Origin of the sequence: Kitasatospora sp. NPDC090091 (assembly GCF_044747365.1) — a bacterium.
Taxonomy (GTDB): Bacteria; Actinomycetota; Actinomycetes; order Streptomycetales; family Streptomycetaceae; genus Kitasatospora.
Map to the genome: position 1 here is coordinate 1 of NZ_JBIVDY010000036.1, position 57,671 is coordinate 57,671.

Genomic DNA, 57,671 nt, shown 5'->3' on the forward strand with positions numbered 1-57,671 from the left:
CGGCTTTCACACCGGCCCTCCGGGCGCTTCGTTCTTTCGTGTTTCCAGCTTATCAGACGTTTTCCGCTCCGTTTTCCGGAGTTTCATTCATCCGATTTGCTTCGGCCTTTCGGCGCTCCCGAACTCTATCAGAGTTTCTCGGGCCGTTTTCCCGCTCACCACTCGAAATTCGATTCGAGGGGTTCTGCAGGGGCCGTCCCGTGGGGCAACCCGGAGAACATTACGCACCGGGTTGCCCCACGTCAAATCACACCTCGACGACGACCGGCACGATCATCGGGCGGCGACGGTAGTTGTCCGCCACCCACTTGCCGATGGTCCGGCGGACCAGCTGCTGCACCTGGCGGATCTCCAGGACGCCGTCGCTCGCCGAGCGGTCCAGCGCCTCCTGGAGCTTGGTCGCCACCGGGACGAACGCGTTGTCGTCGATGCCCGATCCGCGGGCCTGGATGGTCGGGCCGCCCACAATCTTGCCGTTGGTGGAGTCGACCACCACGAAGACCGAGATGAAGCCCTCCTCGCCGAGGATCCTGCGGTCCTTGAGCGAGGCCTCGGTGATGTCGCCGACCGAGGAGCCGTCGACGTAGACGTAGCCGGCCTGCACCTTGCCGACGATGCGGGCGACACCGCCCTCCAGGTCGACGCAGACGCCGTCCTCGGCGATGACCACGCGGTTGCGCGGCACGCCGGTGAGGACGCCCAGGTCGGCGGCGGCCCGCAGGTGGCGCCACTCGCCGTGCACCGGCATCAGGTTGCGCGGCTTGCAGATGTTGAAGAAGTACAGGAGTTCGCCGGCCGAGGCGTGGCCGGAGACGTGCACCTTGGCGTTGCCCTTGTGCACGACCTTGGCGCCCCAGCGGGTCAGGCCGTTGATCACCCGGTAGACGGCGTTCTCGTTGCCGGGGATCAGCGAGGAGGCGAGGACGACGGTGTCGCCCTCGACGATGCGGATCTGGTGGTCGCGGTTGGCCATCCGGGACAGCGCGGCCATCGGCTCGCCCTGCGAGCCGGTGCAGATCAGCACGACCTCCTTCTCCGGGAGGTCGTCCAGCTGCTTGACGTCGACGATCAGGTTTCCGGGCACCTTCAGGTAGCCGAGGTCGCGGGCGATGCCCATGTTGCGCACCATCGAGCGGCCGACGAAGGCGACCTTGCGCTTGTACTCGTGCGCGGCGTCCAGCACCTGCTGGATGCGGTGCACGTGGCTGGCGAAGGAGGCGACGATGATCCGCCGGTCGGCGTTGGCGAAGACGTTCCGCAGCGCGGCGGAGATGTCCCGCTCGTGCGGGATGAAGCCGGGGACCTCGGCGTTGGTGGAGTCCACCAGCAGCAGGTCCATGCCCTCCTCGGCCAGCTTGGCGAAGGTCGGGAGGTCGGTCAGGCGGCCGTCGAGCGGCAGCTGGTCCATCTTGAAGTCGCCGGTGGCGACCACCATGCCGGCGGGGGTGCGCACGGCGACGGCCAGGGCGTCCGGGATGGAGTGGTTGACCGCGATGAACTCGCAGTCGAAGGGGCCGATCCGCTCGCGATCGCCCTCGGCGACCTCCAGGACGTAGGGGCGAATGCGGTGCTCGGCGAGCTTGGCCTCGATCAGGGCGAGGGTGAGCTTCGAGCCGATCAGCGGGATGTCCGGGTTCTCCCGGAGCAGGTACGGGACGGCGCCGATGTGGTCCTCGTGGCCGTGGGTCAGGACGATGCCGTCGACCTTGTCCAGGCGGTCCCGGATGTAGGTGAAGTCCGGGAGGATCAGGTCGACGCCGGGCTGCTCGTCCTCGGGGAAGAGAACGCCGCAGTCCACGATGAGGATGCGGTCCCCGTACTCGAAGACCGTCATGTTGCGGCCGATCTCGCCGAGGCCGCCGAGCGGAGTGATGCGGAGGGCGCCCTCCTTCAGGGCCGGAGGCGCGCCGAGTTCGGGATGCGGGTGGCTCAAAAGACTCTCCTCACGACGCACGCCATATGCCCGGGGTCCTCCCCCGCGAGACATATGGCGTGCGTACTCAGTGTCGGTTTCCTATTGGGTCGGTGCTCTCGCGCCTTCGTCCGGTTCAGCGGCAGACCTCCGGGAGGTCCGGCGAGCCGGGGCGCGCACGTCTGTGTCTGCTACAGGTTTACCCCGCCTGCGGCGAGATCCTTCTTCAATTGGACGATCTCCTCGGCGGTCGCGCCGACCAGCGGAAGCCGCAGCGGTCCGGCGGGCAGGCCCTGGAGCTCCAGCGCGGCCTTGGTGAGGATCACGCCCTGGGTGCGGAAGATACCGGTGAAGACCGGGAGCAGGCTCTGGTGGATCGCCGTGGCCTTGGACACATCGCCGGCCAGGTAGGCCTCGATCATGCTGCGCAGCTCGCCGGCCACCACGTGCCCGACCACGCTCACCACACCGACGGCTCCGACGGAGAGCAGCGGCAGGTTGAGGATGTCGTCGCCGGAGTACCAGGCGAGGTCGGAGCGGGCGATCGCCCAGGCGGCGGCGCCGAGGTCGCCCTTGGCGTCCTTGTTGGCGACGATCCGCGGGTGCTCGCCGAGCCGGACCAGCGTCTCGTGGCTCAGCGCCACGCCGCTGCGGCCGGGGATGTCGTAGAGCATCACCGGCAGCTCGGTGGCGTCGGCGATGTGCGTGGTGTGCCGGTACAGGCCCTCCTGCGGGGGCTTGCTGTAGTACGGGGTGACGACGAGCAGGCCGTGGGCTCCGGCGGCCTCGGCCTGGCGGGCCAGATCGGCGCTGTGGTGCGTGTCGTTGGTGCCGACGCCGGCCACCACGTGGGCGCGGTCCCCCACCGCTTCCACCACGGCGCGGACGAGGTCGGCCTTCTCGGCGTCGCTGGTGGTCGGGGACTCGCCGGTGGTGCCGTTGACGACGAGGCCGTCGTTGCCGGAGTCGACGAGGTGTGCGGCGAGGCGCTGGGCGCCGTCGAGGTCGAGCCCGCCGTCAGCGGTGAACGGCGTCACCATCGCGGTCAGGACCCGGCCGAAGGGCGTCTGGGGGGTGGAGGTCGGAGCCATGCGTCCAAAGCTACTCGTAGGCGGTGGGGCGGTACCCAGGCCGGTCCAGGGTTCGGACAGGTGTAGCGCACGGGCGGCGGAAACGTGGGATTCCGGTGCTGCATGCTCGGGGGTTCATGCAGCACCGGAATCCGTGTCACGAGCGTAGGGAGCGGCCAGAAAAGCCGCAATCCAGACATGCCAGGCAAGCCGCCCATATGCCTGTCACCCCAGGTCAGGGGGCGACTCGGCCGTGCTTCTCGAAGGCCGCATGGGTGAGCGGCATGAGCCGGGCCCACTGCTCCTCCATCTGCTCGGCGACCATCTCGATCTCGCGCTGCGGGAAGGACGGCACGGCGGCGTTCTCCTTCTTGGTCCGCAGCGACAGGAAGTGCATCAGCGAGCGGGCGTTGCAGGTCGCGTACATGGAGGAGAAGAGGCCGACCGGCAGCACCGCCCGGGCCACCTCGCGGGCGACGCCGGCGTCCAGCATCTCCCGGTAGCGCCCGTACGCCTCGCGGTAGGCCGTCTCCATCGCCCCGGTGACGGTCTTGTGCTGCTCGGGGGTGCCCTCGACGAACTCGTAGCGGCCCGGGCGGCCCTCCTGGACCAGCTTGCGGTCCTCGCCCGGCACGTAGAAGACCGGCTGCAGCTCGCGGTAGCGGCCGGACTCCTCGTTGTACGACCAGCCGCTGCGGTGGCGGTGGAACTCGCGGAAGACGAAGATCGGCGCGCTGATGAAGAAGGTCATCGAGTTGTGCTCGAACGGCGTGCCGTGGCGGTCCCGCATCAGGTAGTTGATCAGGCCCTTGGACTTCTCCGGGTCCTGCTGGAGCGCCTCCAGGGACTGCTCCCCCGCCGTCGAGACCCGGGCCGCCCAGATGACGTCCGAGTCGGCCGCGGCGCTGCGGACGAGCTCCACGGTCACGTCGCTGCGGAACTGGGGGGCCGTCGGTTCGTCGCTCACGCGCTGCTCCTCGCAGGGTTGTCGATGGTGGTGCGGGTGGTGCCGGTCGTGCGGTGCAGCCGGATCGCGTGCTGCATGGTCTTGCGGGCCCGGGGGGTGTCGCCGGCGTCGGCGTAGGCGACCGCGAGGCGGAAGAAGGTCCGCCAGTCGCCGGGGGCCGCCTCGGCCTCGGCCTTGCGGCGGGCGAACACCTCGTCGGCGGAGTCCCGGTCGATCCGCCCGCCGGCGGTGCGCTTCAGCTCGTCCACCGGCAGGCCGCCCTCGGCCTCCAGCTCGCGGGCCAGCCGCTCGCTGTCGCGCCCGAAGCGGACGGTCTGGCGCAGGAACCAGATGCCGATCACCGGGATGACGAAGGCGCAGAGCCCCATGCCGATGCCGAGCGGCTTGCCGGTGGCGATCAGCTGGACGCCCTCGCCCACGCAGATCAGCGCCACCAGCAGCAGCACGCCGGCGAGGACGAAGAAGCCGGTACGGGAGGTCACGTCGTACTCCAGGGGGCCGGCACGGTCACAGGTCCAGGAAGTTCTCAAGGCCCAGGGTGAGCCCGGGGGTCTCCACGACCTTGCGCACGCCGAGCAGGATGCCCGGCATGAAGCTGCTGTGGTGCAGCGAGTCGTGCCGGATGGTGAGGGTCTCGCCGGTGTCGCCGAACATCACCTGCTGGTGGGCGAGCAGGCCGCGCAGCCGGACGGCGTGCACCGGCACCCCGTCCACGTCGGCGCCGCGGGCGCCGGGCAGGCTGTGCGTGGTCGGGTCCTGCTGGCGCGGGCGGCCGGCCTCGGCGCGGGCCGCGGCGATCAGCTGCGCGGTGCGGGTGGCGGTGCCGCTGGGCGCGTCGGCCTTGCGGTCGTGGTGCAGCTCGACCACCTCGACCGACTCGAAGTACTGGGCGGCGGTCTGCGCGAACTTCATGCCGAGCACGGCACCGATGGAGAAGTTCGGGGCGATCAGCAGGCCGAGCCCCGGTGCCTCGTCGAGCCAGCCGCGGACGGTGGCGAGCCGCTCCTCGGTCCAGCCGGTGGTGCCGGTGACCACGTGGATGCCGTGGTGCAGGCAGTAGTCGAGGTTGGGCAGCACCGAGTCGGGGTGGGTCAGCTCGACGGCGACCTGCACTCCGGCCTCGGTGAGCTCCTCCGGCTTGGACTCCCGGCCCAGGGCGGCGACCAGCTCCAGGTCGGGCGCGGCCTCGACAGCCTTGACCGCCTCGGAGCCGATCCGGCCCTTGGCGCCGATCACGGCGACACGCAGCGTCATGGTGAGTGTTCCCTTCAGGCCAGCAGGTCGGCGAGCCTGGCGGCCCGCTTGTCGGTGATCGGGCCGATCAGCGCCAGCGACGGCCGGTGGGCGCCGAGCACGTCGCGGGCCACCTCGTGGACGTCCTCCAGGGTGACGGCCGCTATCTTCGCGAGCATGTCGTCGACCGAGAGGTGGTGGCCGTAGCTCAGCTCGGCCTTGCCGATCCGGTTCATCAGCGAGCCGGTGTCCTCCATGCCGAGCACGGTGGAGCCGGAGATCTGGCCGATCGCCCGCTGCAGCTCCTCCTCGGTGATGCCGTCGGCGACCACCTTGGCGAGCTCCTCGCGGCAGATCCGCAGCACCTCCTCGACACGCTTGGGCTGGCAGCCGGCGTAGATGCCGAAGAGGCCGCTGTCCGCGTAGGACGAGGAGTAGGAGTACACCGAGTAGGCCAGGCCTCGTTTCTCCCGGACCTCCTGGAAGAGCCGCGAGCTCATGCCGCCGCCGAGGGCCGCGTTGAGCACGCCCATCGCCCAGCGGCGCTCGTCGTGCCGGGGCACACCGGGCACGCCGAGCACCAGGTGGGCCTGCTCGGTGCCGCGGTTGAGCACCTCGACCTTGCCGGCCGTGCGCAGCGCCTTGACGCCGCGCCGGGCCTCGGCGGGGCCGGCGTCCGACTTGGCCAGCAGCGGGGCGAAGGCGCGCTCGACCTGCCGGACGACCTTGCGGTGGTCCAGGTTGCCGGCCGCGGCGACGACCAGGTGCTCGGGCCGGTAGCGGCGGTGGAAGAAGCCGGCGATCTGGTCCCGGGTGAGCGCCTTGATGGTCTCCTGGGTGCCGAGGATCGGGCGGCCGAGCGGGCCGCTGCCGAAGATCACCTTGGCGAAGAGGTCGTGCACCACGTCGCCCGGGTCGTCCTCGGCCATCGCCATCTCTTCGAGGATGACGCCGCGCTCGGCCTCCACGTCCTCGGGGCGGATCAGCGAACCGGTGAGCATGTCGCAGACCACGTCGATGGCCAGCGGCAGGTCGGTGTCGAGCACCCGCGCGTAGTAGCAGGTGTTCTCCTTCGCGGTGAAGGCGTTCATCTCGCCGCCGACCGCGTCCAGGGCGGCCGAGATGTCCAGCGCGCTGCGCCGCTCGGTGCCCTTGAAGAGCAGGTGCTCCAGGTAGTGGGTGGCCCCGTTCAGCTGCGGGGTCTCGTCCCGCGAGCCGACGCCGACCCAGATGCCGAAGGTCGCGGAGCGCACCGTCGGAAGGGTCTCGGTGACGACCCGCAGGCCGCCGGGGAGGACGGTGCGGCGCACCGTGCCGGCGCCGTCCGCGCCCTTGAGCAGGGTCCGGGTGGTGCCGGGGCGCTGCTTCGCCGCCGAGGCGTGGGCCACGGGGGTACCTCCGTAGAAAGCATGGGTGAACAACCGGGTGCGGCCCGCACGCCGACGGGGGCGTGCGGGCCGCGACCGGGCTCTAGGAATGGGGGCTAGCGGCGCTTCACTCGGAAGCGGCCTCGCCGCCCTCCTCGCCCTCGATGACGGGGATCAGGGAGAGCTTGCCGCGCGGGTCGATCTCGGCGATCTCGACCTGGACCTTGGTGCCGACGCCGAGCACGTCCTCGACGTTCTCGACGCGCTTGCCGCCGGCCAGCTTGCGGATCTGCGAGATGTGCAGCAGGCCGTCCTTGCCCGGCATGAGCGAGACGAACGCGCCGAACGTCGTGGTCTTGACCACGGTGCCCAGGTAGCGCTCGCCGACCTCCGGCATGGTCGGGTTGGCGATCTGGTTGATCGTCGTACGGGCAGCCTCCGCCGAGGGGCCGTCGACCGCACCGATGTAGATGGTGCCGTCGTCCTCGATGGTGATGTCCGCGCCGGTGTCCTCCTGGATCTGGTTGATCATCTTGCCCTTGGGGCCGATGACCTCACCGATCTTGTCCACCGGGATCTTGATGGTGATGATGCGCGGCGCGTTCGGCGACATCTCGTCGGGCGCGTCGATGGCCTCGTTCATCACGTCGAGGATGTGCAGGCGGGCGTCGCGGGCCTGCTTCAGCGCGGCGGCCAGCACCGACGCCGGGATGCCGTTGAGCTTGGTGTCCAGCTGCAGCGCGGTGATGAAGTTGCGGGTACCGGCGACCTTGAAGTCCATGTCGCCGTACGCGTCCTCGGCGCCCAGGATGTCGGTCAGCGCGACGTAGTGGGTCTCGCCGTCGATCTCCTGCGAGATCAGGCCCATGGCGATGCCGGCGACGGCGGCCTTCAGCGGCACACCGGCGTTCAGCAGCGACATGGTGGAGGCGCAGACCGAGCCCATCGAGGTGGAGCCGTTGGAGCTGAGCGCCTCGGAGACCTGGCGGATCGCGTAGGGGAACTCCTCGCGGGTCGGCAGCACGGGCAGGATCGCCCGCTCGGCCAGCGCGCCGTGGCCGATCTCGCGGCGCTTGGGCGAGCCCACGCGGCCGGTCTCGCCGACCGAGTACGGCGGGAAGTTGTAGTTGTGCATGTAGCGGCGACGCGTCTCCGGGGAGAGCGTGTCGAGCTGCTGCTCCATGCGGAGCATGTTCAGCGTGGTGACGCCCAGGATCTGGGTCTCGCCGCGCTCGAACAGGGCGGAGCCGTGGACGCGCGGGATGGCCTCGACCTCGGCGGCCAGGGTGCGGATGTCGGTGACGCCGCGGCCGTCGATGCGGACCTTGTCCTTGATGACGCGCTCGCGGACGATCTTCTTGGTCAGCGCGTTGTAGGCGGCGCTGATCTCCTTCTCGCGGCCCTCGAACTCCGGCAGCAGCTTCTCGGCGGCCAGCGCCTTGACGCGGTCGAGCTCGTTGTTGCGCTCCTGCTTGCCCGCGATGGTGAGGGCCTGGGCGAGCTCGTCCTTGACGGCGGCGGTCAGCGCGGCCAGCACGTCGTCCTGGTAGTCCAGGAAGACCGGGAACTCGCCGGTCGGCTTGGCGGCCTGGGCGGCCAGCTGGGCCTGGGCGGCGCAGAGCACCTTGATGAACGGCTTGGCGGCGTCCAGACCGGCGGCGACGATCTCCTCGGTCGGGGCCTCGGCGCCGTCGGCGACCAGCTTGATGGTCTTGTCGGTGGCCTCGGCCTCGACCATCATGATCGCGACGTCGCCGTCCGGCAGGACGCGACCGGCGACGACCATGTCGAAGACGGCCGACTCCAGCTCGCTGTGGGTCGGGAAGGCCACCCACTGGCCCTTGATCAGCGCGACGCGGACGCCACCGATGGGGCCGGAGAACGGCAGGCCGGCCAGCTGGGTGGAGGCGGAGGCGGCGTTGATGGCCACCACGTCGTACAGGTGGTCCGGGTTGAGGGCCATCACGGTGACGACGACCTGGACCTCGTTGCGCAGGCCCTTGACGAAGGACGGGCGCAGCGGGCGGTCGATCAGGCGGCAGGTGAGGATGGCGTCCTCGGAGGGCCGGCCCTCACGACGGAAGAACGAGCCGGGGATGCGGCCCGCGGCGTACATCCGCTCCTCGACGTCGACGGTCAGCGGGAAGAAGTCGAAGTGCTCCTTCGGCTGCTTGGACGCGCTGGTGGCCGACAGGACCATGGTGTCGTCGTCGAGGTAGGCGACGGCGGAGCCGGCGGCCTGGCGGGCCAGACGGCCGGTCTCGAAGCGGATGGTACGGGTGCCGAAGGAACCGTTGTCGATCACGGCCTCGGCGTAGAACACGTTCTCTTCCACCTGGAAGATCTCCTCTTTCGTACGTCTCCGGGAGAGCGCCCCCGCGCTAGCCTGCCGGTGGCCCTGGACCCTCTTGCGCAGAGGGAGGCAGTCGGGCCGGTCTTCGATCGAAGCCTCCGGCGGGCCCCGCTCGTCTGCGGGGCTTCCGGCGGCCACTACCGAGGACCGGCGCCTCTCGGCTGCCGGGCCTGGACGGGCGGTCCGCGTCTGGGCGCTCTCTCGGATGCGGGCGGCTTCCGTTTGAAGCCTTCGTCCCGCGGGGGGTCTGGGTCTTTCCGCCTGGGTGGCGCGGTGTCGCGCCATCACCCGGCATGCCCACAACCCTACGGTGCAATCCTCGGCCACCTGGGGAGGTGCGCGCGAGTTGTTATGCGCGGTCGTGTGTCCGGTGCTCCGCCGGCACCGGCCGCGGCATACGCGCGAGGGGCGGCTCCCCGGTGTGGGGAGCCGCCCCGAGCGGCGGTCTTAGCGGGCGCCGCCGGCGGCACCGCGGCGGATGCCCAGGCGGTCGACGAGCGTACGGAAGCGCTCGATGTCCTTCTTGGCCAGGTACTGCAGCAGGCGGCGACGCTGGCCGACCAGGATCAGCAGGCCACGGCGCGAGTGGTGGTCGTGCTTGTGGGCCTTCAGGTGCTCGGTCAGGTCCGAGATGCGACGGGAGAGCATGGCCACCTGGACCTCGGGGGAGCCGGTGTCGCCCTCCTTGGTGCCGAACTCGGCGATGATCTGCTTCTTGACGTCAGAGGCGAGAGCCACTGCAACTCCTTCGAGGTGATACCGAGCGGTCCTGGTCTACGGCACAGGACTCTGTGAGAACTCGGTGTCGCGACTGAGTGCGGCCTGCGGTCTGCGACCCACCGGGGGCGGACACACGGCTGCACTCGAAAGGCAAGCGTACCAGTGCCGCCCCGCGGCCCGTCGGCGGCCCGGTCAGCCGGTGGCGCCGCGGACCAGGGTGTAGATGTCGAGCACGGCGAGCGCCAGCGGGACGAGGGCGATCAGGGTGAGGCTGTCGACCAGGTCCAGGATGCGCCCCCAGAAGGGGGAGACGCCGAGCCGGGGCACCACCAGGGCGATGGCGGTGAGCACCGCGGCGCCGAAGGCGATCGAGGTTCCCAGCCAGATGGTCCGCAGGTCGACCTCGGTGGCGCTGGCGGCCTTGAGGATGAACAGCGGGGTGTGCAGGGAGAGGCCGACGATCAGCAGCGACAGGCCGATCAGCCCCGCGATGGTGAGGCTGAAGACCTGCGCGGTGTAGCGGAAGAGCCGGGCGCGCAGCATGGTGGCGATGCCCAGGGTGAGCGCGAGCAGCTCCGGGAAGAGCGCGTCGGTGAAGCCGAGCACGGCGCAGGCGCCGACGATCACCGCGGCGCAGCCGCCGACCAGGCCGACGAGGACCTCGTGGCCGCGGCGGGCCTGGTGGGCGATCCGCTCGTACTGGACGGCCTCGGCGCGGCCGGCCTCCTCGTCGTAGTCGCGGCTGCGGGTGCGGGTCTGGCCGGGGGCGCTGAAGCCGACGGGCAGCCGGGCGAAGCGGGCGGAGAGGCCGGGCAGGAAGCCGATCACGGCGACGGCGGCGACGCCGGTGACGGCGGCGATGTGGCCGACCGGGGTGCCGGGCAGCAGGACGGCGGCGAAGGTGGCGAGTGCGCCGGCGGCGGCCACGAAGGCGGCGGCGACGAACAGCGAGTCGCGTTCGGGCAGCAGGCCGACCAGCAGCACGGCGACGACGAGGACGGCGACGCAGCCGGTGAGGAACTGCAGCCGGCCCGGGCCGTCCCAGGCGTGGGCGGGCGCGATGACGCCGCTGCCGCCGATCATGGCGTGCGGGAGGGCGCCGAGGCCGAGGGCGAGCGCGGCCCAGGCGTCCTGGTAGACCCGGGCGCGGACGCCGGCCAGGGCGGTGAGCACCACGGCGGTGACGCCGGAGAGCACGCCGGGCAGGCCGTGCATGTCGTGGCGCAGGTCGGAGAACCAGAGCGCGAAGCCGAGCAGGGTGAGCAGCACGCCGGCGCCGATGAGGCCGAAGGCCCGCATCAGCTCGGGGCTCCAGAACCGGCGGTCGGCCTCGACGGCGGTGGCGATGGCGTCGGCGACGTCGTCGTAGACGGCCGGCGGGAGCGATTCGGCGAACGGGCGCAGGCTGAGCAGGTCGCCGTCGCGGACCTGCTGGGCGGCGAGCGGCAGGCCGCTGTCGAGGACGGTGCCATCGCGCCGGACGAGGTGGAAGCCGGTCGGCGCGCCGTCGGGCTGGGTCTGGCCGGACAGGCGCAGCACCTCGGGGTAGACGTCCGCGAGCGGGACGTCCTCGGGCAGGGCGACGTCGATCCGGCTGTCCGGTGCGACGACGGTGACCCGGCAGAAGCCGGTGGTGGCGGACGTGGTCATGCTGACACCTCGCCGGCGTTCATCGCGCACCCCTCGATCGCTCGACGCACTGGGCGCTCCCCCTTGTTGACGGTGCCGCCTGCGGGCGGCGGTCGGTCTCCTGCTGCACTGCGCGGGCGCCGGGCCGGGGAACTGGTCCGATCCGGCCTTGAGTTGGCGCGGCGTTACCCTACCCGCTCCGTTCCCGGGCCCGGTCGGGCAGGGGCGGGTGGGGTGCCGCCGGTGGGTCGCCGGGGGCGACCAGTAGGATCGGCCCCTGCGCAAGGCGACGGGGGCAAGGAGCCGCGCTCCTCCCCGGGGCGCCTGCGGTCGGCGGAGCGGGGGCGGCGTCACACGGGGCGCCCTCACCCGTACGTATCCAGTTGCGTGAGGGCTGATGCCGAAGTGAACGAGCTGTCCGTTCGAGGCTGCGGGGTGGGAGCATGAGCGTGATCACGGTCAAGCGCCCGGCGCGGGCCTATCCCCCGGCGGTGCCGGACGAGCCGGTGGAGTTGGTCACGCCACCCGAGTTGCCCCGGTCGGGCGGCGAGGACTGGCTGATGAGCATCCTTCCGATGCTCGGCATGGGCGGTTCGGCGGTGTTCTTCTTCTCGCCCGGCGCCGCGGCCCCGATGAAGATCATGGGCGGTCTGATGATCGTCTCGACGGTCGGCATGGCGCTGGCCCAGATCGTGCGGGCGCGCAAGGGCGGCTCGACCGCCACCGCCGACGAGCGCCGCGACTACCTGAAGTACCTGCAGCAGATGCGCCGCCAGGTGCGCCGCACGGCCGAGCGCCAGCGCGGCGCCCAGCTGTTCCTCAACCCGGAGCCGGACCAGCTCTGGTCGATCGTCGCGGACGGCCGGCGGATCTGGGAACGCCGCAGCGGGGACGCCGACTTCGCGCAGATCCGGGTCGGCCGCGGGCCGGTGCAGCTGTCGACGCCGCTGGTGGCGCCGCAGACCGCGCCAATGGACGAGCTGGAGCCGCTCTCCGCGGCCGCGATGCACACCTTCCTCAAGGCCCACGGCACCCTGCAGGACCTGCCGTTGGCGGTGTCGCTGCGCGCCTTCTACCACATCACGGTGTGCGGGGACCCGGACACCGTGTACGGCAACGTGCGGGCGATGATCGCCCAGTTGACGACGCTGCACTCGCCGGACGACCTGCTGGTGACGGTGGCCGCGGCGCCGGGCGCGGTGGAGGAGTGGGAGTGGACCAAGTGGCTCCCGCACAACCAGCACCGCAAGGAGAACGACGGCGCGGGCTCGCGGCGGCTGATCGCGACCGGCCTCGGTGAGCTGGAGTACCTGCTCCAGGACGAACTGGCGGGCCGCCAGCGGTTCGTGCGGGACGCCGCGCCGACGACGGAGCAGCCGCACATCGTGGTGGTCATGGACGGCGCCTCGGTGCCGCACGACTCGCTGCTGGCGGGCCCGGAGGGCGTGCACGGGGTGACCATCATCGAGGTGGTCCCGGGCGACCTGGACGAGCCGACCGGCCACCTCATCGTCACGGTGAGCCCGGAGCAGCTGGTGCTCCGCTCGGCCTCGGGCGCCACCTACTCCGGCAAGCCGGACACCCTGTCGGCCTGGCAGTCGGAGGCGCTGGCACGGCAGTTGGCGCCGTACCGGATCTCGGCGGGCGGCGACGACGAGCCGTTGCTGTCCAACCTCGACTTCACCGACCTGATGAGCTCGGGCGACCCGGGCTCCTTCGACGTGTCGCGCAGCTGGCGGCCGCGGGCGCAGCACGAGAAGCTGCGGGTGCCGATCGGGGTCGGGGCCGGCGGCGAGCACGTCTACCTGGACATCAAGGAGGCGGCGCTGGAGGGCATGGGCCCGCACGGCCTGTGCGTCGGCGCGACCGGCTCCGGCAAGTCGGAGCTGCTGCGCACTCTGGTGCTGGCGCTGGCGATGACGCACTCCTCGGAGATCCTGAACTTCGTCCTCGCCGACTTCAAGGGCGGCGCGACCTTCGCCGGCATGGCGGACATGCCGCACACCTCCGCGGTGATCACCAACCTGGAGGGCGAGCTCACCCTGGTCGACCGCATGCGGGACGCGATCGAGGGCGAGCTGAACCGCCGCCAGGAGCTGCTGCGTTCGGCGGGCAACTACGCCAACCTGCACGAGTACGAGCGGGCCCGCGCGGCGGGTGCGGCGCTGGACCCGCTGCCCTCGCTGGTGCTGATCATCGACGAGTTCTCCGAGCTGCTCACCGCGAAGCCGGACTTCATCGAGATGTTCATCCAGATCGGCCGGATCGGCCGTTCGCTGGGCGTGCACCTGCTGCTGGCCTCGCAGCGCCTGGAGGAGGGCAAGCTGCGCGGCCTGGACACCTACCTGTCGTACCGGATCGGTCTGCGGACCTTCTCGGCGGCGGAGTCGCGGGCGGCGCTCGGGGTGCCGGACGCGTACCACCTGCCGCCGGTGCCGGGTGTCGGCTACCTGAAGTTCGGCACCGACGTGATGGACCGGTTCAAGGCCGCGTACGTCTCCGGGCCGTACCGGGCGCCGGGCCAGCAGCGCGCGACCGGCGGGCGGCTGGTGACGGTGCAGCCGGTGCTGTTCACCGCGGCGGAGGTGCCGGTGCTGGAGCCGCCGGTGCAGGAGGTCGAGCCGGTGGCGGAGGAGCCGGACGACGCGCTGGTGGACACCGTGCTGGACGTGTTCGTGCAGCGGATGGCGGGGCAGGGCCCGGCCGCGCACCAGGTGTGGCTGCCGCCGCTGGACGAGGCGCCGAGCGTGGACCAGCTGCTGCCGCCGCTGCAGGCGACCGCCGAGCGCGGTCTGACCTCGCCGGGCTTCGGTGCGCTGGGCCGGCTGGAGGTGCCGGTCGGCATCGTGGACCGGCCGCGCGACCAGCGGCGCGACGTGCTGCACCAGAACTACTCGGGTGCGGCCGGCCACGGCCTGATCGTGGGCGGTCCGCGCTCCGGCAAGTCGACGCTGGTGCGCACGACGGTGACGGCGTTCGCGCTGACCCACACCCCGCTGGAGGCGCAGTTCTACCTGCTGGACTTCGGCGGCGGCGGCTTCCAGTCGCTGCAGGACCTGCCGCACGTCGGCGGGGTCGCGGGCCGGCTGGACGTCGAGAAGGTGCGCCGCATGATCAGCGAGGTGCACGGGGTGCTGAACCGGCGCGAGGAGCTGTTCCGGGCGACCGGGATCGACTCGATCGCGACGTACCGGGCCCGCCGGGCGGCCGGGCAGCTGCCGGACGAGCAGTTCGGCGACGTGTTCCTCGCGATCGACGGCTGGAACACCTTCAAGCAGGAGTTCGAGATGCTGGAGGGGGTGATCGGCGACATCGCGCAGCGCGGTCTCGGCTACGGCGTCCACGTGATCATCACCGCCGCCCGCTACGCGGAGGTCCGCCCGGCGCTGAAGGACCTGCTGCAGAACCGGACCGAGCTGAAGCTCGGTGACGCGATGGAGTCCGAGGTGGACCGGAAGGTGGCGCAGAGCGTGCCGTCCATGCCGGGCCGCGGTGTCACGCCGGACCGGCTGCACTTCCTCTCCGGCCTGCCGCGGCTGGACGGCTCGAACTCGGTGGACGACCTGCAGGACGGCGTGGCCGGGCTGGTCGCCGCGGTCAACGCGGCCTGGACGGGCCCGCGCGCGCCGCAGGTCCGGATGCTGCCGGCGGTGCTGGACGGGCACTCGCTGCCGAAGGGCTTCGAGCACCCCGAGCGCGGGGTCTCGTTCGGCGTGGACGAGGTGGAGCTGGCGCCGGCCTTCGTCAACTTCGAGACGGACCCGCTGTTCATCGTCTTCGGCGACACCGAGTCCGGGAAGTCCGCGCTGCTGCGGATGCTGATCAAGCAGATCACCGAGCGGTACACGCCGGACCAGGCGGGCATCGTGGTCGGCGACTACCGGCGCGCACTGCTCGGCGTGGTGCCGCAGGAGTACCTGGTGGAGTACGCGGCCGCGCAGCCGGCCATGACCAGCATCGTGGAGATGCTGCGCGGGGCCTGCTCGCGCCGTCTGCCGGGCCCGGACGTGACCGCCGAGCAGCTGCGCAACCGCAGCTGGTACAGCGGCAAGGACATGTTCGTGATCGTGGACGACTACGAGCTGGTGGCGACGAGCTCGGGCAACCCGCTGGGGCCGCTGGCCGAGTTCCTGCCGTTCGCGCGGGACATCGGCCTGCGAGTGATCATCGCCCGCAGCGCCGGCGGTGCCGGGCGCTCGCTGTACGAGCCGGTGATGCAGCGGATGCGGGAGCTGGGCGGCCAGGGCGTGATCCTGTCCGGGAACAAGGACGAGGGCGCGCTGCTGGGCACGGTCAAGCCGCAGCCGCTGCCGCCGGGCCGCGGCGTGTTCGTCTCGCGCCGGGCGACCAACGGCCAGATGGTCCAGACGGGCTGGCTGCCGTCGGCCTAGTCCGGTCCGGGCACGGCCCGGTATGCGTGGCCGCCTCCGGCGGCGGTCACGGACGGTGATCGAAGGGCCGGGCTCCTCGGGAGCCCGGCCCTTCGGCGTCCCACGTGCCGAAACGTTACCTAGATCTTTCGGGCCCACCGCTGCGGTTCCCGTACCCGGCCGGCCGGCCCCGGGGCCGGCCGACGGCGCCTGGGCGAGCCAGACCCACACCGGGGCAGCGCCTTCGAAAGGCTGGCCGCAATCCGCGGTTCACCTTGGATTCAAGCGCCATGTGGGGAAGGTAACAAGTCGGACATATATCGCAATGACCATGAGTGATCATCGGATCGCATGTTTATGCCCTCGGCCGCAACGGATTCCGAAGCATTTCCGCCATTGACGCACTCTTTACGGCCAAGGTTCCATGGCGACCCGGGAGCGACAGGACCGAGACCGACAGCACCAGCCAGCGGAGGCGATACCGCTCCCACTCCAGGACCGCCCAGAGTCGATCGGATGCCAGATGACCGACACGCTTCGCCCGCCACGCGCCGTAGCCCCCGCCACGGCCGCCGAGGGCGCGAACGCCTCCCCCCAGACGCTCAAGCGCTCGATCGGCGTCGTCGGCGGCACCCTCCTGACGCTCTCCTGCGTGACCCCGGCGTCCACGCTCTTCGTGATCGTCCCCGAGCTGTTCTCCAGCATCGGCAGCGCCACCGCGCTGGCGATCGCGATCGGCTCGGTGCTCTGCATCGCGGTCGCCTTCTGCTACTCCGAGCTCGGCACCCTGATCCCCAGCGCCGGCGGCGAGTACGCGATGGTCGGCACCCTGGCGGGCCGGCTGGCCGGCTGGCTGGTCTTCGTGCTCTCGCTGATCGTGGTGCTGATCGTCCCCTCAGTGATCGCCCTCGGCACCGCCGACTACCTCGCCCCGGTGCTGCACGTCGACAAGGCGATCGCCGGCGCCGCGGTGATGCTCGCCGCCACCCTGGCCGGCCTGCTGGACCTGCGCGCCAACGCCTGGATCACCGGCATCTTCCTGGTCCTGGAGGTCGTCGCGGCCGGCGTCGTCTCGGTGCTCGGCTTCGCCCACGCCAACAGCGGCGCCCCGAGCATGCTGCACGGCGTGGTCGCCGGTGAGGACGGCGCCGTCACCACGGTGAGCATCGGCGCCATCGTCGGCGCGCTCGGCATCGCCCTCTTCATCACCCAGGGCTTCTCCACCGCGGTCTACCTCTCCGAGGAGCTGGAGAACCCCCGCCGCAACGTCTCGCGCACCGTGCTCTGGACGCTGGCCATCTCCGCCGCCGTCATCCTCGTCCCGGTCGCCGCCATCACCATGGGCGCCCCCGACCTGGCGACCCTGAGCTCCGGCGACATCTCCGGCCTGGTCACCGCCTGGAGCAACTCCGCCGTCGGCACCTTCATCAGCCTCTGCGTCGCGCTGGCCATCATCAACGCCGGCATCGTCATGGTGATCCAGAACTCCCGGGTGCTGTTCGCCTCGGCCCGCGACAAGGCCTGGCCCGAGCCGGTCAACAAGGCCTTCGCCACCCTCGGCCGGTTCGGCTCCCCCTGGGTCGCCACCCTGGCCGTCGGCCTGCCGGGCGCCGCGCTCTGCTTCGTCAAGGGCGAGCTGCTCAGCGAGATCACCGGCGTCGCCGTCACCGGGATGTACCTGCTGGTCGCCGTCGCCGCACTGCTGTCGCGCCGCAACCACCACAAGCACGCCGCCGCCTGGCGGATGCCGCTCTGGCCGGCCGTCCCCGCGCTGCTGATCGTGGTGCTGGTCTACATCATCACCCAGCTGGACACCGAGCCGCTGCTGTGGACCGGCGGCATCACCGCCGCCGCCACCCTCTACTGGCTCTTCTACCTGCGTCCCCGGCAGGCCACCCACTGGGTGATCACCCTCCCCGAGGACCAGCAGCAGGCCTGAGGCGCACCGACCACCACCGCTCCCCCACACGGAAGTGCCCCGGGCTCCCCCTCGCCCGGGGCACTTCCGTCGTCCGCGCGCGAGGCGGAAGGAAGGATCTTGCGGGTCAGTCCGCGGGGGTGGTGCGGCGGCGGTCGCGCAGGACGACGCCGCCGCCGATGAGCAGGGCGACGAGCAGGGCGCCGATGCCCAACACGTAGGTCGCGGTGCGGCGGTCGCGGTCGGCCTGGGTCTCGCCGAGGCCGACCGGCTGCGGCACGATCGGGGCGGCGGCCAGCTCGACCGGCTTGTCCTCGGTGGCGGTCTCCGGGGCCACGTCGGGCGCCTTGGTGACGGCCTTCACCGGGTCCACCACGCCCCAGCCGACGTACTCGTTGGCCTTGTGGTCGGTGCGCTGCGCGGTCTGCTCGATCCAGGCCCGGACCTGCCGCGGCTTCCACGAGGGGTGCGCGCCGACCAGCAGCGCGGCCAGCCCGGCGACGTAGGGCGCGGCGAAGCTGGTGCCGTTGTCGACGCACTGGCCGCCGTGCGGGACGGTGGAGAGCATGTCGACGCCGGGGGCGGCGACGTCCACGAAGTCGCCGTACTGGGAGAACGGGGCGCGCTCGTTGTTGCGGTCGGAGGCGCCGACGGCGAGCACGGTCGGGAAGGCCGCCGGGTAGGTGTCGCCCTTCTTCCCGTCGTTGCCGGTGGAGGCGACCACCACGACGTTGCTGGCCTCGGCGGCCTCGACGGCGGCCTTCAGCTCCGCGTAGCCGGCGAACTTGGTGTCGCCCGCGCCGCGCACGTCCTGGGAGATGTTGATGACCTTGGCGCCCTTCTGGACCGCCTGGTTGATCGCGTCCACCAGGGTGTGGACGTCGCCGCTGCCCTCCGCGTCGTTCTGGCGCAGCGACAGGATGGCGGCGTCCGGGGCGAGTCCGACGAAGCCGGTCTGGTCGCTGCGCGCGGCGGCGACGATGCCGGCCACCTTGGTGCCGTGGCCGACCGGGTCGACGTTGCCGCCGCCCTCGGGCTTGCGGCCGTCCTTCTCCTTCAGCAGCGAGCCGCCGTCGGTGACCTTCTTGGCCAGCTGCGGGTTCTGGTCGTCCACGCCGGTGTCGATGACCGCGACCATCACGCCCGCACCGGTGGTCCGGCCGCCCTGCCAGAGCTCGTCGAGCACCATGCGCTGCAGCGACCACGGCACGGCCTGCACGTTCTGGGCGCTCTTGGAGCAGTCGCCGGCCGCGGCGATGCCGGGCCCGTCCGCGTACGCCGGGGCGGCCAGCGGACCGCCGAGCACCGCGAGCGCGGCCACCGCCGCGGCCGCCTTCCGGTACGTGACCACGGACACCCTGCCACCCCTCATGTCGTCCACCCGTGTTGCGCGCCAGGGGCGGGTGCCCGTGGCTCGGGCACCCGCCCCTCGGCGGAGTCCTACGCGCCCCTGACGGGGCAGAAGGCTCTGTCAGCCCCAGAGCTTCTGGTTGTTCTGCTCGGTGCTGTTGTAGCTGTCGGCCGCGCTGTCCAGGGCGCTGGCGATCTTCGCCAGGGTCTCCTGGAGGTGGGCGGCGCGCTGGTCCCACTGGGCCTGGTGGGCGCGGTAGCCCTCCTGCGCGACACCCTCCCAGCTCTGGGCGATCTTGTTGACGCCCGACTTCAGCTCCTCGAGCTGCTGCTTGATCTGGTTCGCGGTGTTGCGGACCTGGGTGCCGGCGCTACGGACGTGCTCGAAGTTAACGAGGATGTGGTCGGCCACGATGTCTCCTGGTCTGGATGACGACGCCGTCCCTCAGCGGGGACGTCGATGATTACCCGGCAGAGGCGGATCAGGCCTTGAACGCGGCCTGCTGGTCCGCGTCGGTGGCCGAGTACTGCTTGGTCGTGATCTCGATCGCGTCCTTGATCGCCTTCAGCGACTGGTTCAGCTTGACCGCGTCCTCGTTGAAGTCGCGCTGCAGGTTGGTGTAGGCCTGGGCAGCCTGGCCCTGCCAGCCGCCCTTGACCGAGTCGACCAGGGTGTTGAGGCCCTTGATCTCACCGTCGATCTTGTTGATGACCTCGTCCATGTGCTTGGCGAAGGCCATCATTTCCTGAGCGGTCGTCTTGAACTGACCCATGCTCTACCGTCCCCCATGAGACAGACATTGTGTCCGGAGGGCCGTTTCCGGCCACCCCGTCGCATCACGGCGTGATGTCCTGCAGCACTGTAGTCGGCACACGCAGCTCGCCCAACACCGGGAGACGGCTAGTTACCAGACCATGACACAGCGGCCAATTCCTTTACGAGGCCCGCCCGTCAGGCGTTCTGCTGCTGCGTCGCACTCTTCGAGTTCAGCGCCGGACCGGCCGGGACCAGGTTCGACCACTGCACCGGTACGGGCGCCGGCTGCAGACCCTGGTAGCCGAGCCTGGCCTGGTTGCCGCCGACCTCCTCCGGCTGCTGCGGCGCGGCCTGGTCGGTGGGCTGGGCCGACGGCGTCTTCACCGCCGCGCTCGGGCTCGGCCGGCCCGGGGCCGTGGTCGGGGCGCCGCCCTTGCCGCCGGTGCTGTTGGCCGGGACGGCGTAGCGCAGGCCGGTCTCGGTGATCAGGTAGTCGCTGCCGGAGCCGTCCGCGCCGTTGTCCAGCGCGCGGTAGTACAGCCCGTGACCTGGCGTCACATGGGCGGAGACGGCGCCACTGCTGTACTTCACCGGATAGTCCGGCCCGGCCCAGACGCTGCGGCGCGGCGTCCGGCCGTCCTCCGCCACCCCGTCGAAGGTGCTGCAGACCACCATCCTGGCGTCCTTCGGGGCCTGCCAGTTGTTGGCCGGCGCGCCGGTCCTGGTCGGCCAGTCACCGGCGCCCTCGCCCATCAGCAGGGTGTCGCTCTTGAAGGCGGCGTGGTCGGCCGGCGTCATGTCACTCACCCGCGGGGTCTTGTCCGCGTCCTGGTTGTAGAGCGGCTGCAACAGCGGGTTCTGCCTGATCAGTTCGGCCTGGAAGGGGGTGATCTGGAGCAGCTTGTCCTTGCCCACCACGTAGTACCGCTCACCGAACCGGACCAGCCGGCCGACCTTGCGGTCCTCCGGCTTCTGCAGCGTCACCGACGAGTTGGCACCCAGACCGTCGATCTTCGGGAAGACGATGTCGCTGCCGGCCACCAGGGTGTCCAGCCAGTCCTTCTTCACCCGCTGCGGGGCGGCCATCGAGCCGAAGATCGCGCCCATCAGCTGCGTCCGGGTGCTGTCCGGGTCGCCCTCGGCGCCGATGGCGTGCTTGCGGCCCTTCGCGTCGATCAGGAAGAGCTTCAACTTGGCCTGGGCGACCGGCGCCTGTCCCGTGCCCGGCTGCACGGAGACCTGCTGCTCGTCCACCTGCTGCACCAGCAGCGCCTGGTCGACGTCGAGCACCCGGTCCTTGGCCTCAAGCGCCTTCGCGTCGGCGCCGCCGGCCACGAACACGGCCTGGTTGACGGTCTCCTGGCGGTCGTCCGAGCCCGGGCGGTCGCAGACCGACCACTTCATCGGCTTGCTGACGTTCTCCTTGGTCGGCAGCTTGTCCGGCGCGTACGGGATGCCGATCGTCGGGCCGTGGTTGGGGTAGCGGTCGAGCACGTCGTCGGCCACCACCACCACCTTGGCGTCGGCCGGCAGCACCAGCCGCGCCGAGGCCATGTTGAGCACCTGGTGCAGCCGCCTGGTCTTGCCGTCCGGATCCGGCAGCACCACGTACCGGGTGGTGCTCTGCTTGCCCTGGATGATGTTCTTGCCGTTGTCCCAGCCCACCGGGGCGCTCGGCTTGAACACCCCCCAGACCCCGAACCCGCCGACCACCAGCGCCCCCACGACGACACTCGGCAGGACCGCCTTGAGCGGCCGCGGCGCGTCCTCGTCGCTTCCGCCGCCACCGGGCAGCAGGAAGGCCCCGACCGTGCGCTTGCGGGCGAAGGTGTAGGCGTTCAGCTCGTCGCGGCGCGATGCCATGCTTGTCGTCTCCCCTGTCTGACCGACACTCCCCGTGGTCCGCACCCGCCCGGCGAGCGCAAGCTCGAACCCTCTACGATGCGGCAGCAGACGGTGAGTACGGTACGGGTACGGTTCGCGGACCGGCCAACCGGGCCGCGACAACTGATCAGGAAGGGCCACTCGGGGGATGCCAAGCCAGACCGCTCCAGGGCGCCGCAGCACGGCACAGGGCAGGGGATCGCGCCGCTCCGGCCGACGGGCGCAGCCCGACCCGGCCGCCGCCGCAGCAGCGACCCGGCCCGCGCCCTCCGGCGGGCCCGGCGCCCCCGTGCAGGTCCGCGTCCACCCCCGCCCGGGGCTGCTCGGCGGGCGGCTGAAGCTCCAACAGCTCGTACTGGTCGAGGTCGCGGTGGCGCTGGTGGCCGTCGGCTGGACCATCAGCAAGCCGGTGGCCGGCGCCTTCGGCGCGGTCGCGCTGGCCCTGGTCGTCCTCGCGGCGATCCCGCTGCGCGGGCGCACCATCCCGGAGCTGCTGCGGGTGCGCGGCGCGCTGAAGGCCCGTCGGAAGCAGGCCCGGACCAGCGTCCCGCCGGTCGGCACCGACCCGGCGATCGCTCCCGCGCTGGAGCTGGAGCCGGCCCTGCGCACCTGCACCCACGCCACCGAGACCGACTTCGGCGGCCGTCCGATCCGCCGCGAGACCGGCATGGTCGGCGACGGCACCTTCCTCACCTCGGTGCTGCTCGTCCAGGCCAAGGACCAGCCGCTGCGCCCGGTGCGCACCGCGCTGCCGCTGCCGCTGGACCTGGTCTGCTCGGCGCTGCGGGTGGACGACATCGCCCTGGAGTCGGTCCAGGTGGTCCAGCACACCCAGCCGGCCCCGGCCCCGCACCTGCCCGAGCAGTCGCTGGCCTCCCGCGCCTACCAGGAGCTGCCGGACGGCACTGCGACGCCCGGGCTGCGGCTCACCTGGGTGGCGCTCAAGCTCGACCCGGAGCGGGCCGCCACCGCCGTCCGCGCCCGCGGCGGCGGCGAGGAGGGCGCCCGCAAGGCCCTGCAGCGGGTCACCGACCAGCTCGCCGGGCGGCTCAACAGCGCCGGCTTCAACGCCACCGTGCTGGACGAGCGCGAGCTGATCGCCGCGCTCGCCATCTCCACCTGCGCCAACCCGCTCGCCGTGGCCGGCCGCCAGGGCACCGGCAGCGGCGGCGGCAGCGGCCGGCGCACCCAGGAGAGCAACCGCTTCTGGCGGATCGACGACCGCTGGCACAGCACCTACTGGGTCTCCCGGTGGCCGCAGCTCGGCCGCCCCGGAGGTTCCCCCGGCCGGATCTCCGCGCCCGACCTGGTCAACCTGGTCACCGGCTCGCCCGCGCTCGCCAGCACCTTCAGCCTGACCGCCGGTCACGGCACCGGCGGCTCGGTGGCGATCAGCGGCCACGTCCGGGTGACCGGGCGCAGCGAGAGCGAGGTCGTCCAGATCGGCCGGCTCGTGGAGGCCCGGGCGCAGAGCGCCGGCATCGGCCTCGCCCGGCTCGACCTGGAGCAGGCCCCCGGCATGCTCGCCACCCTGCCCCTGGGAGGTGCTTCCTGATGGCGTACCAGACCTATCCGACGCCCGGTCCGCAGCCCGGCTCCACCGAGCAGCCCCGCGTCCGGCCCCGCATCCTGCCCGGCTTCGGGCTGCGCGGCCCCCGGCGGGAGAAGCACGTGCTGACCGTCGAGGAGCTCGGCGCGCTCGCCCTGCCGGTCGGCGACGACGGCGTGCTGATCGGCGAGGACGTGCAGCAGCAGCCGGCCGTCCTCGGCCTGTTCCGGCCCAGCGCCTACGACCTGGTGCTGGTCGGCGGGGTCTGGACGGCCCAGGTGATCGCTCTGCGGGCGGCCGCCACCGGTGCCCGGATCGCGGTCGAGACCGCCCGTGGCCAGCTCTGGGGCCCGATGGCGCAGGCGGCGGGCGGCGGGCAGCCGTGCGTCACCGTCCACCAGGTTGGCCGGCTCGGCCCGCAGGGCGCCTCGGTGAACTCGCCGGTGCTGGTGGTCCGCGACCTCGGCGCGCGCCCGCCGCGCAGCCGGCTCTCGGCCGCGCCCTGGCAGACCACCCTGACCCTGCTGCCCTACCTGGGCCCGAACGCGTCCCGGGTGCTGAACGCCGCCGACCTGGTCGGGCTGCAGCGCATCTCGCCGCAGGAGGCCGAACTGGTCGGCCGGGTGCTCTCGCTCGGCCCGCAGGACGTCGCCGCGCTGCCCACCCTCGGCGACGACATGACGCTGTGGACCACCCGGATGCGCCGCCAGTACGTGCGGACCATTCCCGGACAGGCCGAGCAGCAGGTCCTGGGCGGTCCGCGCCGGATGGACTGACCCCGTGCGCCCCCGGCGCTCCCCGGCCGCTCCGCGGGTGAGATGCGACTCCGCCTTCATCGAGGGGTGGCGCACGGCCTAGTCTTTGATGCGGCAACGGCACCGCTACCAAGCGGCGGCGAACACGAGGGAGCCCTAGGTGAGCAGCGATCGGGACGGCGTCTACGTCGGCGACAACGCGGCGGAGGACGACGACGACTGGTCCGACGCGCCCGACTACACTCCCCCGTCCTGGTACGTGCAGTCGGAGCCCGCGGGTGGCCCTGGGGCCGCGCCCGCGGCTCCGGCGACGGGGGCGCCGGCAGCGGCTCCGGGCGTGAGTGCGCCGGGTGTTCCAGGTGCGCCGGGGGCTCCGGGTGTTCCGGGGGCTCCGGGTGTTCCGGGTGCGGGTGTGCCGGGGGTTCCGGGCGTGGGGGCGCCTGCGGCCGTTCCGGCACCCGCGCCCATGCCCGTGCCCGCGCCCGCGCCCGTTCAGGCGGCCCAGGTGCCCGGGGCCGCACCCGTACCCGCGCCTGCACCCGCGCCCGCGCCCGCGCCCGCGCCGACCGTAGTGGCCGGGCCGCCGGTGCCGCCGCTCGCCCAGCCGGGGCCCGCACCGGTGCCGGCTCCGATGCCGGCCGGCGGGCCGGCCCAGCCGCCCGTCCCGACGCCCGATCAGGCCGTCGCCGCGGCCGCCCCGGTGGCACCCGAGCCGGTGCCGACCGGCGTCCCCGCGGAGGCCGGACCGGCCCCCGTGGTGGCCGTCCCCGTCCCGGCCGCCCCCGTCGAGGCGCAGGCCGGCCCGTTCACCGCGCCGCCGGCCGAGGCGGTCGCCCACGCCCCGGCGCCCGTGGTGGAGCAGCCGCCGACCGCCGTCGCCCAGCCCTGGCCGGCGGCCGACCCGGCGCAGCAGCAGCCCGTCCCGCAGACGGCGCAGCCGTACCCGTACGCGAACCCGCAGCAGGCCGTCCCGGCCCAGCCGCAGCCGTACGCCGAGCCGCAGCCGTATGCCGAGCCCCACCCGTACGCCCAGCCGGTCCCGCCCGGGCAGCCGGTGCAGCCGCAGGACCCGCAGGCCGCCGCCGGCTGGCCCGTGGCCCAGCCGGCGCCGGGGCAGCCGGTCCCCGCCCCGCAGCCGGCGCCCCAGCCGGCCGCGCCGGTCGACCCGCGCCAGGCCGGCTGGCCGCAGCCCGCCGCGCACCAGCAGCAGCCGGCCCAGCAGGCTCCGCAGGCGTGGCCGCAGCAGTCCGGCGCGCCGCAGGCCCCCGCGGCCTTCCAGCAGGCCGCCTCCCCGCAGCCGACCGCGCACGGTGCGCCGCTCGGCTACACGGCCGCCGTCGAGCTGTCCTCGGACCGCCTGCTGCGCAGCCAGCCGAAGCAGCAGCGCCAGCAGCCCCGGTTCCAGTTCGGCGGCAAGGCGGCCGCGGCCGAGAAGTCCCGCAAGCTGGAGACCATTCGCACCCCGGTGCTGAGCTGCTACCGGATCGCGGTGATCAGCCTCAAGGGCGGCGTCGGCAAGACCACGACCACCACCGCGCTCGGCGCGACCCTGGCCAGCGAGCGCCAGGACAAGGTGATCGCGATCGACGCCAACCCGGACGCGGGCACCCTGGGCCGCCGGGTCAAGCGCCAGACCGGCGCGACCATCCGCGACCTGGTCACGGCCATCCCGCACCTGCGCAGCTACATGGACATCCGTCAGTTCACCTCGCAGGACCTGCACTCGGGCCTGGAGATCCTGGCGAACGACGTCGACCCGGCCGTCTCGACCACCTTCAACGACTCGGACTACCGCCAGGTCATCGACGTGCTGGGCCGCCAGTACCCGATCATCCTGACCGACTCCGGCACCGGCCTGCTGTACAGCGCGATGCGCGGGGTGCTCGACCTCGCCGACCAGCTGATCATCGTCTCCACCCCGAGCGTGGACGGCGCCTCCTCCGCCTCCACCACGCTGGACTGGCTCTCCGCGCACGGTTACGCGGACCTGGTGCAGCGCAGCATCACGGTGGTCTCGGGGGTCCGCGAGACCAGCAAGATGATCAAGGTCGAGGACATCGTCGCGCACTTCCAGACCCGCTGCCGCGGCGTCGTCGTGGTGCCGTTCGACGAGTCCCTGGCGGCCGGCGCCGAGGTCAACCTCGACATGATGCGGCCCAAGGTCCGCGAGGCGTACTTCGACCTCGCCACGCTGGTCGGCGAGGACATCGTCCGCGCCCAGCAGGCCGCCCAGCAGACCGGCTGGCAGCAGCAGGCGCAGCAGCCCCCGCAGGCGGCCGCGCCGTACCCGTACGCCGAGCAGCAGCAGGCCGTCCCGGGGCAGCCGCAGCCGTACGCCGACCCGCAGCAGCCGGGGCAGCCGCAGCCCTACCCGCAGCCGGGCCAGGGCGGCTACCCGGCCGGCCAGCCGGCGCCCGGCGCGCCGTGGGCCCCGCAGCCGGGGCAGACCCCGCCGCCCCCGCCCGGGTACGGCTACCCGCAGCCGGGCGCCCAGCCCGGACAGCCGGAGTGGCAGCAGCCCCCGGCCCCGGCGGGGTACGGCTACCCGCAGCCCGGTGAGCCGCAGCCCGGCACGCAGCCGCCCGCCGGGTACGGGTACCCGCACCCGCCGCAGCAGCCGCAGCAGCCCCAGCAGTAGGAGCGGTGCCGGGCCCGGACACCGGGCCCGGCACGCACGAGGGCCCGCCGGCCGTCTCGGTTCCCGAGAACGGCCGGCGGGCCCCAGGGCCTGTCCGCGTCAGGCGGCGTCGGTCAGCTCACGGGCCTGCTTGACGTCGTCGGCCATCCGGTCCAGCAGCGCCTCGATGGAGTCGAACTTCTCCATCCCGCGCAGGTAGGCCAGGAAGTCGACCGCGACGTGCAGCCCGTAGAGGTCCAGGCCGACCCGGTCGATGGCGTAGGCCTCGACGGTGCGGGCGGTGCCGTCGAAGGTCGGGTTGGTGCCGACCGAGATCGCCGCCGGCATGCGCTCCCCGTTCGCGGTGAGCCAGCCCGCGTAGACGCCGTCGGCCGGGATCGCGCTGTGCGGCACGGTCTCCACGTTGGCGGTCGGGTAACCGAGTTCGCGGCCGCGCTGCGCCCCGCGCACCACGATGCCCTCCACCCGGTGCGGGCGGCCGAGCACCTCGCCGGCCCCGGCCATGTCGCCGGCCGCGACCAGCCGCCGGGTCAGCGTGGACGAGAACGGCTCGCCGTCGCCGGCCGCCCCGCGGACCTGGAGGTCGACCACCTCGACGCCGCAGTCGGCGGCCCGGCCCAGCTCGGTGAGCAGCGCGACGTCGCCGGCGGCCCGGTGCCCGAAGCGGAAGTTCGGGCCCTCGATGACCAGGCAGGCGTGCAGCGCGTCCACCAGGACCTGCCGGAAGAAGGTCTCCGGGGACTCCTGCGAGAACTCCGCGGTGAACGGCAGCACCAGCACGGCGTCCACCCCGAGCTCCGCGATCAGCTCGGCGCGGCGCGGCTGCGGGGCGAGCAGCGGCGGGTGGCTGCCCGGGCGGACGACCTCGCTCGGGTGCGGGTCGAAGGTCACGACGACCGAGCGGACGCCGAGTTCCCGGGCGCGCTCGACCACCCGGTTGATGATCAGCTGGTGTCCGCGGTGCACACCGTCGAACGAGCCGATGGTGACGACGCTGCGTCCCCAGTCACCGGGGATCTCCTCCAGGCCACGCCAGCGCTGCACCCTGACCGCTCCTTGTTCCGTACGGCGCGTACCTTCTGTACGCTCAAACGCTCAAAACCCGAACCCCTATAGCGTGCCATGCGCCTGCCCCTGGTTCGGCACCGGAAGGCGGGTTGGGCGCACCGCCGGGTGCCGGGCCCCGGACCCGGGCGGGCCGAGGGCCTCCACGGCGTCCCCGCGCCCGGCCCCGGCGCCCCGTTCCGCACCGGCCGCGCGCCCGGCCTCCGCGGCGGCGTCCCGGGGATCCCGGCCGGCCGCCACCAGCTCCCGCATCCGGTCCAGCCGCGGTCCGCCGGGGCGGACCGGCCGGCCGTCCGGCCAGTCGGCCAGCAGCAGGGCGAACGCCGCCGAGCGGCCCGCACACGCCACCAGCAACCGGTCCGCGTCCGGAAGCCCGGCCGCCGCCCGGGCCAGCACCGTCCGGGCCCGGGCGGGCCGCTCGGCGGCGCAGTGCTCGGCCAGCCGCTCCACCAGCGCCACCAGCACCTCCGGGTCGCTCTCGGTGGCGAGCACGGTGTCCAGCAGCTCGCCGCGCAGGGCGTTCCCGTCGGCGTCGGCCACCGGCACCGCCAGCACCTCGGCGAAGGCCTGGCGGACGGCCGCCGCGCGGGCCGCCAGGGCGCTGCCGAGCAGCAGCCGCAGCTCCAACCGGGCCGCCGGCCCCCGGGCGGCCCCGCCGGCCAGACGGCGGCCCAGGTACTCCACCGCGACCGGGCCCGCCGCGGCCGGCTGCCCCCGCAGCAGCCGGGCCGCCAGCTCGGCGCCGCACCGGCCGCCCAGCGGCGAGCGAACGTCGGCCAGCACCCGCAGGGTCTCGGCGACCGGTGCCCCCGGCCGCTCCAGCCGGTCCGCGAGGGCCGTCAGCACCGGCTCCGGGTCGGTCTCCAGCGCCGGGGCCAGCGTCCGCGCGGTGAGGAAGGCGTCCCCGCCCCGCCGGTACGCGGCCAGCGCCGCCGGCAGGTGGGCGGCCCTGGTCTCCCGGTCGGCGACCAGCAGCGCCAGCGCGGCGCCGTGCAGGCCCGGCTCCTCGTCCCGGGCGAGCAGGGTGAACGCGGTGTGGCGCAGCAACTCCGCCGCCGCGCCGCGGGCGTACGGGGCGGTGCGCAGCGCGTGCACGGCGGCGGCGACGTGGCGCTCGGGGCGCCGGTCGTGGCTCCAGCGGTCGACCGCCCGGCAGAGCGCGGACGGCTCCTCGGCGGCCAGGACGGTGAGCAGGGCGTCCGCCCGGGGGTGCGCCGCGTCGGCCAGCGCCTCGGTCAACTCGTCCAGGGCGAGTGCCCGGTGGGCGTGGAGCAGGTCGTGGGCGAGGTCGGCGACGGCGGTGCCGGGGTGGCCGGGCAGGCCGCGCGGGTCGTCGAACCAGCGGCAGAGCAGCGGGACGACGCCGGCCGGGTCGGCCCGCAGCCGCCCGGCGACGGCGGCGAGGAAGGGCCGGCCCGGCCCGTCGGCGGTCACCAGGCGGCGCAGCAGCTCCAGTTCGCGCGGGGCGGGCAGCCCGAGGCCGGTCCAGAAGGCGGCGTCGAACCGGCCGAGGCCGTCCGCCGGGAGCCGCTCGAACCCGCCTGCGGCCGGGGCGACTTCGGCGATCCGGACGGCCAACTGGTCCAGCAGTGCGCGGTGTTCGGCGAGGTCGGGGGTGGCTTCCAGCCCGGCGGCCAGCAACCGGCCCGCCCACCAGGCGGGTTCGCTGCCCGGCGGGCGCAGGTCCAGGGCACGCCAGATCCGGTGCAGCCACGGGTCCAGCGCGGCGGCGCCCCAGGCGGCCGCCAGCTGCCCCAGGGCGGCGGCCACCGGGCCGACCCGGTGCCGGGGGACGGCGCGGGCCGGCCGCCCCCGGCCCCCGCCCGGTCCGGCCTCCCCCGCGCGGTCCGCGCCGGCCGGCCGGGTGTCCTCGGCCTCGCCGAGCAGCAGCCGCAGTGCGCCGTCGAGGTCCAGGTGGAGGCCCTGCAGCCAGTCGGCGAACTCGCCGTGCGCCAGCCGGTAGCCGGGCCCGGCCGGGGTGAACAGGCCCTCCGCCAGCACCGCGGCCGCCCAGCCCCCGGCCACCGGGAACAGTTCTTCGAACACAGCGCGGCCCAGCCCGCCCTCCTCCGCGCCGAGCATCCGCCGGGCCGCCTCGTGCACCCGGCCCGCCACCGCCGCGGCCAGCCGCCGTACCCGGCCGTGGGCGGGCCCGGCCGGGCGGCTCCCGCCCCGCCGGTGGGCGCCCCGCCGGGGCCGGCCGTCGGCGGCGAGGCGCTGGGCCACCCGCAGGCAGCGCAGGTCCAGGTGGGCGGCGAACAGCTCGCTCCGGCACGGCGGTTCCCCGTGCAGCCCCTCCGCCCACAGCTCGCCGGCCAGCCGGGCGGCCAGCGGGTGCCGGGCGTCCGGCGCCGCCGGCCACCCGGGCGGCAGCCCGTACCGGCGGCGGACCCGGTCCGCCGCGTCGGCGGGCAGCGGGCCGAGGCGGTGCACGGCGAGCGCCGGACGGCGGGCGGGGGCGGGGGCGGGGGCGGCGGCGGGGGCGCCGGCGCCGAACGCGTCGGTGCCGGCGGCCGGAGCGGCGGGGTGGCCGGCGCCGGGGTGGCCGTTAGCCTGCGGAGCCGCGTCGTCCCCGTCCCGTGCCAGGGCCTCCCAGGCCTCCTCCCCGCAGGCCGTGACCAGCCGCCCGCCGGCGGCCGCCAGCCACTCCCCCGCCGCCCGCAGCCAGCCCGCGTCCAGCGGGACGGGCGCCTCCTCGGGCCCGTCGAGCAGGACCAGCAGCGGCCGCCCCGCCTCCACGCAGAGGGCGGCCACCGCCTCCGGCCCGGGCGGCGGCTGGGTGGCCAGGTCCGCCGCGGCGGACTCCAGGGCGCGCCGCACCGCGCCGGCGAGCGAGACGTCCCCGGCGTCCAGGTCCGCACCGCGCAGCCAGAGCGTGGGCAGCGGCCGGTCGCCGCCGGCCCGGCGCGCGGCGAGGGCGGCCAGTTCGGTGCTCCGGCCGGAGCCCGGCGCGCCGACCAGCACGGTGACCACCGCCTGCGGCTCGTCGCCGACCAGTCCGTCGGGGCGGTCGATCCGGTCCGCGGCCAGCGCCGCCACCCGCCCCGGTCCCGCACTCGCCGCGGCCGACCGGGCGGCCGCCAGCCGGAGCACGCCCGCCAGGTTGAGCGCCGGACCGTACGCGGGCACGCCGGCCGCGTTCCGGGCCAGCGCCGCCGCCAGCTCGGGACCGTCCTGCGCCGGTCCGCCGCCGGTCGCGGGCGCGACGGTGAGCGCGCCCGCCTGCTCCGGGGCCCGCAGCGCGGGCGCGGCGACCCCGACCACCGCGCCGCCGCGCGCGTCCAGCACCGGTGCCCCGGGCGGCACCGCCGCCGCGCCGCCCGCTCCGGCCGGGACCCCGAGCAGCAGCACGCTGCCCAGCAGGTGGAACGGCCCGGGTGCCGGCCGCCCGTCGGCGGACGGCGGTCCGGGCGTGTAGACCGCACCGGTGGCGCCCAGGACGCCGCAGCGCACCGCGACCAGCCGCCCGTCCTCCCCGGCCGGCACCGGCAGCACCACCTCCCGGCCCGGGCCCGTCGCCCCCTCGGGGGCGATCGGCAGCGGCGGCACCGGGAGCCCGCCGACGGTTTCGGTGCGCAGCAGGGCGAGCCCGTGCGCGGGCAGCGGCAGCACGCTGTCCGGGCCCAGGACGCGGGTCTGCCCGCCGGGGGTGTGCAGGACGATCCGGTCGAGCCCCGCCACGCACTCGTGCGCGGTCAGGACGGTGCCCTGCGGGTCGGCGACGAACCCCAGTCCGCGCAGCCGTCCGTCCAGGGCGCGGATCCGCAGCAGGTACCGCCCCGGATCGCCCGCCACCTCGTCGCCGTCCAGGAATCCCGGCATTCGCGCAGCCCTCCCCGCAGGGCCGGCCGGCCCGGGAGCGGACTCGTCGCGGCGACCTGCTCGCCGACCGGGAGCCTGCCCGCGGCCGGCTGGGCCCGACCGCGCCCGCGCCGCTCACCACCGGCGTTCACCTCGCGCGCTCCCCCGTCCGGGTGAAGCGCCGCCGGAGCCGCCGGACCTGCCCGCGGGCAGCACCCGGGCAGCACGGAGCCCCTGCCGCCCGTCGGGCCGCAGGGGCTCGTCCGTTCCCGGATCACCGGTCCGCCGCGGGGCCCGGGACACCCCGGGGCCTCATCCGTACGGGGGCATCACCCCCACGGGGGCGTCAGCCTTCCGAGGAGCCGCCGGGGCGCCGTACGCGCACCGGCGCCGGCGGCCCGGTACGCGCGCTCCGGGCGCCGGTCAGCCGACGAAGACCGCGACCGGCTTCGCCTGGCCGCCCTTCTCCTCCACCAGCGCGAGGAACCGGTCGTCCGGCCCGAACACCGCGATCGGCCCGTCCACGCCCAGCCCCGGCGCCTTCAGCCGGGCGCCGTGCGAGAGCAGCTTGGCCTGCTCGGCGTCGAGGTCCCAGCGGGGGAAGGCCGCCGCCGCGGCCGCGCCGATCGGCAGCACGTCCAGGCCGGTCGCGGCCTCGCCGTGCACCGACTCCTCCAGCTGCTCCAGCGTCCGCGCCGACTCCACGCCGTACGGGCCGACCTTGGTGCGGCGCAGCGCGGTCAGGTGGCCGCCGACGCCGAGGCCGGCGCCGAGGTCGCGGGCGAGCGCCCGGATGTAGGTGCCGGAGGAGCACTCCACCGTCACGTCGAGGTCGAGCACCGGCGTGCCGTCCTCGGCGACGGCGGTGCGGTACTCGTGCACGGTGAAGGAGTGCACGGTGGTCGGCCGCGCCGCGAGCTCGAAGTCCTCGCCCTCGCGGACCCGCGCGTAGGAGCGCTTGCCGTCGATCTTGATCGCGCTGACCTTGGACGGCACCTGCATGATCTCGCCGGTGAGCAGGGCGATCCCGGCCTCGACGGCCTCCCGGGTGACGCCGTCCGCCGCCGTCGAGGAGGTGACCTCGCCCTCCCGGTCGTCGGTGACGGTGGTCTGGCCGAGCCGGACGGTCGCCTCGTACGTCTTGGCGGTGAGCATCAGGTGGCCGAGCAGCCGGGTGGCCCGCTCGACGCCGATCACCAGCACGCCGGTGGCCATCGGGTCGAGCGTGCCGGCGTGGCCGACCTTCCGCGTCCCGGCCAGCCAGCGCAGCTTGGCCACCACCCCGTGCGAGGTGATGCCCTCCGGCTTGTCGACGATGACCAGGCCGTCCGGACCGGTTCCTTTGCGCTTCATCTGTTCTTTTCTGTGGGAGTGGTCTTCTGGGGTCGCCCGGCCGGGTTCACCGGCCGGGCTCGCCGGTCCGGCTTCGACGGCCGGTCACGACAGTCGGCCGGTCACGAGGTCGGCGGGTCAACCGATCGGCCGCAGCGCGGCCCGGAACCGCGCCACCACGGCCTCCACGCCGTCGCGGGCGGAGAACCCGGCCGCGTAGGTGTGCCCGCCGCCGCCGAGCTCCGCGCAGGCCGCCGCGACGTCTACCGCGCCCTTGGAGCGCGAGGAGCCGCGCAGCGTGCCGTCCGGGTCCTGCTTGAGCACCAGCGCGACCTCGGCCTCGGCCGGGCGGCGGACGATGTCGATCAGGCCCTCGATCTCCTCGACGGTGACGCTGAACAGCGCCAGGTCCTGGTACGGCACCCAGGTCCACACCAGGCCCAGGCCGTCGGCCGCGTCCGGCTCGTAGACGGCCCGGTCGAGCGCGGCCGCGAGCACCTTGAGGTAGCCGAAGGACGAGGTGTCCCACAGCTGGCGGGAGATCAGGTCCTGCCGGATGCCGGTGGCCAGCAGCCGCCCGGCGAGTTCGTGGGTCTCGGGCGTGGTGGCCCGGTACCTGAAGGAGCCGGTGTCGGTGGCGACCCCGGTGTAGAGGCAGGTGGCCAGGTCCTGGTCCAGCTCGACGCCGAGCCGGCGCAGCAGTTCGTCCACCAGGACGGCGGTGGCCGGCGCGCTCGGGTCGATCAGCTGGTGGGTGCCGAAGCCGGGGTTGGAGGCGTGGTGGTCGAAGACCGCCAGCACGGGCGCGGCGAAGGCCTTGTCGTGCAGCAGCCCGAGCCGGCTCTCCGCGGCGACGTCGAAGCAGAGCACCAGCTCCGGGGTGTCGGGCACCTCGGAGGCCGGCACGATCAGCTCCTGGCCGGGCAGGAAGGACAGCGACTCGGGGACGATCTGCGGGTCGTCCCCGAAGGAGACGCGGACCTCGTACCCGAGCCCGCGCAGCGCCAGCCCGGCCGCCAGGGCCGAGCCGAGTGCGTCGCCGTCCGGACAGATGTGGCAGATCAGGTCGATCGAGCGGGCCCGCCCGATCTCCGCGACCACCTGCTGCCAGACCAGCTCGAAGCCGCTCTCCTCGGCGCGCGGCCCCGGAAGCACCGCGAGGGCACCCTCCACCGTGCTGGTGGAGGACGCCCCCGTGGTTGCTCCGGCCGTCGAACCGGCCGGCGCCGGCTCACCCGCCATGACTACTCGTCCTCGTCGTCACGCTCGGACGCCGGGACCTTGTACGGGTCCGCGTCGCCTGCGTAGGTCGCGCCCGCGGCCGTGGTGCGCACGGCCGCGTCGATCGCCCGGGCCCGGTCGAGCAGGTCGTCGATGTTCCGGGCGTTCTCCGGCAGGGCGTCCGCGACGAAGGTCAGCGACGGGGTGAAGCGCACCCCGGTCTGCTTGCCGACCTCGGAGCGGAGCACGCCCTTGGCGCTCTCCAGCGCGGCGGCCGTGGCCTCGCGCTCGGTCTCGTCACCGAAGACGGTGTAGAAGACGGTGGCCTCGCGCAGGTCGCCGGTCACCCGGGTGTCGGTGATGGTCACGAACCCCAGCCGGGGGTCCTTGATCCGCCGTTCCAGGGTCTGGGCGACGACCACCTGGATGCGGTCGGCGAGCTTGCGCGCCCTTGCGGTGTCGGTCACGTTGCCTCCTCGTGCAGTGGGCCGGTAACCCGGGCGTGCTGCCTGCCCGTCGGGGCCCACGCCCCAAAGTACCGGCCCGCGCCCGGCCTTGCGGGCGCTCTCGGTCCTGATCTGTGTGAGAACGGCGACTCGCGCCGGTCCGTCCCGCAGACCTCATTCATCGTCGTCGTTGTGGTAGCGCCTCCTGGCGGAGAGCAGCTGTACCTCGGGGCGGCCGGCGACCAACCGCTCACAGCTGTCCAGGATCTCGGTCACGTACCCGGCCTCGCCGGACACCACCGCGAGGCCGATCTCGGCCCGGCGGTGCAGATCCTGGTTCCCGGTCTCGGCAGCGCACACGCTGTACTTGCGCTGCAGTTCGGCCACGATGGGCCGCACGATCGAACGCTTCTCCTTGAGCGAGTGGACGTCGCCCAGCAGCAGGTCGAAGGTGAGTGTTCCCACGAACATGTATGACAGGTCTCGCCGACCTGGAGGCCTCGGGGACAGCCCGGAACCGGGCTGGTGCCGCGTCATCCGGCTACCCGAGGACCCTACACAGCGAGACCGGGGCCGGTCGACGGGAATTCCACCCGTCGACCGGCCCCGGACACCACCCGCTTACGCGCGCGGCTTCTCGCGCATCTCGTAGGTCTCGATGATGTCGTCGACCTTGATGTCGTTGAACGACCCCAGGGTCACACCGGCCTCGAAGCCCTCGCGGACCTCGGTCGCGTCGTCCTTGAAGCGGCGCAGACCCTCGATGGTGAGGCTCTCCGCCACGACCTTGCCGTCGCGCAGCAGGCGGGCCTTGGCGTTGCGGCGGATGATGCCGTCGCGGACCAGGACACCGGCGATGTTGCCGAACTTGGAGGAGCGGAAGACCTCGCGGATCTCCGCGGCGCCGAGGCGCACCTCCTCGTACTCCGGCTTGAGCATGCCCTTGAGGGCGTTCTCGATCTCCTCGATCGCCTGGTAGATGACCGAGTAGTACCGGACGTCCACGCCTTCCTTGTCGGCCGCGGTACGCGCACGGCCTTCGGCGCGCACGTTGAAGCCGATGATGATGGCGTCCGAGCCCATCGCCAGGTCCACGTCGGACTCGGTGATGGCACCCACACCGCGGTGCAGGACCCGGAGCTCGACCTCCTCGCCCACGTCCAGCTTGACGAGGGCGTCCTCGAGGGCTTCCACCGAACCGGAGACGTCACCCTTGATGATGAGGTTGAGCTGCTCGATGGAGCCGGCGGCGATGGCCTTGTCCAGGTCCTCCAGGGACACCCGGACCCGACGCTGCGCGAAGGCGGCGTTGCGGTCGCGGGCCGAGCGCTTCTCGGCGATCTGGCGGGCGGTGCGGTCCTCGTCGACGACGATGAAGCTGTCGCCGGCGCGGGGCACCGAGGTCAGACCGAGCAGCAGCACCGGGCGGGACGGGCCGGCCTCGGTGAGGCTGTTGCCGTTCTCGTCCAGCATCGCGCGGACGCGGCCGTAGGCGTCGCCGACCACGATCGAGTCACCGACGCGGAGGGTACCGCGCTGCACGAGCACGGTCGCCATGGCGCCGCGGCCCTTGTCGAGGTGGGCCTCGATGGCGATGCCCTGCGCGTCCTGGTCGGGGTTGGCCCGCAGGTCGAGCGAGGCGTCCGCGGTGAGGACCACGGCCTCCAGCAGCTGGTCGATGTGCAGACCCTGGCGCGCGGAGATGTCGACGAACATGGTGTCGCCGCCGTACTCCTCGGCCACCAGACCGAACTCGGTCAGCTGACCGCGGACCTTGGTCGGGTCGGCGCCCTCGACGTCGATCTTGTTGACGGCGACCACGATCGGCACACCCGCGGCCTTGGCGTGGTTGAGCGCCTCGACCGTCTGCGGCATGACACCGTCGTTGGCCGCGACCACCAGGATCGCGATGTCGGTGGACTTGGCACCACGGGCACGCATGGCGGAGAACGCCTCGTGACCCGGGGTGTCGAGGAAGGTGATCGGACGCTGCTCGCCGTTCACCTCGGTGACGACCTGGTAGGCACCGATGTGCTGGGTGATGCCACCGGCCTCGCCGGCCACCACGTTGGACTTGCGGATCGCGTCCAGCAGGCGGGTCTTACCGTGGTCGACGTGACCCATGACGGTGACGACCGGCGGGCGCGGGGCCAGCTGGTCCTCGTCGCCCTCGTTGGCACCGAAGTCGATGTCGAACGACTCCAGCAGCTCGCGGTCCTCGTCGTCCCGGCTGACGATCTCCAGGACGAAGCCCATCTCGCCGGCCAGCAGCTCAAGGGTCGCGTCGGAGACCGACTGGGTCGCGGTGACCATCTCACCGAGGTTGAACATGACCGAGACGAGCGCCGCCGGGTTGGCGTTGATCTTCTCGGCGAAGTCCGTCAGGGAGGCACCACGCGACAGGCGGACCGTCTGGCCGTTGCCGCGGGGCAGCATCACACCGCCGACGGACGGGGCCTGCATGGCCTCGTACTCCTGGCGCTTCGCCCGCTTCGACTTGCGACCACGGGCCGGACGGCCACCGGGGCCACGGCCGAAGGCGCCCTGCGTGCCACCACGGCCGGCCGGGCCGCCGGGACGGCCGCCGAAGCCACCGGGACGCGGACCGAAGCCGCCGCCACCACCGGGGGCACCGCCACCGGGACGCGGGCCGCCGAAGCCGCCGCCCGCCGGGCGCGAGCCCGGACCGGCCGGACGGCCCTGGAAGCCGGGACGCGCGCCGCCCGGAGCACCGGGACGGCCGCCGGGGCCACCCGGGCCACGGCCGCCGGGGCCCGGACGCGGGCCCGGGGCCGGACGCTGCGGCATCATGCCGGGGTTCGGACGCGGCATGCCGGACGGGGTCGGGCCGCCGGGACGCGGACCGGCCGGACGCGGCATGCCGTCGGGACGCGGGGCACCACCCGGACGGGGGGCACCGGCACCCGGGGCGCCGGGCGCACCACCCGGACGCGGACGGTCGCCACCCGGACGGGCGGCACCCGCACCGGGCGCACCGGCACCCGGACGCGGACGGTCGCCACCGGGGCGCGGAGCACCGGCACCGGGCGCACCGGCACCCGGACGCGGACGGTCGCCACCCGGACGGGCGGCACCCGCACCCTGGCCGCCCGCAGCGGCCGGACGCGCACCCGGCGCGGCCGGACGGCGGTCGCCGGGGCGGGCCATGCCGGTGGCGCTGCCCGAGGTGAACGGGTTGTTGCCCGGACGCGGCCCGGCCGGACGCGGACCCGGACGGGCCCCGCCGCCGGCGGGGCCGGCAGCGGCCGGACGCGGGGCGGCCGGGCGCGAGGCCTGGGTCTCACCGGCCGGGGCCGGCGAGGAGAACTCGGCCGCGGGAGCGGCCGGAGCCGCCGGGGCGGCGGGGCGGGCCGCCGGGCGCGGGCCCGGAGTCGGCGCACCCGGACGCGGGGCGGCGGGCGCCGCGGGAGCGGCGGGGGCCGACGCAGCGGGAGCCGCGGCCGGCGTAGGACGGGGACCGGGGGTCGCGCTGGGGCGCGGACCCGGGGTCGGGGCACCCGGCTTGGGTGCAGCCCCACCGGCGGAACCGCCGGCGGGCTGGGGCGCCGCGGGCTTCCGCGGGCCAGGCTTGGCAGCGCCACCGGTGGGGGCGACTCCCAGAGCGTCAGTCAACTTGCGCACGACCGGCGCCTCGATCGTCGAGGACGCCGAACGGACGAACTCACCGAGCTCGGTGAGCTTGGCCATGACGGCCTTGCTCTCCAAGCCGAGCTCCTTGGCGAGTTCGTAAACCCGGACCTTAGCCACTTCACTCCTGTCTATGAGTCCGGGGTGTCTCGTCCGCCGGACTGTCGCTACTTCATGGGCGTACCCATCGCGTACTCATCGCGTACTCATCGAGTGCTCATCGCAATCTCGACCTACTTCCACATCGCGAGGTACCTGACTGGTGGCACGGCGCGCGGCTGCCCGCCCGCTGTGCTTGTTGCGGTGGTTCTCCGCCGCGGCTAGCGGCGGCCGTCGCGGGAGGCGCCCCACCGGACTGGCCTGAGGGACTCAGGGCTCCGGGGTGTCGCCTTCCCGCTCCTCGACGAACCCGCGGAGCCGCTCCGTGTCGAGCGCGCCCTGGAGCCGGAAGGCCCGGGGGAACGCCCGTCGGCGGACCGCGAGGTCGAGGCAGGCCGGATCGGGATGCAGGTGAGCACCCCGGCCCGGCAGTGCGCCACGGGGATCAGGGACGCAGACGCCCTCGACCGCCGTGACACGCAACAGCTGGTGCTTGGCCGCGCGCTTGCGGCAGCCCACGCAGGTGCGTTCCGGGCGTGCTCGGACATGCGTCCGGCCAGACGAAGGCAAGTCTACCCCTCCGAAGGGACATGGCGCCGCCCCGCCGAACCGGGGTGGAACGGCGGGGAGCCTCTGACAACGCCGATTGCTCGGCCGGAATTCCCGCGACGGTCAGTCGCCGGCCGGCCGGCCGGCGGCCTCGGGCTGGCCTTCGGTGTCGGGCCGGATGTCGATCCGCCAGCCGGTGAGGCGGGCGGCGAGGCGGGCGTTCTGGCCCTCCTTGCCGATCGCCAGCGACAGCTGGTAGTCCGGCACGATCACCCGTGCGGAGCGCTGGACGGCGTCGACGATCTCCACGCTGGTCACCCGTGCGGGGGACAGCGCGGCGGCGACCATCTCGCGGGGGTCCTCCGACCAGTCCACGATGTCGATCTTCTCGCCGTGCAGCTCGCCCATCACCGCGCGCACCCGGCTGCCCATCGGGCCGATGCAGGCGCCCTTGGCGTTCAGGCCGGCCCGGCGCGACCAGACCGCGATCTTGGTGCGGTGGCCGGCCTCGCGGGCGATCGCGGCAATCTCCACGCTGCCGTCCGCGATCTCCGGGACCTCCAGCGCGAAGAGCTTCTTCACCAGGTTGGGGTGGGTCCGCGAGAGCGTCACCGAAGCGCCGCGGACGCCCCGGCGGACCGCCACGACGTAGCACTTGAGGCGGGTGCCGTGCCGGTAGTCCTCGCCCGGGACCTGCTCCTGCGGCGGCAGGATGGCCTCCAGCTTGCCGATGTCGACGAGCACGTTCTTCGGGTCGTTGCCCTGCTGGACGACACCGGTGACGATGTCGCCCTCCTTGCCCGCGTACTCGCCGAAGGTCTGGTCGTCGGCGGCGTCGCGCAGGCGCTGCATCATCACCTGGATGCCGATGCTGGACGCGATCCGGCCGAAGCCGCTCGGCGTGTCGTCGAACTCCTTCGGCTCGACGCCCTCGTCCAGCTCGGACGGGTCCTCGGTGGCCCAGACCGTCACGTGGCCGGACTTGCGGTCCAGCTCGACGCGGGCGCGGCGGCGCGAGCCCTCGGTGCGGTGGTACGCGGTGAGGAGGGCCGACTCGATGGACTCGACCAGCAGGTCGAAGGGGATGTTCTTCTCGTTGACCAGCGTGCGCAGGGCACTCATGTCGATGTCCACGGCTACGCCTCCTCGTCTTTCGTCACGTTCGTCATGGTGCGGTCGGTCCGCAGTTCGTCACTGCGCACCGTCGTCCCCCTCCTCGGCGCCGTCGTCCGCCGAGGCGTCGTCCACGAAGTCCGAGGCGTCGTCGTCCGCGAAGTCCGCGGCCTCGTCGAGGAGCTTCTCGTCCTTGCGGTTGAACTCCACCTGGACGCGCGCCCGGTCCACCTCGGTGTACGCCAGACGGCGCTCCTTGGGCCGTCCGCGGCCCTTCACCGGCTGCACCTCGACCAGCGCGCCGTCCTCGTCCGCCTCCAGCACCCGGGCGACGATCTCCCCGCCGTCGACCAGGTGGATCTTGGCCAGCCGGCCCTCGGCGCGGCGCCAGTGGCGCGGCTCGGCCAGCGGACGCTCCGCGCCCGGCGAACCGACCTCCAGCACGTACGCGCCGGCACCCATCACGTCGGACTCGTCCAGGGCCTCGCCGACCAGACGGCTGAACTCGGCGATGGTGTCGAGGTCCACGCCGCCGTCGGCGTCCACGTCGATCTGCACCTGGCGGCGGCTGCCGGCCTGGGTGACCTTCACGTCCTCCAGGTCCAGGCCCGCCTGGGCGGCCAGCGGCTCCAGCAACGCGCGCAGCCGGTCGGTGTGGGTGGTGCTCATCCGGGTGGACTCCTCGGCCGCGTCTGCTGTTGTCAGAAGGGTGCGCCGCGTCCCCAGGCGCCGGTTCGGCGCCGGCCGGGTCGCGGCAGCTCGGCCCAAAGCCTATCCGGTGAAGCCGCCAACCACCGATTCCGGCCTGCGCACCGCCGCCGGGCCGGCACCCACTGCGAGCAAGGTCACACCCGCCCATCAGGGCTCCGCCGGTTGGAATCCGTGCCCGGGGACGTGAGGATTCTGTAATCATTCACGCCAACGAGGGCAGGCGGGCAGGCCGTCCTCCCGTACACGCCCCGGAGTGACACCGCATGCAGCCGCCCCGTAGACGGACCTTCCTGGCCCTCGGGCTGCTCCTCGCCGGCGGCGGCGCGCTGTCCGCGTGCACCGACTCCCACGACGGCGACGGCGGCGGCCGGAGCGAGCCGCGCCGGCCCGACCCGGACGAGCCGGTCCGGCTGCGGGCCGTCGCCGCCACCGACACGCTGCTCGCCGGGTACGACGCGCTGCTGGCCGGGCCGGGTGCCGGGCAGGCGGCGCTGCTCCAGACGCTGCGGGCGGAGGTGGTCCGGCACCGGGCCGCGCTGGCCGGCGGCTCCGCCGGCGCCCCGGGCTCCGCCTCGCCGTCCGCCCCGTCCTCGTCCGCCGCCGCGTCGTCCACGCCGGCACCGGCCTCCTCGTCCACGCCGGCACCGGCCTCCTCGTCCACGCCGGCGGCCGGCTCCGCGGTCACCACCCCGGCCGGGCTCGCCTCGCTGGAGCGGCAGACCGCGCAGTCCCGGCTCGCCGACCTCGGCGCCGCCTCGCCGCAGCTGGCCCGGCTGCTCGCCTCGGTGTCCGCGGCCGGGGTGCTGCACGCCGTCGCCCTCGGAGACCCGGTCCCGGTGTCCGCCCCGGCACCGGCCGCCCCGCCGAGCGCGCCGCCGGCCACCGCTCCGGGCGACGCCTCCGCGTCGCCGTCCGGCCAACCCTCGGGTACGGCACCGGCCACGGCCTCGCCGGCCGGGACCGGCAGCGCACCGGCCGTCGGCCCGGAGGCCGTCACGGCGCTCCAGGGCGCGCTGGGCGCCGAGCACGCCGCGGTCTACGGCTACGGCGTGGTGGGCGCCCGGCTCCCGGACGACCAGCAGCGGACCGACGCACGCGGCGCCCTCGCCGCGCACCAGGCCCGCCGGGACTCCTGGCAGCGGCTGCTGGGCACGGTCGGCGCCACGCCGAGCGCGGCCGCAGCCGGCTACCAGCTCCCTTTCGCCGTCACCGACGCGGCCGGCGCCACCCGGCTCGCGGCCCACCTCGAAACCCGGCTCACCGCGGTCTACGCCGACCTGGTCGCCGCCGTGCCCGGCCCGCAGCGCACCGCCGCGGCCGACGCGCTGCGCGACTGCGCCCTGCGCGCCCACCGCTGGGGTGCCACCGCCACCCCGTTCCCGGGCCTCCCCGACACCGCGACCGCCACCCCGAGCCCGACGGCCACCTCCACCCCCTGACCTGCGGGTCCGTGGGAAGTCGGCGGGTCCGACTTCCCACGCCCCGCCCGCGCAGCCCGCGCCCGGGCCGCGGGCACCCTCCGGCCGGCTCCCCCTCGCGTCGCTGACCTGCGGTTTCAGGGCCATGACCGACAATGGACGGGTAACACCACGGGGGAAGCAGCTACCGGAAGGCCGGCATGTCGGGAGCACCAGCGCAGATCACCGTCCCCGAGTGGCTGGCGCGCAGCGTCGGCACCGACGACGAGGGGCGGCGCTGGCTGGCGGAGCTGCCGGCCCGGGTCGCCGCACACCTGGCCCGCTGGGACCTCACCCTGGAGCGGGTCCTCGATCCGGGCGGCAGCCTGAGCCTGGTCGGCTACGTCCGCCGGGACGACCTCAGCCCCGCCGTCCTCAAGTCCGGGCGGACCACACCCGAGACGACCGCGGAGCACACCGCGCTCGCCCACTGGGCCGGCCGCGGCGCCGTGCTGCTGTTGGACGCGGACCCCGCCCAGGGGGTGCTGCTGCTGGAGCGGCTGCACGGCGACATCCCGCTGCGCTCGCTCGCCGAGGCGAAGGCGATGCTGGAGGCCACCAGCCTGCTGCACCGGCTCTGGGTGGAGCCGGGGGAGGGCCACCCGTTCCCCTCGCTGGCCGACCGGGCCGGGTACCTCGCCGACGGCCTGCGCCGGCACCGCGGTCTGCCCGGCGCCGTCGAGGCGGACGCCCTGGTGGCCGAGGCGCTGGAGGCCGCGGACGGGCTGGCCGGCTCCGCCACCGAGGCGTTCCTGCTGCACGGCGACTTCCACCACGGCAACGTGCTCGCCGCCGACCGCGCGCCCTGGCTGGCGATCGACCCGCGGCCGCTGGTCGGCGAGCGTGCCTTCGACCTGGCCCGGCTGGCCCTGGACCGGGCCGACACCCTGGTCGGCTCCCCCGGCGTCCCGGCCGCCGTCCGGCGCCGGCTGCACCAGCTCTCGGACGCGCTGGAGGTGGACCGGGAGCGGCTGCGCGGCTGGACGCTGTTCCGCGCCACCGACCTCGGTCTGCGGGCGCTCGCGGCCGGCCGCGGGGAGGACGCCGAGCTCTACCTGGAGTTCGCCGGGGCGCTCTGACCGGCCGGCCGCGCCGGCAGCGGCAGCGGGGCGCCCATGACGGCGTAGAGGCGCTCGGTGTTCGGGAAGTGCACCGCGCGGGCGAGGTCCCGGTAGCCGAGCGAGCGGTAGAGGCGGCGGGCGGGCGTCTCGGCGTCGATCGCGGAGAGGATGCTGCGGTGGAGGCCGGACCGCTCGCAGAGGGTCCGGATCAGGGTGGAGCCGATCCCGTGGCCCTGGAACCCGGGCAGCACGTGCAGCTCGGTGATCGCGAAGACGCCGTCGAGCCAGTCGCCGTGGCCGCCGGCCTCCAGGTAGGGCTGGATCACGGTGCTCCACCAGTGCTCGCGCCGGTTGGGCATGCCGTAGCCGAAGCCGACCAGCCGTCCGCCGTCGAACGCGCCGAGCGCGATCACCCCGGGCTGCAACGCGTGCCGGCCCACGATGTGCAGCCTGACCATGACCTCCTCGGGCGACAGCCCGAACGCCACCGCCTGGACATCGAGCGCCTGCGGAGCCCATGCCGCAAGGTCGATGGCCTCGATCGTCACCCCGGTCAGCTGATCCATGCCCCGGACGTTACTACCGGCGCCCGCCCGGTGCGGCCCCGAGCCGACAACCGGCCCGCGGAACGGGGCACGGCGCAGCGCAGGGCCGGAGAACAGCCGCCGCAGTACGGAACGCCGCAGGGCGCAGGGGTACGGAAGCGGGACCGTTCAGAAGAGCACGCTCATGAACGCGCCGACCTCGCGGAAGCCCACCCGCCGGTACGCGGCGCGGGCGCGCAGGTTGTAGTCGTTGACGTAGAGCGAGACCACCGGGGCCACCTCGCGCAGCGCGATGTCCAGGACGGCGGCCATGCCGGTCTCGGAGAGGCCCTGGCCGCGGTGGGCGGGGTCGACCCAGACGCCCTGGACCTGGCAGGCGCCCTGGGTGACGGCGCCGATCTCGGCCTTGAACACCACCTGGCCGTCCTCGGTGAACCGGGCGAACGAGCGGCCGGTGGAGACCAGTTCGGCGACCCGGGCCTGGTAGAGCAGGCCGCCGTCACCGGCCAGCGGGGAGACCCCGACCTCCTCGGTGAACATCGCCACGCAGGCCGGCATCAGCGTCTCGACCTCGTCCCGCCGCACCCGCCGCACCAGCGGGTCGGGCGCGATCTCGGCGGACGGCACGGTGGTTGCGAGCAGCGGCTGGTGGGCGCGGACCTCGCGGGCCGGGCCCCAGCTGCGCTCCAGCAGCGCCCAGAGGGAGGCGGTGGCCTCGGCCGGGCCGACGATCGAGGAGCAGCGGCGGCCCTGGCGGCGGGCCCGTTCGGCGAAGGCCTGGACGGCCGGCGGCCCGGCGTTGACCAGGACCAGGTTGGCTCCGGCGTAACAGAGCGCGTCGAGCTCGCCGTGCTCGTCGTACCAGCCCCACATCTCGCCGCCCAGGCGCCAGGGGTCGAGTCCGACGGCCTCCACCCGGGTGGCGACGAAGGCGTTGGCGACCGGGTCGCGGTGCAGCACCTCCAGGGTGTCCGCCAGGTCGGAGGCCTCCAGCACACGCGTGGTCGCCAGGGCGCGCGCGGCCTGGAACGAGCTGGGGAGCATCACACCTCGATCGAGCATCGAGACAGCACCTCACTGAGACGACTCTGGCCGCACCCTACTCCTGGCCCCACCCGGCTACGGCGGCGGGGCCGTCCGCACACGGACGGCCCCGCTTCCGGAATTCTGCAGTCCGCCCGTCACTCCGCGGCGGTCACGGTCGGCGCACCCGACTCGACGCCCTCGGCCTGCATCTGCTCGGCCAGCTTGAGGGCCTCCTCGATCAGGGTCTCGACGATCTTGGACTCGGGGACGGTCTTGATGACCTCGCCCTTGACGAAGATCTGGCCCTTGCCGTTGCCGGAGGCGACGCCGAGGTCGGCCTCGCGGGCCTCGCCCGGGCCGTTGACGACGCAGCCCATGACCGCGACGCGCAGCGGCACCTCCATGCCCTCCAGGCCGGCGGTGACCTCCTCGGCGAGCTTGTAGACGTCGACCTGGGCGCGGCCGCAGGACGGGCAGGAGACGATCTCAAGGCCGCGCTCGCGCAGGCCGAGCGACTCCAGGATCTGGTTGCCGACCTTGATCTCCTCGGCCGGCGGGGCGGAGAGCGAGACCCGGATGGTGTCGCCGATGCCCTCGGCGAGCAGCGCGCCGAAGGCGACCGCGGACTTGATGGTGCCCTGGAACGCCGGGCCGGCCTCGGTGACGCCGAGGTGCAGCGGGTAGTCGCAGGCGGCGGCGAGCTGGCGGTAGGCGTTGATCATCACGACCGGGTCGTTGTGCTTGACCGAGATCTTGATGTCGCGGAAGTCGTGCTCCTCGAACAGCGAGCACTCCCAGAGCGCGGACTCGACCAGGGCCTCCGGGGTGGCGCGGCCGTACTTCTCCAGCAGGCGCTTGTCCAGCGAGCCGGCGTTGACGCCGATCCGGATCGGGATGCCGGCGTCCTTGGCCGCCTTGGCGATCTCGCCGACCTTGTCGTCGAAGGCCTTGATGTTGCCCGGGTTGACGCGGACGGCCGCGCAGCCGGCGTCGATCGCCGCGAAGACGTACTTCGGCTGGAAGTGGATGTCCGCGATCACCGGGATCTTCGACTTCTTCGCGATGATCGGCAGCGCGTCGGCGTCGTCCTGCGACGGGCAGGCCACCCGGACGATCTGGCAGCCGGACGCGGTCAGCTCCGCGATCTGCTGCAGCGTGGCGTTGATGTCCGCGGTCACCGTGGTGGTCATCGACTGCACCGAGACGGGCGCGTCGCCGCCGACCGGCACGTTGCCGACCATGATCTGCCGGGAGTAACGGCGCTTGGCGAGCGGCTTGAGCGGCAGAGACGGAATACCGAGCGAGATCGCGGTCATGTGCGCAGGGTTCCCCGGGGTTGAGGTGTGGTCGGTCCGGCCGTTCGGGAAGGCCGGGACCGGGCGCGACGGTCGACGCGCGCCCGGCCTCCAACGGTACGGCACGCCGACGGGCCGGAGCACACCCGCCGTACCCGTACGGTCAGCTGATCTTGACCGGGTTCACCAGGTCAGCGACCAGCACCAGCACGGTGAAGCCGACGAAGATGCTGGCCACCACGTAGGCGAGCGGCATCAGGCGGGCCACGTCGAAGGGCCCGGGGTCGGGCCGCCTGAACAGCTGAGCGAACCGGCGGCGCACCGATTCCCAGACCGCGCCGGCGATGTGGCCGCCGTCCAGCGGGAGCAGCGGCAGCATGTTGAACAGGAAGAGCGACAGGTTGATGCCGGCCAGCAGGTTGACGAAGTAGGCGATCCGCTGGGTCCCCGGGATGTCCAGGGCGAACACCTCGCCGCTGACCCGGGCCGCGCCGACCATGCCGATCGGCGAGTCCACCTCGCGGGGGGCGCCGTCCACCACCGAGTGCCACAGGCCCGGGATCTTGCCCGGCAGGGCGACCAGCGACTTCACGCCGTTCTCCGCCATGTCGTACATCCGGTCGAGCGACTGCCCGAAGCCCAGCCGGACGATGCCGGTGGTCGGCGTGAAGCCGAGGAAGCCGGCCTGCACCGTCTCGCCCTTGACCGGGACGCCGTTGCCGTCGTACTTCTGCACGTCGTTGACGGCGATCGTGGGCACCAGCGTGACCTGCTGCCCGCCCCGCTCGACCACGATCGGCACCGTCTTCCCGGCCGACCTGCGGATGTCCGCCTGGAGCTGCTCGTAGTCGCGGATCCGGTCGCCGTCGAAGGAGAGGACCTTGTCGCCCGGCTTCAGCTGGACCTGGGCGGCCGGGGTCGCCGGAGCGTCCTTGGGGCAGGTGTCGGTGGGCTGGCCGGCCTTGACGATGCACTGGGAGACGGTGCCGATGGTGGGCACGGTCATCGAGACGCCGAAGCCCATCATCACGGTCAGGAAGAGCCCGAACGCGAGGACGAGGTTCATGAACGGGCCGGCGAACATGACGATGACGCGCTTCCACGGCTTGCGGGTGTAGAAGAGTCGTTCCTCGTCGCCGTCCTGGAGCTCCTCGTAGGAGGCCTGCCGGGCGTCCTCGATCATGGTGCGCCAGGGCGAGCTGCTCCGCTTGGTGATCCGCCCGTCCGCGCCGGGCGGGAACATCCCGATCATGCGGATGTACCCGCCCAGCGGGATCGCCTTGATGCCGTACTCGGTCTCGCCCTTCTTGCGGGACCAGACGGTCGGGCCGAAGCCGACCATGTACTGCGGCACCCGGATGCCGAACAGCTTGGCCGTGGAGAGGTGGCCGAGCTCGTGCCAAGCGATCGAGACCAGCAGCCCGACCGCGAAGACCAGGATGCCGACCACCGTCATCACCGTTGCCACCGCTGATCCTCCGTCATGCCGCTCCGCTCGTCGTCTTGTCTTACCGCAATTCCGGTCGCCACCGGAACCGTCAGCCGGCCGCCAGCTCGCGCGCCCGGGCCCTGGCCCAGTCCTCCGCGTGCAGGACGTCCTCGACCGTGAGGGAAGTTCCCCCCGCGGGGGCCCCGTGCTCCGCCACGACCTTGGCAACAGTGTCCACGATTCCGGTGAAGGCGAGGCGGCCCTTCAGGAAGGCCTCCACACACTCCTCGTTCGCCGCGTTGAAGACCGCCGGAACGGTGCCGCCGAGCGAGCCCGCCTCCCGGGCCAGGTCCACCGCCGGGAAGGCGTCGTTGTCCAGCGGGAAGAACTCCCAGGTGGCCGCCTTGGTCCAGTCGCAGGCGGGCGCCGCGTCCGGGACCCGGTCCGGCCACCCCATGCCGAGGGCGATCGGCATCCGCATGTCCGGCGGGCTGGCCTGCGCCAGCGTGGAACCGTCGGTGAACTCCACCATCGAGTGCACGACCGACTGCGGATGGACGACGACCTCGATCCGCTCGAACGGCACGTCGTAGAGCAGGTGCGCCTCGATCACCTCCAGGCCCTTGTTCACCAGGGTGGCCGAGTTGATCGTCACCACCGGGCCCATCGCCCAGGTCGGGTGCGCCAGCGCGTCCTGCGGGGTGACGCCCGCCAGCTGCTCGCGGCTGCGGTTGCGGAACGGGCCGCCGCTGGCGGTGACCACCAGCTTGCGGACCTCGGCCCGGGTGCCGCCGGCCAGCGCCTGGAACAGCGCCGCGTGCTCGGAGTCCACCGGCACGATCTGCCCCGGCTGCGCCACCGCCTTCACCAGCGGGCCGCCGACGATCAGCGACTCCTTGTTGGCCAGCACCAGCACCCGGCCGGCCGACAGCGCGGCCAGCGTCGGCCGCAGGCCGATCGAACCGGTGATGCCGTTCAGCACCGAGTGGCACTCCATCGCCGCCAGCTCGGTCGCCGCGTCCGGGCCCGCCAGCACGGCCGGCAGCGGACGGCCCGCCGCCTTCGCCGCCAGCGCCTCGCGCAGCACCGGCTCGGCCGCCGGGTCGGCCACCGCCACGGTGTGCACCCCGAGCTCCAGGGCCTGCTCGGCGAGCAGCTCGACCCGCCCGCCGGCCGCCGACAGGGCGACCACCCTGAACCGGTCCGGGTTGCGGCGCACCACGTCGATGGCCTGGGTGCCGATCGAACCGGTGGAGCCGAGGATCACCAGCTCCCGGGGGGCGGAGGGGTCCTTCACCACGGGGGTGAAGCGCAGCTGCGGGTGGGCGAGCGAAGTCATGCGCCCATTGTGTCCTGCCCGGCGCACTCCCCAGGACGCCGGGACGCCGCGCGGCTACCGTCGGAGCCATGCGTACCGTCATCGCCGGAGGCCACGGACAGATCGCGCTCAAGCTGGAGCGGCTCCTCGCCGAGCGCGGCGACCGGCCCGCCGGGATCATCCGCCGGCCCGAACAGGCCGCCGACCTCGCCGACGCCGGGGCCGAGCCACTGCTGCTCGACCTGGAGTCCGCCACCGCCTCCGGACTCGCCGGACTGCTGGAGGGGGCCGACGCGGTGGTCTTCGCCGCCGGCGCCGGGCCGGGCAGCGGCGCCGCCCGCAAGAACACCGTCGACCGCGACGCGGCCGTCCTGCTCGCCGACGCCGCCGAACTCGCCGGGGTGCGGCGCTACCTGATCATCTCCTCGATGGGGGCCGACGCCGGGGCCCAGCACGCCGCGGACCCGGTCTTCGAGACCTACCTGCGGGCCAAGGGCGCCGCCGACGACGCCGTCCGGGCCCGCACCTCGCTGGACTGGACGGTGCTGCGGCCCGGCCGGCTCACCGACGGCCCCGGCACCGGCCTGGTCCGGCTCGCCCCGTCGGTCGCGCGCGGCGCCGTGGACCGGGCCGACGTGGCCGCCGTGCTGGCCGCGCTGCTGCACGAGCCGGGCACCGCCGGACAGACGCTGGAGCTGGTCGCCGGCAACGCGACGGTCGAGGAGGCCGTCGCCGCCGCGGCCGGGCACAACGGCTGACCGGGGGCGTGCGCGGGCACGGACGCGCGCGGGGCCCGGTTCGTCGAACCGGGCCCCGCGCACATCGACCGACCGGTGGTCGGTCGGAGGTCGATCAGAGGTCGAGACCGGTGAGGACCATGACCTTCTCGACGGTGTAGTCGTCCATCGCGTACTTGACGCCCTCGCGGCCGACGCCGGAGTCCTTGACGCCACCGTACGGCATCTGGTCGGCGCGGTAGGACGGCGCGTCACCGATGATCACACCGCCGACCTCCAGCTCCCGCTGGGCGCGGAAGGCGGTCTGCAGGTCGTGGGTGAAGACGCCGGCCTGCAGGCCGAAGTCGGAGTCGTTCACGGCGGCGAACGCCTCGTCGGTGCCGTCGACCTTGTGCAGCGACAGGACCGGGCCGAACACCTCGGCCTTGGCCAGGATCGCGTCGGCCGGCAGGTCGGCCAGCACGGTCGGAGCGTAGGTCGCGCCCTCACGGGTGCCACCGGTGAGCACCTTGGCGCCCTTGGCGACGGCGTCGTCGACCCAGGACTCCACCCGCTTGGCGGCGTTCTCGTCGACCAGCGGGCCGACGTCGGTGGCGTCGTCGTTCGGGTCGCCGGTGACCTGGGTCCGGACCTTGGCCACGACCTTCTCGACCAGACGGTCGTAGACGGACACGTCGGCGATCACCCGCTGCACCGAGATGCAGGACTGGCCGCCCTGGTAGTTGGCGAACATCGCGATCCGGGTGGCGGCCCAGTCCAGGTCCGCCTCGGAGGACCAGTCGGCGAGCACCACGGCCGCGGCGTTGCCGCCGAGCTCCAGGGTGCAGTGCTTGCGCGGCACCGAGTCCATGATCTGGTAGCCGACCTTGTCCGAACCGGTGAAGGAGATCACCGGCAGGCGCTTGTCCTGCACCAGCGCCGGCATCCGGTCGTTCGGCACCGGCAGGACGCTCCAGGAGCCGGCCGGCAGGTCGGTCTCGGCCAGGATCTCGCCCAGCACCATCGCGGAGAGCGGGGTGGCCGGAGCCGGCTTGAGGATGATCGGCGCGCCGACCGCGATCGCCGGGGCGACCTTGTGGGCGACCAGGTTCAGCGGGAAGTTGAACGGGGCGATGCCCAGCACCACGCCGCGCGGGAACCGGCGCACCACCGCGAAGCGGCCCACGCCGCCCGGGTCGGTGTCCAGCCGCATGGTCTCGCCGTTGGTGCGGCGGGCCTCCTCGGCCGCCCAGCGGAACACGGAGACGGCACGGCCGACCTCGCCGCGGGCCCACTTGATCGGCTTGCCGTTCTCGGCGGTGATCAGCCGGGCGATCTCCTCGGTGCGCTCGGCCAGGCGCTTCGCCACGTGGTCCAGCGCGGTGGCCCGCACGTGCGCGGGGGTCGCCGCGAACACCGGCAGCGCGGCCACGGCGGCGTCCAGCGCCTCCTCGACCTGCGCCTCGGTCGGGACGCTGACCTTGCCGACCAGACGGCCGTCCCAGCTGTTGTGCACCTCGAAGTCGGCGTCGCCGCTCGCCCGGCGGCCGGCCAGCCAGAATTCGTACGTGGTGGTCACCGTGGTACCGGCCCTCTCCTCGACATCCTCACGGTCCCACGGACGTGGAACCAGGATCGAGGGTAGGGGCGTCGACGCGCCGACCGGATTGGCCGCGAAGTAGCGTTCGCCACGGACGCCACTCCAACACGTCCAGACGTTCGGTCGCCGAATGAGGTAGCGGGCCCGGCCTCCGGTGAGGAACCGGCCCGCTCCTCGCCGGAGGCCCTACGCCTCGCCGGAGGAGGCCCTGCTCCTCGCCGGAGGTCCTACTCCTCGCCGGAGCGGAGGGCCAGCCAGAGCTCCATCCGGACGTCGGTGTCGTCCAGCGAGCGGCCGAGCAGCTCCTCGACCCGCCGCATCCGGTAGCGCAGCGTGTGCCGGTGCACACCGAGGTCGGCCGCGGCGGCGTCCCACTGCCCGTGTCTGGACAGCCACGCCCGCAGCGAGGCGACCAGGTCACCGCGCGCCGTCCGGTCGTGCTCGCGCAGCGGGCGCAGCAGCCCCTCCGCGAACGCCGTCACCGCGTCCTCGCCGAGCAGCGGCAGCAGCGAACCCGCGCCGACCTCCTCGTGGTCCACCGAACGCCGGCCGCCGCGCAGCGCCACCGCCAGCGCCCGCTCGGCCTGCGAGTGCGCCGTCCCGGCCTCCTCCAGCGCGGCCGGCGCCGAGACGCCCAGCGACAACCCCTCGTGCTCCTCGATCACCCCGAGGCAGGCCCGGTGCACCGCGCCGTTGTCCAGCGCCAGCACCATCAGCCGCGCGCCGTGCGTCCCGTCCTCGCGCGCCACCAGCAGCTTCTCGCCGACCCGGGAGCCCGCCTGCTCGGCCCGGTCACCCAGCTCGCCCAGCGCCTCCGAGGAGTCCACGCCCTGACCGGCGCCCGCCACCAGGACCCGGACCGTGCCCTCCGGCAGCCCGCCGAACAGCCCCGCGGCCACCTGCCGGGCCGTGGCCACCTCGCCCGCCAGCACCATCCGCAGCAGCGCCGCGCCCATCCGCTCCTCGGCCTGCCGCAGCTCGCGCGAGCGCTCCAGGGTGAGGGTCAGCAGCGCCACCGCCGCGTTCAGCACGTACCGCTCGGTCGGGGTGATCCGGTCCTCGGTCCCCACCGCCAGGAAGCCCCGGGCCCGCCGGTCCGCCCCCAGCGACTGGACCACCACGTAGTCCTCGTCCGCCGTGTCTATCCCCGGCGACCGCCCCTGCAGCGCGGCACTCGACGGCGCCGGGCGCCGCCGCAGCCGGTCCACCTCGGCCGCCAGCCGCCCCGCCCGCCGCGCCGCCCAGTCCGGCGCCACCACCGACAGCGCCCCCGAACCGTCGTACAGCGCCGCCCAGCCCCCCAGCCGCGCCGCCAGCCGGCGCACCACCGCGGTGGTGCCGTCCTTGCCCAGCGCCGCCCGGGTCAGCTCCTCCTGCGCCTCGAAGCTGGTGGTCACCGCCTCGTACTGCTCGGCCGCCAGCGCCGCCGAGACCACCTTGCTGATCGCGATGAACGGCGTCGGCTCCGGCACCCGCAGCAGCGGCAGCCCGCGCTGCGCCGCCGCCTCCACCAGCGGCTGCGGCACCTCGGTGTGCGACAGCCCCACGCCGAGCCCCAGCCCCACCACGCCCGCGTCGGCCAGCCGGTGCACGTACGCCTGCAACTGGGCGGCGGTCCGGCCCAGCTTGATGCCGGTGGTGAGCAGCAGCTCACCGCCCTCAAGGAACGGCGTCGGGTCGTCCAGCTCGCTGGTGTGCACCCAGCGGACCGGCCGCTCCAGGTGGTCCGCACCGGCGAGGACCGTCAGATGGAGCGAGGTGTTGCGGACGACGGAGGCGAGTGTGGGAGGCATGGCACCTTCGGGGGAACGACCTGACCGCGCCGTTGCGGCCGGGCGAGGAGAGGCGGTGGGGGCTGAGTGGCCGTGCGGCCGGGAGTCGGGGTACGGGAGGGGTCTCTCCTCTCATTATGGACGCTCCGGACAACCGGCACTGCCGAATCCACCTCGGAGGCAGGCTTCGTCCGGGCCCGCGCCGCCGCCACACCGCCCGCTCAGCTCCGCAGGTCCACCAGCAGCGGCGGCACCTGCTCGCCCGAGACCGCCGTCAGCGACACCACCGCATGCCCCGCCGGAAGCGCGTGCGCCAGGTCGGAAGGCGACCACCGCAGCCGCTCGACGTCCCGCGTGGTCACCGACTCGGTCTGCGCCGTCGTCCCCGACAACGCCTTCCGCCCCAACCGCCCCGCCCGCCGGATCACGCCGCCATCCGTCTGGGGGGCATGCGTGACGACCGTTTCGTGCATCACGTGGGTGCCCCAGGCTTCGGAGAAGAACCGACCGTCCCACGGAGCGATCCCCGGGAACACCATCCGGCACCCGACAGCCCCGAACAGCGGAGCACGAAGCGCCTCGGGGAGATCCATCAACGTGCGCAGCAACAGCACCGCACCCGCATTGGTGCCGCGCATCCTCTGGAGCCCCCGCACGGCGGTTGTATCGAGAGCCGTGGACGCGTCATCCACGACCAAACCCGCGAAAAGGGAACGGTCCTTCCGGGCCACTGCCGCCAGGACGAACTGACTGACCACCAGCCGGGACAGGATCCTGGCCGCCTCCGGATGGCTTCGCTCAGGGAGCTTGATCAGGACTCGCAACGGGTGGTCCAGCGCCCGCATGGCAAATGGCGGACGCCCCGACCCGTCCGTGGCGAATACCCCGTCGAAGGCCGGGCGCTCCAGCAGCGCCAGCCGATCCGCGAGCAGCGTGCCCGGATCGTCCACCCGCCCCTGCTGCTGAGCACGGTGGCCGAGGTCACGCTCGTAGACTGCCGTTCGACCCGCCTCGTCCAGAGCCTTGGTCAAGGCCGAGACGGCTCGCTCCTCCCCCGCCAACAGCGCTCGGAGCTCGCTCACTCCCGGATATCGCCCATAGGCAGCCTGGAACGGCCCCACCACCTGCTGAAGCGCAACCCTCGCGCTCTCCGCGCGCGGCGCCAGCTCATCCGGGAGCAGTGCATCCGCCAGACGAGCAGCAGCCTCATCAGGGTCCTGCGTCGCCCCGTAGAGGTCCAGCCCGTAGGCGGACCCGGGCTCACCCGGTGCAATCACCACGTCGTACCAAGTGTCGGGGCCGAGGTCGGCGCCCGTCCCTCCCACGACCACGACACACGCCGTTCCGGCGAGGGCCTGCAGACACAGCGCCTCGATTGCTGGGCGCGCCAACCTCGCGGTCTTCCCGGTACCGGCGGGGCCGACCGCCAGGACAGAGGTTCCAAGGACGGTCGGATCCAGCGCGAAGCCCGTGTTGCGGTACGCCAGCGGATTCTTCGGGACATCCTGTGCCGTGCCGAGCCTCACCTGTTGCACCAACAGGTCGTGCTGCGCCGATCTGCCCGAGAGCTCCCGACTCTCCGACGGGTGGCTGAACGCCGCAGCACCACGGGCCAGTACATGGTCCACGAACGCCGGAACGAACGCAGGATCGGCCTGCGCCGACTCCCAGGCCCGCTGGATCCGCACGTAGTCGACATCGCCCACTGCTTCACCGTCCAACCGGGCCGCGGCTGCGGCGCCGCCGCCGATCCGTTGCCCCGTCCAAGGATCGGCAGCAGGCACCAGCGTATGGTCGCCGCGTGCTTCGGGGACCGGCCCCTCGTGCGTGATGGCCCGGGCCAGGACCGGCGCGACGTTCTTCCGCCAGCCGGTGGGGGTAAGGAACCGCCTTCCGACCTCTCGCCAGCGTCCCGTACGCCAGAAGACCGCCGCGGCGCAGCTGACGGTGACGATGTTGATGAGGATCTGGGCCACGTCGAACTGCTCCGGTGATGTGCCGTCGAACCAGCCGAACAACAGACCCACCGCGTACATCAGTACGACGGTGCCGATGTAGTACGTCGCGATGGTGGCGATGATGTTCAGTCCCGCCCGCCAGAGCAACGGCCAGGTCGGGACCTTGGCGTCTTCGGCGCGGTCGGGGTCGATCTGGGCGTAGCCCTGGCGGTAGATGCCCGGGGGGGCCGGGGGGCGGGGGGCGGCGACCCAGGTGGGGAGGTCGAAGGCCGGGGGTTGGGGGCGCTGGTGGGGCAGCGGTGGGGTGGGTGTGGTGGTGGTCCGCTCGCCGTGGCCCTGCGCCCCGTCCAGTCCCATGTCCGGCCCCGCTCCCTCGCCCGCCCGGCCCGACCGTCGTCGGTCCCGCCATACCCATGCCACCGCACCGGCGACACGCCCGCGCTCAATGTAGTGGAGCGGAGCCTCCCGGTAGCCGTACCACCCGCCTGGCCGCCTCGGACAAGTCGGACGGCTCAGTGCTACCGAGTGGCGCATGCCCGGCCGGGGAGGGCGGCCGTAGCCTGCGAAGCACCGAGCCGAGAAGTCTGGAGAAAACTGATGAGCGCCGCAACGCCGCTCCCGCAGGAGCGCCGCCTGGTCACCGCGATCCCCGGTCCGAAGTCGCAGGAGCTGCAGGCCCGCAAGCTGGGTGCGGTGGCGGCCGGCGTCGGCACCACCCTGCCGGTGTACGTGTCCCGCGCCAACGGCGGCGTCCTGGAGGACGTGGACGGCAACTCGCTGATCGACTTCGGCTCCGGCATCGCCGTGACCAACGTCGGCAACAGCGCCGAGGCCGTCGTGGCCAAGGCGTCCGAGCAGCTGGCCGCCTTCACGCACACCTGTTTCATGGTGACCCCGTACGAGGGTTACGTGGCCGTGGCCGAGCAGCTGAACGAGCTGACCCCGGGCGACCACGAGAAGCGCACCGCGCTGTTCAACTCGGGCGCCGAGGCGGTCGAGAACGCGGTGAAGATCGCCCGCGCCCACACCAAGCGCACCGCCGTCGTGGTGTTCGACCACGGCTACCACGGCCGCACCAACCTCACCATGGGCCTGACGGCGAAGAACATGCCGTACAAGCAGGGCTTCGGTCCGTTCGCCCCGGAGATCTACCGGGTGCCGGTGGCGTACCCCTACCGCTGGCTGACCGGCGCGGAGAACTGCGCCGCCGAGGCCGCCGCCCAGGCGATCGACATGATCAACAAGCAGATCGGCGCCGAGAACGTCGCTGCGATCATCATCGAGCCGATCCAGGGCGAGGGCGGCTTCATCGAGCCGGCCAAGGGCTTCCTGCCGGCGATCGTGGAGTACGCGAAGGCCAACGGCATCGTGTTCGTCGCGGACGAGATCCAGACCGGCTTCTGCCGCACCGGCCAGTGGTTCGCGTGCGACGACGAGGGCATCGTCCCGGACCTGATCACCACCGCCAAGGGCATCGCCGGCGGTCTGCCGCTGGCCGCGGTGACCGGTCGCGCCGAGATCATGGACGCCGCGCACGCGGGTGGCCTGGGCGGCACCTACGGCGGCAACCCGGTGGCCTGCGCCGCCGCGCTGGGCTCCATCGAGACCATGAAGGAGCAGGACCTCAACGGCAAGGCGCAGCGGATCGGCGAGATCATGCTGGGCCGCCTGTCGGCGATGCAGGAGAAGTTCGACGTGATCGGCGAGGTCCGCGGCCGCGGCGCGATGATCGCGATCGAGCTGGTGAAGCCGGGCTCCAAGGAGCCGAACCCGGAGGTCACCGCCGCCGTGGCGAAGGCCTGCCACGCCGAGGGCCTGGTCGTGCTGACCGCCGGCACCTACGGCAACGTGCTGCGCTTCCTGCCGCCGCTGGTGATGCCGGAGCACCTGCTCAACGAGGGCCTGGACATCATCGAGGGCGCCTTCGCCCTGCAGGGCGTCACCGCCGCCTGACCCGAGGGCAGGCACCGCAGACCCGCCGGAGGGATGTCCGGACAGCGCTGAACGGCCCGTGAGGACGAGAGTCCCCGCGGGCCGTTCGGTCGTTTCCGGGCCGTGCGTTCGGCGGCGTGTGCGGGCCGTGCGGGGCCCCGATCGGCGGCGGTGAAGATGCTGTGCGGAATCGCTGAAGCCACTCAACGGGGCACGGCCGTTGACGTAGTGTCATGACAGATGGACAGCGAGCCAAAGCCATTGGCGGAACCGTCCGCGGCACCGCCCCCGGAGGCGGGTCCGCGTGCCGGCCGCGAGGACAACCAGGCCGCCCCGCAAGAGGCGGCGCACACCGAAGGCCGATCGACCGACCGTCCGACCCACACCCCCCGGGGCGCACGGAACGGCGATCATCAGAGCCGCCCCGGAGCTCTCCCCCCTGCTCCGGGGCGGCCGCTTCGCGTCTTCCGCCGGTTCGCCGCCTCTCCCGCGCTGCCGGCGCTGCTGGCCGCCGTGCTGGTGCCGGTCTCCTGGCAGGTGGCCGTCGACGGGCCACTGCTCGGGCTGGACCGCTGGGTGCGGCACGCCGTCCGGGAGAGCCGGCACGAGCTGCACAGCACGCTGCTCAACCACCTCGGCAAGGCCCTGTCCGACCTCGGCAGCTCCGTCCCGGCGATCCCGGTGCTGCTGGCGGGCGGCGCGCTGGCCGCCTGGCGGACCCACCGGGCGGGGGCGCCGCGCCGGTGGCTGCCGCCGCTGGTGGCGGTGCTGACCGCGGGTCTGATCCCGCTGCTGGTCGTCCCGGCGAAGGCCTGGTTCGGCCGGCCGGGCCCGTTCGGGGTGCCGCTGGCGCCGGACCAGTGGGGCTGGTACCCGTCCGGGCACACGACGACGGCGGCCTTCTCGTACGGCGTGGCCGCGCTGCTGGTCTCCCGTACGGTCGGCGCCGCGGGCCGGCGCCGGCTCTGCGGAGCGGCCGCCCTGCTGTCGGCCGGGGTCGGCCTCGGGCTGGTGTGGAGCGACTACCACTGGCTGCTGGACGTGGTGGCCGGCTGGTGCCTGGCCGGGCTGGCGCTCTGGGCCCTGGCCCGGTGGCTGCCCGCCG

At 73.5% G+C, this 57,671-nt stretch carries 41 protein-coding genes (1 of these 41 running past the window's edge); 10 read left to right on the top strand and 31 right to left on the bottom strand.

All coding sequences use genetic code 11. The features are described from left to right. Window positions 1-247 precede the first annotated feature (247 nt). The 9 genes from ACIPSC_RS37110 to eccD all read right to left on the bottom strand — a co-directional run bounded on the left by ACIPSC_RS37110 (window position 248) and on the right by eccD (window position 11,272). Entirely contained in the window at window positions 248-1,933 is a 1,686-nt protein-coding gene (locus ACIPSC_RS37110) for a ribonuclease J (RefSeq protein WP_400834144.1), read from the bottom strand. A gap of 170 nt (window positions 1,934-2,103) precedes the next feature. Further along, complete coding sequence (gene dapA / locus ACIPSC_RS37115; protein WP_400834147.1) at window positions 2,104-3,003, bottom strand: 4-hydroxy-tetrahydrodipicolinate synthase; 900 nt, start codon at window positions 3,001-3,003, stop codon at window positions 2,104-2,106. Window positions 3,004-3,217: 214 nt separating this feature from the next. Further along, entirely contained in the window at window positions 3,218-3,949 is a 732-nt protein-coding gene (thyX, locus tag ACIPSC_RS37120; protein ID WP_400834150.1) for an FAD-dependent thymidylate synthase, read from the bottom strand. Beyond that, window positions 3,946-4,431 carry a hypothetical protein gene (locus ACIPSC_RS37125; protein WP_400834153.1) on the bottom strand — a complete coding sequence of 162 codons (486 nt, stop codon included), beginning with the start codon at window positions 4,429-4,431 and terminating at the stop codon, window positions 3,946-3,948. Before ACIPSC_RS37125 ends, thyX begins: the two co-directional genes overlap by 4 nt. A gap of 25 nt (window positions 4,432-4,456) precedes the next feature. Beyond that, window positions 4,457-5,203 carry a 4-hydroxy-tetrahydrodipicolinate reductase gene (gene dapB / locus ACIPSC_RS37130; RefSeq protein ID WP_400834156.1) on the bottom strand — a complete coding sequence of 249 codons (747 nt, stop codon included), beginning with the start codon at window positions 5,201-5,203 and terminating at the stop codon, window positions 4,457-4,459. Window positions 5,204-5,217: 14 nt separating this feature from the next. After that, window positions 5,218-6,570, bottom strand: a complete 1,353-nt coding sequence (locus ACIPSC_RS37135; RefSeq protein WP_400834159.1) for a M16 family metallopeptidase — start codon at window positions 6,568-6,570, stop codon at window positions 5,218-5,220. Between the two features lie 106 nt (window positions 6,571-6,676). Beyond that, window positions 6,677-8,884, bottom strand: a complete 2,208-nt coding sequence (locus ACIPSC_RS37140; RefSeq protein WP_400834162.1) for a polyribonucleotide nucleotidyltransferase — start codon at window positions 8,882-8,884, stop codon at window positions 6,677-6,679. A gap of 465 nt (window positions 8,885-9,349) precedes the next feature. Further along, window positions 9,350-9,640 carry a 30S ribosomal protein S15 gene (gene rpsO, locus ACIPSC_RS37145; protein ID WP_238741294.1) on the bottom strand — a complete coding sequence of 97 codons (291 nt, stop codon included), beginning with the start codon at window positions 9,638-9,640 and terminating at the stop codon, window positions 9,350-9,352. A 174-nt stretch (window positions 9,641-9,814) separates the two neighbouring features. After that, window positions 9,815-11,272 carry a type VII secretion integral membrane protein EccD gene (eccD, locus tag ACIPSC_RS37150; RefSeq protein WP_400834165.1) on the bottom strand — a complete coding sequence of 486 codons (1,458 nt, stop codon included), beginning with the start codon at window positions 11,270-11,272 and terminating at the stop codon, window positions 9,815-9,817. A 422-nt stretch (window positions 11,273-11,694) separates the two neighbouring features. Between eccD and eccCa the strand changes: the two genes are divergently transcribed. Together eccCa and ACIPSC_RS37160 are read left to right on the top strand one after the other, a co-directional pair. Beyond that, the gene (gene eccCa / locus ACIPSC_RS37155; RefSeq protein ID WP_400834168.1) at window positions 11,695-15,642 is read left to right on the top strand and encodes a type VII secretion protein EccCa; all 3,948 of its coding nucleotides are present in this window, start codon (window positions 11,695-11,697) and stop codon (window positions 15,640-15,642) included. Window positions 15,643-16,144: 502 nt separating this feature from the next. Beyond that, the gene (locus ACIPSC_RS37160; protein ID WP_400834171.1) at window positions 16,145-17,560 is read left to right on the top strand and encodes an APC family permease; all 1,416 of its coding nucleotides are present in this window, start codon (window positions 16,145-16,147) and stop codon (window positions 17,558-17,560) included. A 106-nt stretch (window positions 17,561-17,666) separates the two neighbouring features. Here the strand turns inward: ACIPSC_RS37160 and mycP are convergent, their stop codons facing one another. The 4 genes from mycP to eccB form a co-directional block, all read right to left on the bottom strand. After that, the gene (gene mycP, locus ACIPSC_RS37165) at window positions 17,667-18,896 is read right to left on the bottom strand and encodes a type VII secretion-associated serine protease mycosin (RefSeq protein WP_400834174.1); all 1,230 of its coding nucleotides are present in this window, start codon (window positions 18,894-18,896) and stop codon (window positions 17,667-17,669) included. A 114-nt stretch (window positions 18,897-19,010) separates the two neighbouring features. Further along, entirely contained in the window at window positions 19,011-19,301 is a 291-nt protein-coding gene (locus ACIPSC_RS37170; protein ID WP_400834177.1) for a WXG100 family type VII secretion target, read from the bottom strand. 70 nt (window positions 19,302-19,371) lie between these two features. Beyond that, window positions 19,372-19,662: a WXG100 family type VII secretion target gene (locus ACIPSC_RS37175; protein ID WP_400834180.1), complete on the bottom strand. Its 291-nt coding sequence runs from the start codon at window positions 19,660-19,662 to the stop codon at window positions 19,372-19,374. 179 nt (window positions 19,663-19,841) lie between these two features. Next, window positions 19,842-21,509 carry a type VII secretion protein EccB gene (gene eccB / locus ACIPSC_RS37180; protein WP_400834183.1) on the bottom strand — a complete coding sequence of 556 codons (1,668 nt, stop codon included), beginning with the start codon at window positions 21,507-21,509 and terminating at the stop codon, window positions 19,842-19,844. A gap of 169 nt (window positions 21,510-21,678) precedes the next feature. On the opposite strand from eccB, the gene eccE reads away from it, so the two are divergent. The 3 genes from eccE (at window position 21,679) to ACIPSC_RS37195 (ending at window position 26,472) form a co-directional block, all read left to right on the top strand. After that, window positions 21,679-23,085 (top strand): type VII secretion protein EccE, encoded by a 1,407-nt coding sequence (gene eccE / locus ACIPSC_RS37185; protein WP_400834186.1) that lies wholly within the window; start codon window positions 21,679-21,681, stop codon window positions 23,083-23,085. Continuing rightward, window positions 23,085-23,855 carry a hypothetical protein gene (locus ACIPSC_RS37190; protein WP_400834189.1) on the top strand — a complete coding sequence of 257 codons (771 nt, stop codon included), beginning with the start codon at window positions 23,085-23,087 and terminating at the stop codon, window positions 23,853-23,855. Before eccE ends, ACIPSC_RS37190 begins: the two co-directional genes overlap by 1 nt. Window positions 23,856-23,994: 139 nt before the next feature. Beyond that, window positions 23,995-26,472: an AAA family ATPase gene (locus ACIPSC_RS37195; RefSeq protein WP_400834192.1), complete on the top strand. Its 2,478-nt coding sequence runs from the start codon at window positions 23,995-23,997 to the stop codon at window positions 26,470-26,472. Window positions 26,473-26,571: 99 nt separating this feature from the next. On the opposite strand, the gene ACIPSC_RS37200 is transcribed toward ACIPSC_RS37195, so the two are convergent. From ACIPSC_RS37200 to rimP, 10 genes are all read right to left on the bottom strand, one after another. Then, window positions 26,572-27,516 carry a bifunctional riboflavin kinase/FAD synthetase gene (locus ACIPSC_RS37200; RefSeq protein WP_400834195.1) on the bottom strand — a complete coding sequence of 315 codons (945 nt, stop codon included), beginning with the start codon at window positions 27,514-27,516 and terminating at the stop codon, window positions 26,572-26,574. A gap of 66 nt (window positions 27,517-27,582) precedes the next feature. Continuing rightward, a complete protein-coding gene (locus ACIPSC_RS37205; RefSeq protein WP_400834198.1) occupies window positions 27,583-31,359 on the bottom strand; it encodes a serine protease in 3,777 nt (1,258 codons plus the stop codon). Between the two features lie 402 nt (window positions 31,360-31,761). Continuing rightward, on the bottom strand, window positions 31,762-32,691 hold the full coding sequence (gene truB / locus ACIPSC_RS37210) for a tRNA pseudouridine(55) synthase TruB (RefSeq protein ID WP_313763819.1): 930 nt from the start codon (window positions 32,689-32,691) through the stop codon (window positions 31,762-31,764). Between the two features lie 117 nt (window positions 32,692-32,808). Further along, entirely contained in the window at window positions 32,809-33,912 is a 1,104-nt protein-coding gene (locus tag ACIPSC_RS37215; protein ID WP_400834201.1) for a bifunctional oligoribonuclease/PAP phosphatase NrnA, read from the bottom strand. 2 nt (window positions 33,913-33,914) lie between these two features. Then, on the bottom strand, window positions 33,915-34,358 hold the full coding sequence (gene rbfA, locus ACIPSC_RS37220; RefSeq protein ID WP_238741323.1) for a 30S ribosome-binding factor RbfA: 444 nt from the start codon (window positions 34,356-34,358) through the stop codon (window positions 33,915-33,917). 153 nt (window positions 34,359-34,511) lie between these two features. Beyond that, window positions 34,512-34,808, bottom strand: coding sequence for a DUF503 domain-containing protein (locus ACIPSC_RS37225; RefSeq protein WP_030397729.1), 297 nt, complete (start codon window positions 34,806-34,808; stop codon window positions 34,512-34,514). A 150-nt stretch (window positions 34,809-34,958) separates the two neighbouring features. Continuing rightward, complete coding sequence (gene infB / locus ACIPSC_RS37230; RefSeq protein ID WP_400834205.1) at window positions 34,959-38,105, bottom strand: translation initiation factor IF-2; 3,147 nt, start codon at window positions 38,103-38,105, stop codon at window positions 34,959-34,961. A gap of 249 nt (window positions 38,106-38,354) precedes the next feature. After that, window positions 38,355-38,603 carry a YlxR family protein gene (locus tag ACIPSC_RS37235; RefSeq protein WP_400834208.1) on the bottom strand — a complete coding sequence of 83 codons (249 nt, stop codon included), beginning with the start codon at window positions 38,601-38,603 and terminating at the stop codon, window positions 38,355-38,357. A gap of 153 nt (window positions 38,604-38,756) precedes the next feature. Continuing rightward, window positions 38,757-39,767: a transcription termination factor NusA gene (gene nusA, locus ACIPSC_RS37240; RefSeq protein WP_400834211.1), complete on the bottom strand. Its 1,011-nt coding sequence runs from the start codon at window positions 39,765-39,767 to the stop codon at window positions 38,757-38,759. A gap of 57 nt (window positions 39,768-39,824) precedes the next feature. After that, complete coding sequence (gene rimP, locus ACIPSC_RS37245) at window positions 39,825-40,415, bottom strand: ribosome maturation factor RimP (protein WP_400834214.1); 591 nt, start codon at window positions 40,413-40,415, stop codon at window positions 39,825-39,827. 305 nt (window positions 40,416-40,720) lie between these two features. Between rimP and ACIPSC_RS37250 the strand changes: the two genes are divergently transcribed. Both ACIPSC_RS37250 and ACIPSC_RS37255 read left to right on the top strand, forming a co-directional pair. After that, window positions 40,721-41,896, top strand: coding sequence for a ferritin-like domain-containing protein (locus ACIPSC_RS37250; protein WP_400834217.1), 1,176 nt, complete (start codon window positions 40,721-40,723; stop codon window positions 41,894-41,896). A gap of 179 nt (window positions 41,897-42,075) precedes the next feature. Beyond that, window positions 42,076-42,993, top strand: a complete 918-nt coding sequence (locus ACIPSC_RS37255; protein ID WP_400834220.1) for an aminoglycoside phosphotransferase family protein — start codon at window positions 42,076-42,078, stop codon at window positions 42,991-42,993. Here the strand turns inward: ACIPSC_RS37255 and ACIPSC_RS37260 are convergent. The 5 genes from ACIPSC_RS37260 to dxr all read right to left on the bottom strand — a co-directional run bounded on the left by ACIPSC_RS37260 (window position 42,966) and on the right by dxr (window position 48,609). After that, window positions 42,966-43,541 carry a GNAT family N-acetyltransferase gene (locus ACIPSC_RS37260; RefSeq protein WP_400834223.1) on the bottom strand — a complete coding sequence of 192 codons (576 nt, stop codon included), beginning with the start codon at window positions 43,539-43,541 and terminating at the stop codon, window positions 42,966-42,968. The two genes, ACIPSC_RS37255 and ACIPSC_RS37260, sit on opposite strands and share 28 nt — an antisense overlap. Before the next feature lie 147 nt (window positions 43,542-43,688). Then, the gene (locus tag ACIPSC_RS37265) at window positions 43,689-44,564 is read right to left on the bottom strand and encodes a GNAT family N-acetyltransferase (protein ID WP_400834286.1); all 876 of its coding nucleotides are present in this window, start codon (window positions 44,562-44,564) and stop codon (window positions 43,689-43,691) included. A gap of 137 nt (window positions 44,565-44,701) precedes the next feature. Further along, window positions 44,702-45,862, bottom strand: a complete 1,161-nt coding sequence (gene ispG, locus ACIPSC_RS37270) for a flavodoxin-dependent (E)-4-hydroxy-3-methylbut-2-enyl-diphosphate synthase (RefSeq protein ID WP_313763827.1) — start codon at window positions 45,860-45,862, stop codon at window positions 44,702-44,704. 142 nt (window positions 45,863-46,004) lie between these two features. Next, a complete protein-coding gene (locus ACIPSC_RS37275) occupies window positions 46,005-47,309 on the bottom strand; it encodes a M50 family metallopeptidase (protein ID WP_400834227.1) in 1,305 nt (434 codons plus the stop codon). A gap of 70 nt (window positions 47,310-47,379) precedes the next feature. Next, window positions 47,380-48,609, bottom strand: a complete 1,230-nt coding sequence (dxr, locus tag ACIPSC_RS37280; RefSeq protein WP_400834230.1) for a 1-deoxy-D-xylulose-5-phosphate reductoisomerase — start codon at window positions 48,607-48,609, stop codon at window positions 47,380-47,382. Window positions 48,610-48,677: 68 nt separating this feature from the next. Here dxr and ACIPSC_RS37285 point away from each other — a divergent pair, with 68 nt between their 5' ends. Continuing rightward, complete coding sequence (locus ACIPSC_RS37285; protein WP_400834233.1) at window positions 48,678-49,346, top strand: NAD(P)-binding oxidoreductase; 669 nt, start codon at window positions 48,678-48,680, stop codon at window positions 49,344-49,346. Between the two features lie 94 nt (window positions 49,347-49,440). Here the strand turns inward: ACIPSC_RS37285 and ACIPSC_RS37290 are convergent, their stop codons facing one another. From ACIPSC_RS37290 to ACIPSC_RS37300, 3 genes are all read right to left on the bottom strand, one after another. After that, complete coding sequence (locus ACIPSC_RS37290) at window positions 49,441-50,883, bottom strand: aldehyde dehydrogenase family protein (RefSeq protein ID WP_400834236.1); 1,443 nt, start codon at window positions 50,881-50,883, stop codon at window positions 49,441-49,443. A 248-nt stretch (window positions 50,884-51,131) separates the two neighbouring features. Continuing rightward, window positions 51,132-52,697: a PucR family transcriptional regulator gene (locus tag ACIPSC_RS37295; RefSeq protein ID WP_400834239.1), complete on the bottom strand. Its 1,566-nt coding sequence runs from the start codon at window positions 52,695-52,697 to the stop codon at window positions 51,132-51,134. A 200-nt stretch (window positions 52,698-52,897) separates the two neighbouring features. Then, complete coding sequence (locus ACIPSC_RS37300; RefSeq protein ID WP_400834242.1) at window positions 52,898-54,991, bottom strand: ATP-binding protein; 2,094 nt, start codon at window positions 54,989-54,991, stop codon at window positions 52,898-52,900. Between the two features lie 240 nt (window positions 54,992-55,231). Here ACIPSC_RS37300 and gabT point away from each other — a divergent pair, with 240 nt between their 5' ends. Together gabT and ACIPSC_RS37310 are read left to right on the top strand one after the other, a co-directional pair. Then, the gene (gabT, locus tag ACIPSC_RS37305; RefSeq protein ID WP_400834245.1) at window positions 55,232-56,587 is read left to right on the top strand and encodes a 4-aminobutyrate--2-oxoglutarate transaminase; all 1,356 of its coding nucleotides are present in this window, start codon (window positions 55,232-55,234) and stop codon (window positions 56,585-56,587) included. 219 nt (window positions 56,588-56,806) lie between these two features. Beyond that, window positions 56,807-57,671 carry the 5' portion of a phosphatase PAP2 family protein gene (locus ACIPSC_RS37310; RefSeq protein WP_400834248.1) on the top strand. Its footprint extends 65 nt past the window's final position, so 865 of the gene's 930 nt are visible here — the first part of the coding sequence; the start codon lies at window positions 56,807-56,809; its stop codon lies off the right edge, out of view.

Excerpts from the sequence above, each read along its gene's own strand:
- dapA (WP_400834147.1), bottom strand. The coding sequence starts at position 3,003 with ATGGCTCCGACCTCCACCCCCCAGACGCCCTTCGGCCGGGTCCTGACC.
- dapB (WP_400834156.1), bottom strand. The coding sequence starts at position 5,203 with ATGACGCTGCGTGTCGCCGTGATCGGCGCCAAGGGCCGGATCGGCTCC.
- eccD (WP_400834165.1), bottom strand. The coding sequence starts at position 11,272 with ATGACCACGTCCGCCACCACCGGCTTCTGCCGGGTCACCGTCGTCGCA.
- eccCa (WP_400834168.1), top strand. The coding sequence starts at position 11,695 with ATGAGCGTGATCACGGTCAAGCGCCCGGCGCGGGCCTATCCCCCGGCG.
- ACIPSC_RS37160 (WP_400834171.1), top strand. The coding sequence starts at position 16,145 with ATGACCGACACGCTTCGCCCGCCACGCGCCGTAGCCCCCGCCACGGCC.
- ACIPSC_RS37175 (WP_400834180.1), bottom strand. The coding sequence starts at position 19,662 with ATGGGTCAGTTCAAGACGACCGCTCAGGAAATGATGGCCTTCGCCAAG.
- eccB (WP_400834183.1), bottom strand. The coding sequence starts at position 21,509 with ATGGCATCGCGCCGCGACGAGCTGAACGCCTACACCTTCGCCCGCAAG.
- eccE (WP_400834186.1), top strand. The coding sequence starts at position 21,679 with ATGCCAAGCCAGACCGCTCCAGGGCGCCGCAGCACGGCACAGGGCAGG.
- ACIPSC_RS37190 (WP_400834189.1), top strand. The coding sequence starts at position 23,085 with ATGGCGTACCAGACCTATCCGACGCCCGGTCCGCAGCCCGGCTCCACC.
- ACIPSC_RS37205 (WP_400834198.1), bottom strand. The coding sequence starts at position 31,359 with ATGCCGGGATTCCTGGACGGCGACGAGGTGGCGGGCGATCCGGGGCGG.
- truB (WP_313763819.1), bottom strand. The coding sequence starts at position 32,691 with ATGAAGCGCAAAGGAACCGGTCCGGACGGCCTGGTCATCGTCGACAAG.
- ACIPSC_RS37215 (WP_400834201.1), bottom strand. The coding sequence starts at position 33,912 with ATGGCGGGTGAGCCGGCGCCGGCCGGTTCGACGGCCGGAGCAACCACG.
- ACIPSC_RS37225 (WP_030397729.1), bottom strand. The coding sequence starts at position 34,808 with ATGTTCGTGGGAACACTCACCTTCGACCTGCTGCTGGGCGACGTCCAC.
- rimP (WP_400834214.1), bottom strand. The coding sequence starts at position 40,415 with ATGAGCACCACCCACACCGACCGGCTGCGCGCGTTGCTGGAGCCGCTG.
- ACIPSC_RS37250 (WP_400834217.1), top strand. The coding sequence starts at position 40,721 with ATGCAGCCGCCCCGTAGACGGACCTTCCTGGCCCTCGGGCTGCTCCTC.
- ACIPSC_RS37255 (WP_400834220.1), top strand. The coding sequence starts at position 42,076 with ATGTCGGGAGCACCAGCGCAGATCACCGTCCCCGAGTGGCTGGCGCGC.
- ACIPSC_RS37260 (WP_400834223.1), bottom strand. The coding sequence starts at position 43,541 with ATGGATCAGCTGACCGGGGTGACGATCGAGGCCATCGACCTTGCGGCA.
- ACIPSC_RS37265 (WP_400834286.1), bottom strand. The coding sequence starts at position 44,564 with ATGCTCCCCAGCTCGTTCCAGGCCGCGCGCGCCCTGGCGACCACGCGT.
- ispG (WP_313763827.1), bottom strand. The coding sequence starts at position 45,862 with ATGACCGCGATCTCGCTCGGTATTCCGTCTCTGCCGCTCAAGCCGCTC.
- dxr (WP_400834230.1), bottom strand. The coding sequence starts at position 48,609 with ATGACTTCGCTCGCCCACCCGCAGCTGCGCTTCACCCCCGTGGTGAAG.
- ACIPSC_RS37285 (WP_400834233.1), top strand. The coding sequence starts at position 48,678 with ATGCGTACCGTCATCGCCGGAGGCCACGGACAGATCGCGCTCAAGCTG.
- ACIPSC_RS37295 (WP_400834239.1), bottom strand. The coding sequence starts at position 52,697 with ATGCCTCCCACACTCGCCTCCGTCGTCCGCAACACCTCGCTCCATCTG.
- ACIPSC_RS37300 (WP_400834242.1), bottom strand. The coding sequence starts at position 54,991 with ATGGGACTGGACGGGGCGCAGGGCCACGGCGAGCGGACCACCACCACA.
- gabT (WP_400834245.1), top strand. The coding sequence starts at position 55,232 with ATGAGCGCCGCAACGCCGCTCCCGCAGGAGCGCCGCCTGGTCACCGCG.